The 57,671-nt window shown below is 68.3% G+C and carries 51 protein-coding genes (2 of these 51 cut by a window edge); 21 read left to right on the top strand and 30 right to left on the bottom strand.

The annotated features are described in order from the left end of the window. A protein-coding gene (thrS, locus tag IJ15_RS0121320) for a threonine--tRNA ligase (RefSeq protein WP_031940367.1) crosses the window boundary here: on the top strand, positions 1-944 show its 3' portion. It extends 274 nt beyond the left edge of the window; the window shows 944 of its 1,218 coding nt (coding positions 275-1,218); its start codon lies off the left edge, out of view; it ends in the stop codon at positions 942-944. Positions 945-948: 4 nt separating this feature from the next. Here the strand turns inward: thrS and IJ15_RS0121315 are convergent, their stop codons facing one another. Both IJ15_RS0121315 and IJ15_RS0121310 read right to left on the bottom strand, forming a co-directional pair. After that, the gene (locus IJ15_RS0121315; protein ID WP_031940366.1) at positions 949-1,458 is read right to left on the bottom strand and encodes a pyridoxamine 5'-phosphate oxidase family protein; all 510 of its coding nucleotides are present in this window, start codon (positions 1,456-1,458) and stop codon (positions 949-951) included. A gap of 234 nt (positions 1,459-1,692) precedes the next feature. After that, positions 1,693-3,252, bottom strand: a complete 1,560-nt coding sequence (locus IJ15_RS0121310) for a TM0106 family RecB-like putative nuclease (RefSeq protein WP_407984107.1) — start codon at positions 3,250-3,252, stop codon at positions 1,693-1,695. Between the two features lie 214 nt (positions 3,253-3,466). On the opposite strand from IJ15_RS0121310, the gene IJ15_RS0121305 reads away from it, so the two are divergent. Genes IJ15_RS0121305 through IJ15_RS0121280 form a run of 6 tightly spaced genes read left to right on the top strand, consistent with a single transcriptional unit; the run spans position 3,467 to position 7,767 of the window. Beyond that, positions 3,467-4,096 (top strand): DUF6474 family protein, encoded by a 630-nt coding sequence (locus IJ15_RS0121305; protein ID WP_031940364.1) that lies wholly within the window; start codon positions 3,467-3,469, stop codon positions 4,094-4,096. A gap of 19 nt (positions 4,097-4,115) precedes the next feature. Beyond that, positions 4,116-4,643: a hypothetical protein gene (locus IJ15_RS0121300; protein WP_031940363.1), complete on the top strand. Its 528-nt coding sequence runs from the start codon at positions 4,116-4,118 to the stop codon at positions 4,641-4,643. A gap of 43 nt (positions 4,644-4,686) precedes the next feature. Continuing rightward, positions 4,687-5,349: a YcnI family copper-binding membrane protein gene (locus IJ15_RS0121295; RefSeq protein ID WP_031940362.1), complete on the top strand. Its 663-nt coding sequence runs from the start codon at positions 4,687-4,689 to the stop codon at positions 5,347-5,349. Next, the gene (locus tag IJ15_RS0121290; protein ID WP_031940361.1) at positions 5,346-5,891 is read left to right on the top strand and encodes a copper resistance CopC family protein; all 546 of its coding nucleotides are present in this window, start codon (positions 5,346-5,348) and stop codon (positions 5,889-5,891) included. The genes IJ15_RS0121295 and IJ15_RS0121290 overlap by 4 nt, the downstream gene beginning before the upstream one ends. Before the next feature lie 19 nt (positions 5,892-5,910). Next, on the top strand, positions 5,911-6,855 hold the full coding sequence (locus IJ15_RS0121285) for a copper resistance D family protein (RefSeq protein WP_031940360.1): 945 nt from the start codon (positions 5,911-5,913) through the stop codon (positions 6,853-6,855). Between the two features lie 42 nt (positions 6,856-6,897). Beyond that, on the top strand, positions 6,898-7,767 hold the full coding sequence (locus IJ15_RS0121280; protein ID WP_031940359.1) for an SDR family NAD(P)-dependent oxidoreductase: 870 nt from the start codon (positions 6,898-6,900) through the stop codon (positions 7,765-7,767). A 9-nt stretch (positions 7,768-7,776) separates the two neighbouring features. On the opposite strand, the gene IJ15_RS0121275 is transcribed toward IJ15_RS0121280, so the two are convergent. Then, positions 7,777-8,655, bottom strand: a complete 879-nt coding sequence (locus tag IJ15_RS0121275) for a LysR family transcriptional regulator (RefSeq protein ID WP_231569621.1) — start codon at positions 8,653-8,655, stop codon at positions 7,777-7,779. A gap of 159 nt (positions 8,656-8,814) precedes the next feature. Here IJ15_RS0121275 and mmsB point away from each other — a divergent pair, with 159 nt between their 5' ends. The 5 genes from mmsB (at position 8,815) to IJ15_RS0121250 (ending at position 13,403) form a co-directional block, all read left to right on the top strand. Next, positions 8,815-9,732, top strand: a complete 918-nt coding sequence (mmsB, locus tag IJ15_RS0121270) for a 3-hydroxyisobutyrate dehydrogenase (protein WP_031940357.1) — start codon at positions 8,815-8,817, stop codon at positions 9,730-9,732. After that, the gene (locus tag IJ15_RS0121265; protein ID WP_031940356.1) at positions 9,729-11,099 is read left to right on the top strand and encodes an MFS transporter; all 1,371 of its coding nucleotides are present in this window, start codon (positions 9,729-9,731) and stop codon (positions 11,097-11,099) included. Before mmsB ends, IJ15_RS0121265 begins: the two co-directional genes overlap by 4 nt. Before the next feature lie 32 nt (positions 11,100-11,131). Further along, positions 11,132-12,610 (top strand): CoA-acylating methylmalonate-semialdehyde dehydrogenase, encoded by a 1,479-nt coding sequence (locus IJ15_RS0121260; RefSeq protein ID WP_031940355.1) that lies wholly within the window; start codon positions 11,132-11,134, stop codon positions 12,608-12,610. Between the two features lie 155 nt (positions 12,611-12,765). After that, positions 12,766-13,206 carry an SPW repeat protein gene (locus tag IJ15_RS0121255; protein WP_031940354.1) on the top strand — a complete coding sequence of 147 codons (441 nt, stop codon included), beginning with the start codon at positions 12,766-12,768 and terminating at the stop codon, positions 13,204-13,206. Between the two features lie 26 nt (positions 13,207-13,232). Beyond that, positions 13,233-13,403 (top strand): hypothetical protein, encoded by a 171-nt coding sequence (locus tag IJ15_RS0121250; RefSeq protein ID WP_156112175.1) that lies wholly within the window; start codon positions 13,233-13,235, stop codon positions 13,401-13,403. Positions 13,404-13,425: 22 nt separating this feature from the next. Here IJ15_RS0121250 and IJ15_RS0121240 read toward each other — a convergent pair whose 3' ends face one another. The 7 genes from IJ15_RS0121240 to IJ15_RS0121210 all read right to left on the bottom strand — a co-directional run bounded on the left by IJ15_RS0121240 (position 13,426) and on the right by IJ15_RS0121210 (position 23,419). Next, positions 13,426-15,072 (bottom strand): DHA2 family efflux MFS transporter permease subunit, encoded by a 1,647-nt coding sequence (locus tag IJ15_RS0121240; protein ID WP_031940352.1) that lies wholly within the window; start codon positions 15,070-15,072, stop codon positions 13,426-13,428. Between the two features lie 136 nt (positions 15,073-15,208). Next, on the bottom strand, positions 15,209-16,762 hold the full coding sequence (locus IJ15_RS0121235; RefSeq protein WP_031940351.1) for a carboxylesterase/lipase family protein: 1,554 nt from the start codon (positions 16,760-16,762) through the stop codon (positions 15,209-15,211). Positions 16,763-16,791: 29 nt separating this feature from the next. Beyond that, positions 16,792-17,469, bottom strand: a complete 678-nt coding sequence (locus tag IJ15_RS0121230; RefSeq protein ID WP_031940350.1) for a GAP family protein — start codon at positions 17,467-17,469, stop codon at positions 16,792-16,794. A gap of 169 nt (positions 17,470-17,638) precedes the next feature. Further along, positions 17,639-19,378 (bottom strand): sensor histidine kinase, encoded by a 1,740-nt coding sequence (locus IJ15_RS0121225; RefSeq protein ID WP_031940349.1) that lies wholly within the window; start codon positions 19,376-19,378, stop codon positions 17,639-17,641. Further along, complete coding sequence (locus IJ15_RS0121220) at positions 19,375-20,034, bottom strand: response regulator (RefSeq protein WP_081880855.1); 660 nt, start codon at positions 20,032-20,034, stop codon at positions 19,375-19,377. Before IJ15_RS0121220 ends, IJ15_RS0121225 begins: the two co-directional genes overlap by 4 nt. A gap of 120 nt (positions 20,035-20,154) precedes the next feature. Next, positions 20,155-21,708, bottom strand: coding sequence for a succinic semialdehyde dehydrogenase (locus tag IJ15_RS0121215; RefSeq protein WP_031940347.1), 1,554 nt, complete (start codon positions 21,706-21,708; stop codon positions 20,155-20,157). Positions 21,709-21,820: 112 nt separating this feature from the next. Further along, the gene (locus tag IJ15_RS0121210; protein WP_031940346.1) at positions 21,821-23,419 is read right to left on the bottom strand and encodes an acyl-CoA synthetase; all 1,599 of its coding nucleotides are present in this window, start codon (positions 23,417-23,419) and stop codon (positions 21,821-21,823) included. A 172-nt stretch (positions 23,420-23,591) separates the two neighbouring features. On the opposite strand from IJ15_RS0121210, the gene IJ15_RS0121205 reads away from it, so the two are divergent. The 4 genes from IJ15_RS0121205 (at position 23,592) to IJ15_RS0121190 (ending at position 28,748) form a co-directional block, all read left to right on the top strand. Beyond that, complete coding sequence (locus IJ15_RS0121205; RefSeq protein ID WP_269321490.1) at positions 23,592-24,260, top strand: TetR/AcrR family transcriptional regulator; 669 nt, start codon at positions 23,592-23,594, stop codon at positions 24,258-24,260. After that, complete coding sequence (locus IJ15_RS0121200) at positions 24,257-25,156, top strand: ABC transporter ATP-binding protein (RefSeq protein ID WP_031940344.1); 900 nt, start codon at positions 24,257-24,259, stop codon at positions 25,154-25,156. Before IJ15_RS0121205 ends, IJ15_RS0121200 begins: the two co-directional genes overlap by 4 nt. Continuing rightward, positions 25,153-26,784, top strand: coding sequence for an ABC transporter permease (locus IJ15_RS0121195; RefSeq protein ID WP_031940343.1), 1,632 nt, complete (start codon positions 25,153-25,155; stop codon positions 26,782-26,784). Before IJ15_RS0121200 ends, IJ15_RS0121195 begins: the two co-directional genes overlap by 4 nt. A gap of 95 nt (positions 26,785-26,879) precedes the next feature. Further along, positions 26,880-28,748 (top strand): AMP-dependent synthetase/ligase, encoded by a 1,869-nt coding sequence (locus IJ15_RS0121190; protein WP_031940342.1) that lies wholly within the window; start codon positions 26,880-26,882, stop codon positions 28,746-28,748. A gap of 35 nt (positions 28,749-28,783) precedes the next feature. On the opposite strand, the gene IJ15_RS0121185 is transcribed toward IJ15_RS0121190, so the two are convergent. The 13 genes from IJ15_RS0121185 to IJ15_RS0121125 form a co-directional block, all read right to left on the bottom strand. Then, positions 28,784-29,629, bottom strand: a complete 846-nt coding sequence (locus tag IJ15_RS0121185; RefSeq protein ID WP_031940341.1) for a mycofactocin-coupled SDR family oxidoreductase — start codon at positions 29,627-29,629, stop codon at positions 28,784-28,786. A gap of 56 nt (positions 29,630-29,685) precedes the next feature. Beyond that, positions 29,686-32,034, bottom strand: a complete 2,349-nt coding sequence (locus IJ15_RS0121180; RefSeq protein WP_156112174.1) for an arylsulfatase — start codon at positions 32,032-32,034, stop codon at positions 29,686-29,688. Positions 32,035-32,165: 131 nt separating this feature from the next. Next, a complete protein-coding gene (locus IJ15_RS0121175) occupies positions 32,166-33,389 on the bottom strand; it encodes an NADH:flavin oxidoreductase (RefSeq protein WP_051919412.1) in 1,224 nt (407 codons plus the stop codon). Between the two features lie 56 nt (positions 33,390-33,445). After that, entirely contained in the window at positions 33,446-35,059 is a 1,614-nt protein-coding gene (locus tag IJ15_RS0121170; RefSeq protein WP_031940338.1) for a class I adenylate-forming enzyme family protein, read from the bottom strand. Beyond that, positions 35,056-36,255 (bottom strand): acyl-CoA dehydrogenase family protein, encoded by a 1,200-nt coding sequence (locus IJ15_RS0121165; protein WP_031940337.1) that lies wholly within the window; start codon positions 36,253-36,255, stop codon positions 35,056-35,058. Before IJ15_RS0121165 ends, IJ15_RS0121170 begins: the two co-directional genes overlap by 4 nt. A gap of 3 nt (positions 36,256-36,258) precedes the next feature. Further along, on the bottom strand, positions 36,259-37,239 hold the full coding sequence (locus tag IJ15_RS0121160; protein ID WP_031940336.1) for an NADPH:quinone oxidoreductase family protein: 981 nt from the start codon (positions 37,237-37,239) through the stop codon (positions 36,259-36,261). Beyond that, the gene (locus IJ15_RS0121155) at positions 37,236-37,643 is read right to left on the bottom strand and encodes a MaoC/PaaZ C-terminal domain-containing protein (RefSeq protein WP_031940335.1); all 408 of its coding nucleotides are present in this window, start codon (positions 37,641-37,643) and stop codon (positions 37,236-37,238) included. The genes IJ15_RS0121160 and IJ15_RS0121155 overlap by 4 nt, the downstream gene beginning before the upstream one ends. Then, positions 37,640-38,089, bottom strand: coding sequence for an FAS1-like dehydratase domain-containing protein (locus IJ15_RS0121150; RefSeq protein ID WP_031940334.1), 450 nt, complete (start codon positions 38,087-38,089; stop codon positions 37,640-37,642). The genes IJ15_RS0121155 and IJ15_RS0121150 overlap by 4 nt, the downstream gene beginning before the upstream one ends. Before the next feature lie 32 nt (positions 38,090-38,121). Further along, complete coding sequence (locus IJ15_RS0121145) at positions 38,122-38,997, bottom strand: SDR family oxidoreductase (RefSeq protein ID WP_031940333.1); 876 nt, start codon at positions 38,995-38,997, stop codon at positions 38,122-38,124. A 41-nt stretch (positions 38,998-39,038) separates the two neighbouring features. Continuing rightward, on the bottom strand, positions 39,039-40,127 hold the full coding sequence (locus tag IJ15_RS0121140) for an NAD(P)H-dependent flavin oxidoreductase (protein WP_407984102.1): 1,089 nt from the start codon (positions 40,125-40,127) through the stop codon (positions 39,039-39,041). Beyond that, positions 40,124-40,882 carry a CoA-transferase subunit beta gene (locus IJ15_RS0121135; protein ID WP_031940331.1) on the bottom strand — a complete coding sequence of 253 codons (759 nt, stop codon included), beginning with the start codon at positions 40,880-40,882 and terminating at the stop codon, positions 40,124-40,126. The genes IJ15_RS0121140 and IJ15_RS0121135 overlap by 4 nt, the downstream gene beginning before the upstream one ends. Further along, complete coding sequence (locus IJ15_RS0121130) at positions 40,879-41,742, bottom strand: CoA transferase subunit A (RefSeq protein WP_031940330.1); 864 nt, start codon at positions 41,740-41,742, stop codon at positions 40,879-40,881. The genes IJ15_RS0121135 and IJ15_RS0121130 overlap by 4 nt, the downstream gene beginning before the upstream one ends. A 72-nt stretch (positions 41,743-41,814) precedes the next feature. Then, positions 41,815-42,543 (bottom strand): sugar phosphate isomerase/epimerase family protein, encoded by a 729-nt coding sequence (locus tag IJ15_RS0121125; RefSeq protein WP_031940329.1) that lies wholly within the window; start codon positions 42,541-42,543, stop codon positions 41,815-41,817. Between the two features lie 279 nt (positions 42,544-42,822). Between IJ15_RS0121125 and IJ15_RS0121120 the strand changes: the two genes are divergently transcribed. Beyond that, complete coding sequence (locus IJ15_RS0121120) at positions 42,823-43,860, top strand: phosphotransferase family protein (protein WP_031940328.1); 1,038 nt, start codon at positions 42,823-42,825, stop codon at positions 43,858-43,860. A 36-nt stretch (positions 43,861-43,896) separates the two neighbouring features. Here IJ15_RS0121120 and IJ15_RS0121115 read toward each other — a convergent pair whose 3' ends face one another. The 5 genes from IJ15_RS0121115 to IJ15_RS0121095 form a co-directional block, all read right to left on the bottom strand. Continuing rightward, a complete protein-coding gene (locus tag IJ15_RS0121115) occupies positions 43,897-44,970 on the bottom strand; it encodes a TauD/TfdA family dioxygenase (RefSeq protein WP_031940327.1) in 1,074 nt (357 codons plus the stop codon). Next, positions 44,967-46,727: an N-acyl-D-amino-acid deacylase family protein gene (locus IJ15_RS0121110; RefSeq protein ID WP_031940326.1), complete on the bottom strand. Its 1,761-nt coding sequence runs from the start codon at positions 46,725-46,727 to the stop codon at positions 44,967-44,969. Before IJ15_RS0121110 ends, IJ15_RS0121115 begins: the two co-directional genes overlap by 4 nt. Positions 46,728-46,858: 131 nt before the next feature. Further along, a complete protein-coding gene (locus tag IJ15_RS0121105) occupies positions 46,859-48,469 on the bottom strand; it encodes an ABC transporter substrate-binding protein (protein WP_031940325.1) in 1,611 nt (536 codons plus the stop codon). A 232-nt stretch (positions 48,470-48,701) separates the two neighbouring features. Beyond that, positions 48,702-51,005: an arylsulfatase gene (locus IJ15_RS0121100; RefSeq protein WP_231569620.1), complete on the bottom strand. Its 2,304-nt coding sequence runs from the start codon at positions 51,003-51,005 to the stop codon at positions 48,702-48,704. An 81-nt stretch (positions 51,006-51,086) separates the two neighbouring features. Next, positions 51,087-51,902 (bottom strand): TauD/TfdA dioxygenase family protein, encoded by an 816-nt coding sequence (locus tag IJ15_RS0121095; RefSeq protein WP_031940323.1) that lies wholly within the window; start codon positions 51,900-51,902, stop codon positions 51,087-51,089. 96 nt (positions 51,903-51,998) lie between these two features. Here IJ15_RS0121095 and IJ15_RS0121090 point away from each other — a divergent pair, with 96 nt between their 5' ends. The 4 genes from IJ15_RS0121090 to rraA all read left to right on the top strand — a co-directional run bounded on the left by IJ15_RS0121090 (position 51,999) and on the right by rraA (position 55,391). After that, positions 51,999-52,610, top strand: a complete 612-nt coding sequence (locus tag IJ15_RS0121090; protein WP_051919360.1) for a TetR/AcrR family transcriptional regulator — start codon at positions 51,999-52,001, stop codon at positions 52,608-52,610. 280 nt (positions 52,611-52,890) lie between these two features. After that, positions 52,891-54,390 carry an MFS transporter gene (locus IJ15_RS0121085; RefSeq protein WP_031940321.1) on the top strand — a complete coding sequence of 500 codons (1,500 nt, stop codon included), beginning with the start codon at positions 52,891-52,893 and terminating at the stop codon, positions 54,388-54,390. A gap of 87 nt (positions 54,391-54,477) precedes the next feature. Beyond that, entirely contained in the window at positions 54,478-54,858 is a 381-nt protein-coding gene (locus tag IJ15_RS0121080) for a DUF5313 family protein (protein WP_031940320.1), read from the top strand. Positions 54,859-54,920: 62 nt separating this feature from the next. Next, entirely contained in the window at positions 54,921-55,391 is a 471-nt protein-coding gene (gene rraA, locus IJ15_RS0121075) for a ribonuclease E activity regulator RraA (protein WP_031940319.1), read from the top strand. 8 nt (positions 55,392-55,399) lie between these two features. Here rraA and IJ15_RS0121070 read toward each other — a convergent pair whose 3' ends face one another. Both IJ15_RS0121070 and IJ15_RS0121065 read right to left on the bottom strand, forming a co-directional pair. Then, positions 55,400-56,701 (bottom strand): alpha/beta hydrolase family protein, encoded by a 1,302-nt coding sequence (locus tag IJ15_RS0121070; RefSeq protein WP_031940318.1) that lies wholly within the window; start codon positions 56,699-56,701, stop codon positions 55,400-55,402. A gap of 60 nt (positions 56,702-56,761) precedes the next feature. Next, a protein-coding gene (locus IJ15_RS0121065) for a flavin-containing monooxygenase (RefSeq protein ID WP_031940317.1) crosses the window boundary here: on the bottom strand, positions 56,762-57,671 show its 3' portion. 647 nt of this gene lie beyond the right edge of the window; 910 of the gene's 1,557 nt are visible here — the last part of the coding sequence; the start codon falls outside the window, past its right edge; the stop codon is at positions 56,762-56,764.

Here is a 57,671-nt window from a genome sequence, read left to right as displayed (position 1 = left end):
GTCCGAGCCTGTGCCCGCACCACGCGTTGATCTACCGGGCCCGGTCCCGCAGTCACCGCGAATTACCCTTCCGAATGGCGGAACTGGGAGGAATGTTTCGTTCCGAGCTGTCCGGCGTGGTCGGCGGCCTCACTCGCGTCCGCGCGATCCAGCTCAACGACGCCCACATCTTCTGCACCCCGGAACAAGTGGCTGCCGAGGCACACGCTGCCCTGAGCCTGATTCAGCGGGCGTATGCGGCGCTGGGCATCCAGCCCTGCCGGTACCGGCTGTCGCTGCCAGGATCGGGCGGCAAGTACGTTGCCGCGCCCGAACTGTGGCGGCGGTCGGTCGCAATCCTCACCGACGTCCTCGACGCCGCCGACGTCCCGTACGACGCCGTCGCGGGCGAGGCCGCGTTCTACGGCCCCAAGATCGACGTGCAGATCGCCGACGCCGCCGGCCGCGAATCGACCCTCTCCACCGTCCAGGTCGACTTCCACCAACCGGAGCAGTTCGGCCTGCACTACATCGGTTCCGACGGTGCCCGGCATCGGCCGGTGATGATCCACCGCAGCATCATCGGCAGCCTCGAACGAGTCGTGGCGCACCTGATCGAGACCCACGACGGCGCGTTCCCGGCGTGGCTCGCCCCCACCCAGGTGGTGGCACTGCCGGTCACCGACGACCAGATGGACGACGCCGAGCGCCTGGTGCACCGCTGCCTCGACCGGGGCCTGCGCGCGCATGCTGTGGGGCGCGCGGAGGGAACCCTCGGCGCCCGGATCCGGGACTCCCGGCGAGTGCCCTACCAGGCGGTGATCGGACCCAAGGAGTCGGCGAACGGCCATGTCGCCCTGCGCCTTCGGGACGGTGGTCGGATCGACTCACAACCGGTCGACGACGCGCTGCAACACATCGTCCGATCGATCGAAACCCGCAGCACCGAGCTGTGGGAGATGTGAGCGGTCAGAACCGCCAACGCGTCTGCGCGTAAACGCCTTTCGCGAAGGCGTGCACGGTGCCCGGCTCGACGCGGAACACCGTGGCCGCCCCGCCGACGGTGTTGACGAACTGCCCGCCCGTGACTTCGAAGCTCCAGTCCGGCCCGTACTTCGCGCGGAAGGCGTCGGCGAGGCGGGTCAGCGACTCGGAATCCGCGACCCGCACCGCGCGCCCCTCGATCACGATGTCCAGCCCGGATCCGAGTGCGTTCGACCCGGTCGTCAGTGTGCACGCGGCGGATCCGGAAAGGTTGCGCGCCTTCTGCTCGCCCGGCCCCGTGCAGAAGTGCATGCGGTCGTCGACCCGGACCGCGATCAGCGGCGTCACGTGCGGTCGGCCGTCGGCGCGGACGGTGGACAGCCAGAACACCTCGGCGTCGTCGAGCGCCGCGGTCACCTGCGCCCAGGTGGAGGGCGGCGCGGTCTCGTCGCTGTAGCGGCGGTCGAGTTCGGCGGCGGGCAACTGTGCGGTCATGGGAGTCTCCGGTCTCGTCGGGTGCTGTCACCGGTACGGACCCGGAAACCGTCGAGAACTCATCGCGAGGCCCACCCGGACGTCCCGGATCGACCGTATCCGCGCGCCAAGTGCGCAAAACGCGGAATCCGCCCCCCGATCCTCGCGCCAAGTGCGCGAACCGCGAGAGGAAGGGCACAAAACCCGCGATAAGTGCGCAAAACGCGGGGAGATGGGGCGGGAGAAGCTGAGCGCCTACAGCTCCGACTCGTGCGGGATCTCGGCGACGGCGCGGTCGCTCATCCACTCGCGCAGCACCTTGGTGGCGACGACGTCGTCCTCGTTGTACTCGAGCAGCCGCTGCCGCTGGGTGAGGTCCGGTTCACCGTCGTAGCCGACGGCCTCGCGGTACCAACTCATCGACGCCTCACCGCTGGCCTCGGCGTCGCGCCAGTGGAATCCGGCGACGGGGGCGATCTTCTTCAGCCCCTTACCGTTCGGGCACACGAAGTTCTCGCCGACGGCCTGGTAGATGTCCACCCACTGCGGGCTGTCGATGAACTCGCGGATCTCGGCGACGGTGGGGATGCCGGGGGCGCCGGCGAACCGCCGGGCCGAGTCGAGCAGCCACTTGTCCTCGGCGGCCCGTGAATAGCAGTAGGCGGCAAAGGTCTTCCCGGCGGCCGCGGCGCCGGCTCGCTCCGCCATGAGCCACGTCCAGAACTCGGCGAACGACCGGGCCTCGTCGAGCGTCGGCACCGGGTCCCAGCTCACGAACGGCCGGTACACCGACGTGCCGGCCACGTTGAGCAGCGTCCCCCACAGGTAGGCGCCGTGCTCCTGGTAGCTCTCCATGTCGACGTCCACCTCGACGTCGGCGCGGGTCACCGTCACCGTGTCGTGCCGGCGCACCAGCGGGGCACCCGACAGCCACGCCTTCGCGGTGACGACGGTGTCGTGGAACGAATTGTGCGGCCACTCCTCCGGGGGATCGCCCTCCCACGCCGCCAGCTGCTCGATGGTGGTCACACCGTGCTCGCGGAGCGCGTCGGCACGCGAACCCGTCGCGACCAGCGACACGTCGCGGGTCTCCTCGAGCTTCGCGCGGCACCCCGACCACCACGGGCAGGAGCGGCACTCGCCGATCTGGGAGGGCACCGTCACGAGTTCGCCGCGCGCGACGGCGATCCGGTCCGCGAACCGTTCGTCGTAGTCGTCCAGGACGGTGGACAGGTCGTGCACCAGCACGCAGTCGGCGCCGTAGCCGATGGCGCCGCCGAGCAGGGCCGGGCTGGCGAGGTCGTGCCGCTCGAGCATCCGGTACACCTGCGCCAACCGCATCTGGTCGCGCAGCTGGGCGCGCACCTTGCGCTTCTCGTCGACGACGGGCGCCCACTCGAACAGCCCCGACGTGGTGGCACCGCGCCCCGGGTCGGTGACCTTGTGGTTGACGACGATCACCGGGATGTACCCGCCGCGGTCGACGTCACGCAGCAGGATTTCGACGCGGCCGCGCCGGCCGGTGTCGCGTTCGACGGGCAGCAGCGCGCCCCAGATCTTGTCGGCACCGGCCCGGCACGCGTCGAGGGTGTCGCGGGCCCGCTGCCCGGCGGGACCGTCGGGGGCGATCCGCACCCACGCGTCGGGGTCGGCCTCCATCAGCCGGACCCGGACCGCCTCGCGCTGCGCGGCCGCCGCCTCCTGCCGCTGCTTCACGCCGGTGTTCTCGGGGGCGTCCGCCAACAGATCCGGGTAGGCGGCGTCCAGGTGGACCCGGTGGCGGCACCGGGTCAACGCACCCGGCTCGAGAAGCACGGGCGGCACAGGGACCAGGGAAGCGCCGAGTCTCGCCGACGCCGCTGTCTCAGCGGTGTCGGCGCAGTCCTGCGGGCCGATCGGGGAACACACGATGTGGAAGATTATGTGCTCACCTAGGGTAAAGCCGAAAGCGGCGGAGCATGAACGAGCGCAGATAAGCTGGGCCGCAGTCCGCCGGCGCGCCGAAACACCAGATGGAGGGGCCTTTCCAGTGGGGTTGTTCAAGAAACGTAAGCGGCGCGCCACGCGCAAGGCCGAGGCGAAGGCGCTCAAGCACAAGGCGAAGCTCGAGGCCAAGCTCGGCGCCAAGAACGACCGCAAGAAGCACCGGTCGGACTCGAAGGCCCAGAAGAAGGTCGACAAGGCGCAGATCTCGACGCTGAAGGCGCAGGAGAAGGCCGCCGTCAAGGCCGCCGAGAAGGGCCTGACGGTCACGCAGCTGCGCCGCTACCTCGGTGTCGCCCGCCTGCTCGCGCCGGTCGTGGTGCCGCTCGCGTACCGCGGCGCCACCGCCCTGCGCGGCCAGATCGACACCCAGCGCGCGCAGCGCATGGGCATCGCCGTCGACCAGCTCGGCGAGTACACCGGGCACGGCGCCAAGCTCAGCGCCCGGATCGCCGGTGCCGAGAAGTCCGTCGACGAGATCGTCACCCGGCACCCCAACGACACCGAGACGCAGCAGTTCGCGACCGCGATCCGCAGCCGCCTCGTCGACCTCGGTACCGCGGTCCACGCGGCCGAGCAGATGCCGTCGGCGCGCCGCAAGCAGGCCCACCACGCCATCTCCTCCGAGCTGGACGGCGTCGAGGCCGACATCCTGGCCCGCCTCGGCGTCCGCTGACCGAGCCCACCCGATCGCCGTGCCCGTCACCCGCCCCGCTCCGACCGCCGCACTCCGCGGCGGAGCGGTGGGGGCGGCTGCGGCGGCGCTCGCCATCGCCGCGCACGGTGTCGTCGGCGGCGGTTTCCCCGGCTCGACGGCCCTGACGCTGCTGCTCGCGGCGTGCATCGGCGTCGGCACGATCGTCGGTGGTCTGCCCGTCCTGAGCCGTAGTCGTACGGCGCTGCTGGCGGCGCTCGCGGCCGGTCAGGGCGCCGGACATCTCGCACTCACCGTCGCCTCGGACACGCACGCCCACGCCGGTGTGCCCGGCGCCGCGATGCTGGCCGCGCACGCCGCGGCCACCGTCGTGTGCGCGGTGCTCGTCCTCGGCGCCGAGGGCCTCTACGGGCCGGTGACCCGCGTGGTCCGGTGGGTCCTGGCACCGCCCATCCTCGCCGTCGAGTCGGCGCCCGCGCCCCTGCCGCGACCGCGCTGTCGTCGAGCTCCCCGTCCTGCTGTGCTCGCTGTCGGCCTGTCCCGGCGCGGACCGCCGGTGTACGCGTGACCCGCGTCCATCGCATCCCCCGCACAGAAACGACACCCGAACAATGAAACGAACCTTCTCCCGCGCCCTCCTCACGGTGGGCGCCGCCGGCGGCGCGCTGCTGCTGGCCACCGGCGTGGCGTCCGCGCACGTCTCGGTCGCCGCACCGGGCGCCGAGCAGGGCGGCTACTCCGTCCTCACGTTCCGCGTCCCCACCGAATCCGACACCGCCGGCACCACCGCGGTCACCGTGCAGTTGCCGAGCCTGAAGTCGGCGCGGACCGAGCCGATGCCCGGCTGGACCTCGACGGTCCAGAAGGACCCGGCGTCGAAGTCCGCGACGTCGGTGACGTGGACGGCCGATCCCGGTGTGAGCGTCGGGCCCGGACAGTTCCAGCAGTTCGTGCTCTCCGCCGGGCCGCTGCCCGAGCAGGGCTCCGTCGAGTTCCCCGCCACCCAGACCTACAGCGACGGCACCGTCGTGCAGTGGGATCAGCAGCCGAACCCCGACGGCAGCGAACCGGACAAGCCAGCCCCGACGCTGACACTCGCCGCGGGCAGCGGTGACGGCGACGCGCACGGAGCCGTGGACGCGACGGTCGCCGCCGACGAGACCACCCACACCACCGACACCACGGCCCGCTGGCTGGGCGGCATCGGCCTGGTCCTGGGCGCGCTGGGCGCCGCCCTGGGCATCGGCGCGACGATCCGGAGCCGCCGCTCATGAGCGCACACCGGATCCACCGCTTCCGCATCATCGCCGTCGGTTTCGTCGCGATGCTCGCGACGATGTTGGGCGCCAGCACCGCGTCCGCGCACTCGGCCGTCCTCTCCAGCAGTCCCGAGAACGGGGCGCAGATCGCGACCGCCCCGGACCAGGTCACGGTCACGTTCAACGAGGCACTGCAGGAGAAGTTCGCGTCGCTCACCGTCGTCGGCCCGGACGGCAACCTGTGGTCGAAGGGGGAGCCGTCGGTTCAGGGCGACAGCGTCAGCGTCCCGCTCGACGGCCTCGGCCCGGTCGGCGAGTACACGATGGCGTTCCGGGTGACCTCCGCCGACGGTCACCCCGTCAGCGGCACCCGGGTGTTCACCCTCACCCAGGAGGGCACCGGCACGCCGGGTCCGAAGGTCAACGGGCAGAACGAGTCCGGCGGCACCGACGATTCCGGATCGAACCTTCTGGTCTGGGGTCTGGTCGGCGTCGGCGTCGTCGTGTTCGGCGGCGGCCTGTGGTTCGCGCTGCGCAAGCCACGCGGCGAGAACTGACGGACCGGACACCACTCGGATGAGGACGGTGAGCATCGGCCGGCCCTGGCTGCTGTTCGCCGTCCTCACCGCTCTCGCCGGGGTGGCGATCGGATGGCTCCTCGCCACCCCCGACGGACCCTCCCCCACCAGCATCGTGCGGGTACTGGCCGTCGGCCTCGGCTCGACCGCGTTCGGTCTCGCCGCGTGGCAGTGGCTGCAGCGCGACGAGCGCCGCCCCGCCCTCGCACCCGACCTGCTGTGGCAGTCCACCGCCGCCGTGGCCGGCGCATGGACCGCGGCCGAGACGGTGCTGCTGATCCTCGAGGCGGCCGAGACGGAGGGCCGATCCCGATTCGCCGTCGCACCCGGAACCGTTCTCGACTTCGTCCGGGTCGTGAACACCGGGCGGCTCGGCGCCGCGACGGTGGTGTGCGCCGCGCTGGTGGCGCTGATCTCGGCGATCGCGTACCGCCGCGGCCTGCCGTGGCCCGCCGCGCCGGTCCTGGCGCTGGCGGGTCTGGCCCTCATCGCGCGTCCGATCAGCGGACACATGTCGCAGCAGACGCTGGGATCGCTGCTCGACGCCGGACACGTCCTCGCCGCCGCGACCTGGTTCGGCATGCTGGTGGCGCTGGCGCTGACCGCCCGATCCCGCGGAGCGTGGTCGACGCTGCTGCCGCGCTACTCGACCGTCGCGTGGCGCTGCGTGTGGGTGCTCGCGGTGACCGGCGTCGTCAACGCCGCGATCCGCCTCGGCGGCATCGCGCCGCTGCTGACCACCGGGTACGGCCGGGTGGTGCTCGCCAAGATCGCCGCGCTCGTGGTCCTGCTCTCCGCCGGTTGGTGGCTGCGCCGCACGTGGGTGGTCCCGGCCGCGGCACACCGGATGAGCGCCGACGCGTCGCTGCGCCGCGCAGTCGGCGAATCCGCCGCGATGGCAGTCGCATTCGGGCTGGCAGCGGCCCTGGCAACCACCGCCTGAAGCGGTCACCTACGGAGCCGCCGTCGCCTAGGATCCGTCACCATGACTGATACGCAGCAGAAGGGGTGGTGGTTCCAGGCCAAGCACGGACTCGACACGCGGGGGCCGTTCCCGCGACGACGACGTGGCTCGCTCGCCGAGGCAGCGTCCGGTCGGCGCGTGCTGATCACCGGGGCGTCGTCGGGCATCGGCCGGGCCGTCGCTCTCGACCTCGGCGCCGCCGGCGCCACGGTGTTGCTGGTCGCCCGACGCGAGCCGGAACTTCGCGAAGTCGTCGACGCCGTCACGGCCCGCGGCGGGAAGGCGTTCGCGTACCCCTGCGACCTGAGCGATGCCGAGGCGTCCGACGCGACGATCGCCCGGATCCTGGGCGACCACGACGGTGTCGACATCCTCGTCAACAATGCCGGCCGGTCCATCCGCCGCTCCCTCGCCCAGTCGTACGAGCGGGCGCACGACTTCGAACGCACCATGCAGATCAACTACTTCGCCGCGGTGCGCGTCATGCTGGGTGTGCTGCCCGGGATGCGGGAACGCCGCTACGGGCAGGTGATCAACGTGTTGTCGGCCGCGAACCTGTTCGGCGGTCCGGGCTACGGCGCCTATGTCGCCTCGAAGGCCGCCCTCGACGAGGTCTCGATGTCGTTCCAGGCCGAAACCCTCGACGAGAACATCACTTTCACGTCGGTGTACATGCCGCTGGTGCGGACCGCGATGATCGCGCCCAACGCGCAGTATCTGAAGGCCTCGGCGCTCACACCGGAGGAGGCAGCTCGGGTCATCTGCGACGCGATCGTCCACCGGCCGCGGCGGATGGGTCCCACGTTCGGACGCCTCACCCGGCTGGTCGACGCCATCAGTCCCGAACGCGCCGACGCCGCCCGGCACCGGCGGTTCGCCGCCGGGATCTGAGGCGCCTGCTCACCACTGCGGCATCAGCTCGGACTGTCTCTCGGCAACCATCTCCCGGATCGCCTGCAGCACCGTGACGGCCGCGGGTCTGCGCAGCCGTCTCGGCGCCAGGCACGCCGTGAACTCGAGGGTGATGGCGACGTCGGACTGCAGCACCCGCTGCAGGGTCGGCTCGCGCTCGGCCACGAATGCCGGAAGCAGTCCGATGCCGGCGCCGGCCAGTGTCGCCGCGGCTTGCGCCTGCACGCTGGTCGAGCCGAAGGTGACCTTGTGGTTGCCGGTGAGCTTCGTCAGCACGTCGAGGTCCTCGACCCGGAGCAGGCCCTCGATGTAGTAGACGAGCGAATGACCGTCCAGGTCCTCGAGCGACGTCGGCATGCCGCGTTCGGCCCGATACGCGTCGGAGGCGTACAGCCCCAGCCTGTAGTCCGTCAGTTTCTCGGCGCCGGGCCGTCCGTACACCGGCTCCCCGACCCCGATCTCGATGTCGGCGCCGGCCCCGAACGCACTCAGCCGTGTCTGCGTGACGATCTCGACGAGGAGATCCGAGTTGATTCGGTGCAGGTCGGCCAGCAACGGCGCGATGAAGTACGAACCGAACGCCTCGGTCGTGGCGATCCGCACGAGACCGGAGAGTTCACGCTCGCGGGGAGTGGTGCTCACCAGGTCGCGTACATCGGTGAGCGCCGATTCGATCTGCTCGCACGATCTCAGCAGCCGGTGGCCGAGGTCGGTCAGCTCGCATCCCTGGACGCCCCTCACCAGAACCGGTGCGTGCAGTTCCGACTCCAACGCCGACATCCGCCGGGACACCGTCGCGTGGTTGAGTCCGAGCGCGGAGGCGGCCCCGACGAGCGAGCCACACCGCGCGATTTCCAATAGCACCACGAGATCGTCCGCGCGCACATTGACTCCCAGGTCAGCTGTGCATTCATGCACAGCTTGTGTGTCGAAGAGGGCCTTTTCCAAAGCTGTAATCTAGCTCACTCTTGTCCGCACAGCCGACGTAGATATCTACAGCTCGGCATCGGACGGAAGGGCACCAGCATGAAGATCGGTTGGATCGGCCTGGGCAACATGGGGTTGCCGATGGCTGCAAATCTGCACAGCGCAGGCTACGAACTGGTCGGTTTCGATCTGTCATCCGACGCTCGCGAGGCGGCGGCCACGCAGGGCATCCCCACCACCGATTCGCCCGTCACCGTCGGAGCCGACGCCGACGTTCTGATCACCATGCTGCCCAAGGGCGATCACGTGCGAGCCGCCCTGCTCGACTCCGGCGCCCTCGCGGTCTCCGCGCCCACCGCGCTGGTGATCGACTCCTCCACGATCGCCACCACCCAGGCCGTCGACATCGCCGGGGCCGTCATCGCGACCGGTCGCCGTTTCCTCGACGCCCCGGTCTCGGGTGGCACGGCTGGTGCCGCGAACGCGACGTTGACGTTCATGGTCGGTGGCGCCGAAGCGGACCTCGACGAGGCTCGCCCGCTCCTGCAGTCGATGGGTGCGCGCATCTTCCACGCGGGCGACCTCGGTGCGGGCCAGAGCGCCAAGATGCTCAACAACATGATGCTCGCCGCGAACATGCAGAGCACGTGTGAGGCCGCGGCGCTGGCGCAACGTCTGGGCATCGCGCCGAAGACGGTCATCGAGATCGCCGGCGTCTCCACCGGCGACAGTTGGGCACTGCGCAACTACTACCCCGTCGGCGGCGCCGTCGAGTCGGCACCGTCCAGCCGGGACTTCGCGGGCGGCTTCGCCGTCACTCTGATGCGCAAGGATCTCGGCCTCGCGCTCGACGCGGCTGCCGCACACGGAGTCGACGCCGCGGCAACCGCCGAGGTTGCCCGGCGACTGGACGTACTCGCCGACAACGGTTTCGGCGGGCTCGACTTCTCGGCCCTGGTCCGGCTCGTCGACGGTACGGTCGGCGCCACCGGTTCCGCACCGGAGGGGGTTCGGTGACCGCACAGTTGACCGACCCGACCCCCGACGCACCGAAGCAGAAGACCCCGGCCGGGTTCCATCGGATCGTCGCGGCCTCCATGGCCGGAACGGTCGCCGAGTGGTACGAGTTCTTCCTCTACGGCATGGCCGCCGCGCTGGTCTTCGGCGACGTGTTCTTCAAGGCGACCGGCAATCCCCTCGACGGTGTGATCGCGGCGTTGCTCACCTACGCGATCGGCTTCGTCGCCCGCCCGATCGGCGGCATCATCTTCGGGCACTACGGCGACAAGTTCGGCCGCAAGAAGCTGCTGCAGGTCTCGCTCCTGGTCATCGGTGTCTCCACGTTCCTGATCGGCGCCATCCCGAGCTTCGACCAGATCGGCTATGCCGCACCGATCATCCTCGTCCTGTTGCGTTTCATGCAGGGCATCGCGATCGGCGGCGAATGGGGCGGCGCGGTGCTGCTCGTCGCCGAGCAGAGCCCCGACGACAAGCGCGGATTCTGGTCCAGCTTCCCGCAGGTCGGTGCACCGTTGGGCAATGTGCTGGCCACCATCGTGCTGCTGGTGCTGTCCTTCGCCCTCCCCGAGGCCGCGTTCCTGTCCTGGGGTTGGCGCGTGGCGTTCTTCTTCTCCGCGTTCATCGTGCTGATCGGCTGGTTCATCCGCACCAAGGTCGAGGACTCACCGATCTTCAAGGACGCCAACCAGGAACAGCCGCAGGCCGAGAGCACGTGGAAGGCGATCAAGCGGGTCTTCCAGGCCCGCCCCCGCGAGGTGCTCACGGCCATGGGCGCCCGCGTCGTCGAAAACATCCTGTACTACATGGTCGTCACGTTCTCGCTTACGTACCTCAAGGTCCAGCTCGACGTCGACACCTCGACCATCCTGACCCTGATGCTGGTCTCGCACATCGTCCATGCCGGGATGATCCTGGTGTTCGGCTGGATGTCCGACAAGGTCGGCCGACGCCCCGTCTACCTGGTCGGCGCCACACTCGCGTCCGTCTACTGCTTCATCGCCTTCCCGTTGATGGACACCAAGTCCGACGCGCTCATCCTTTGTGCCATCACGGTCGGACTGATCATCCACGCCATCATGTACGCCCCGCAGCCGGCGCTGCTCTCGGAGATGTTCCCGACGCACATGCGCTACATCGGCGTCTCGCTCGGAGCCCAGGTCACGGCGATCTTCGCCGGCTCGCTGGCTCCGGTGATCGCGACCATGCTGCTGCGCACATTCGACAGCTGGGTCCCGATCGCGATCTACGTCGCGGTCGCCGGGCTGATCTCGATCGTCGCGGTCCTGTTCATGCGTGAGACCAAGGGCACATCCCTGGCGGCACTGGACGACGAACACCGCGCCCGCTTCGGCACCTCCTTGTGAATTCCGCTCCACCCCTGAAAGGTTCATCGATAATGCGCACCATCCCCCACTGGATCAACGGGGCCCCCGTCGCCGGCGGCACCGACATCATCGACGTGGTCGACCCGGCCACCGATCAGCCGGTCGCCACCGTGCCGATGGCGGACCGCGCCACCGTGGACGCCGCGATCGCCGCCGGCCTGGCCGCCTTCGACGGCTGGGCCGCCACCCCGCTCTCAAAGCGGGCCCAGGTGCTTTACCGATTCCGGGAACTGTTGCTGGCCAACCGGTCCGAGCTCGCAGCAATTATCACCGAGGAGCACGGCAAGACCCTCGACGACGCAGCGGGCGAGATCTCCCGAGCGGCCGACTCCGTCGAACTCGCCTGTGGTGGACCGGCACTGGTCCGTGGCGGCACATCACTGCAGACCGGACCGAACATCGACACCAAGTCGGTACTGCACCCGCTGGGTGTGTGCGTGGGCATCACGCCGTTCAACTTCCCCGCCATGATGGGCATGATGATGGTGTCGGTGGCTCTGGCCTCGGGCAACACCTTCGTCTGGAAGCCGAGTGAGCAGGATCCCGGCGTGTGCCTGCGCATCGCCGAACTGTTCAAGGAGGCCGGCCTGCCCGACGGCGTGCTCAACGTCGTGCACGGCCGCCAGGACGCCGTGGAGCAGCTGATCGACTCGCCCGACACCGAAGCAGTCGCGTTCGTCGGCTCGAGCAAGATCGCGCACGTCGTGTACTCGCGGGCCGCGGCCGCGGGCAAGCGCGTTCAGGCCTTCGGTGGCGCGAAGAACCACATGATCGTGATGCCGGACGCCGACATGGACGTCGTCGCCGATCAGCTCACGTCCGCGTGCTTCGGCGCCGCCGGTCAGCGCTGCATGGCGATCTCGGTCGCGGTGGTCGTCGGCCCCACCGCCGAACCGCTGTTGGAGAAGGTGAAGGAACGCGCCGAGCAGGTCCGCCTGGGCGCCGGCGGCGAGGCGGGCACCGAGGTCGGGCCGGTGATCAACCGCCAGTCGCAGGAACGTATCCGGGCAGCGGTCAAGGAGGCGATCACCGGCGGCGCCCGCGCCGTGGTCGACCGCAGCACCGAAGAGGTGCCCGGCTACGAGAGCGGCTACTTCATCGGCCCCACCGTCCTCACCGACGTCGACGTGTCCTCGCCCGCCTACCAGGAGGAACTGTTCGGTCCGATCCTGGTGGTCCTGCGCGTCGACGCCCTCGACGACGGCCTGGCCCTCATCGAGAACCACCGCTACGGCAACGGCGCGTCGATCTTCACGAGGGACGGCGCTGCGGCCAACGAGTTCGAGCGGCGCGCGTCGGCCGGCATGATCGGCGTCAACGTGGCGATCCCCGTTCCCGTCGCCGCATATGCAGTGCAGGGCTGGAAGGACTCCGCATACGGGGACACCGGCCTGAACAACGCGTCGTGGAGCTTCTACACGCGGCCCAAGTACGTCACGTCGCGCTGGGACAGCGTCGCCGGAACCGACTTCGGGTTCCGCCCCAACTGATCGGCGCGACAGCGTAGCGGAGCGGGCGATGACCGTCGGGGCATCGCCCGCTCCTCCGTCGTTTCCACCCGGGGCCGACAGACCCTGTACGCCGCGCGGTACGGCAATTAGTGTCGGAAGTACACAGGTCGAACAGGCCGAGGAGATGATTCGCCATGTCGATCACACCGAACATGTCGATGGAAACCCACCCGGACATCGTCGCGCTCCGCAACAGCTACGACGAACTCGGCGAGGGGCCGGCCCTCCAGGTCGCGGAGGGATTGATGGTGCTGGCCGGTCTCTACGCGGCGGCGTCGTCGTGGATCGTCGGTTTCAGCGGGCAGACGTCACTGATGATGAGCAACCTCATCTGCGGTCTCGCCGTGACGCTGCTGGCCGCCGGGTACGCGACCACGTACGGGCGCACGCACGGGATCGCCTTCGTCGCACCGCTTCTGGGGGTGTGGCTGATCGTGTCGCCGTGGTTGGTCTCCGGGGTGAGTACGAGCACTGGGATGATCCTGTCGAACGTCATCGTCGGTGCCGTGATCGTCGTGCTGGGCGCGGCCGGCATGGCGATGGCGATGACACGGCGACGCGCCGTCCGCCAGTAGTGCCGGATCACCCCGACCGCCGACCGGTGCGGACGATCCAGTCCGTCGGAGTCGCGGTGCTAGCGGTGCTGGTCATCGCGGTGACGCTGTCGCTGACGGGATCATTCCTGCTGGCGGCGGCGTTCGGGGTGGCGTGCGCAATCGGCGTCGCCGCGGTCCTGCTGCTGTGGCAGGCCCTGCCACCCACCGACGAGTGAGCCCCCGACGACCGAGCCCCGCCTACGCCGTGGCGTCGGCAGCGTCCTCACGCCGCCGCGGCTGCAGCTGTGTGGCCGCGACCAGTCCTGCGGCGAGGAATCCGGCCGCCACGAACAGCGACCACCGGGTGGCGTCGGCGAACCCGTCGGACAGCGCGTCGGCGGTCGAAGGTCCGGCCGGGCCGAGCTTGCCGTGGTCGCCCTGCTCACGGATCGGCGGAATGGTGCCGCCGGCCGATTCACGGGTGCTGTCGACCAGTTCCGAGGACACCTGTGGCGGCAACGCAACCGGCTCGAGCCGGTCGGTGAGGCTGTGTGCCAGCCCCAGCGACAGGACGGTGCCGAGGATCGCGGTGCCGAGCGCAGCACCCAACTGGCGGACGGTGCTCTGCGTCGCGGACCCCTGCCCGGATTCCTCGGTGGGAATGTCGACCAGCACCGTGCCGGTGAGCTGCGCGGACGCCAGGCCGAGGCCGAGTCCGTAGATCGCGAGCAGCAGCGCCAGCAGCCACGCCGCCGACGTCGGACGCAGGTACAGCGCGAACGCGAGGACGCCGATCACCTCGAGTGCCAGGCCGAGCATCACGGTGCGCGGGGCACCGAATCTCGCGGTCACGTGCCGGGCCGCGGCACCGGAGGCGAACGCTCCGAGAGCCATCACGGCGAGCACGTAGCCGGCGCCGAGGGTGCTGAGTCCGTACGCATTGACCAGGAACAGTGGCAACACCAGCAGCAGACCGAACTCACCGATTGCGACGGCCATCGCGGTGCAGTTGCCCCAGCTGAACGTGTGGAACCGAAACAGCGCGAGGTCCAGGATCGCCGAGTGCCGGATCTTGGCGCGATGCCGTTCCCACACCACGAACCCGACGAGCGCCACGGCGCCGACCGCTGCCATCACCGGCGTCGCGGAGATCGGCGCGGTCTCCGGCCAGGTCGCCCCGAACACGTGGAGGTCGGCGATCGGCGTCCACCAGCCGAGCGTCTGCCCCTCGATGAGGGCGAAGATCAACGCGCCGAACCCGATTGCGCTGAGCAGCAGGCCCACCACGTCCAGCCCCGGGACGGTGATCTTCGCGCGGGTCTCCGGCACGGTGAGGAACGCGCCGATGATGACGAGGATGCCGATCGGAACGTTGACCAGGAAGATCCACGGCCACGTGAACGACGTCGTGAGCCAGCCACCGAGCAGTGGGCCGACGGCCGCCATGCCCGAGATCACCGCGCCCCACACGCCGAACGCGATGGCCCGGTCCCTGCCCCGGAACGTCGCGTTGACGGTCGAGAGCGTGCACGGCAGCACCAGCGCTCCGCCGACGCCCTGCACGACGCGGGCCACGATCAGTGCGGTGGAACTCTCCGACGCCGCGGCCATCAGGCTGCCCGCGATGAACACGACGACACCGATGATGAACAGCATCCGCCGTCCCAACCGGTCGCCGAGTCGTCCGGCGGTGAGCAGCAGCGCCGCGAACACCACCGCGTAGATGCTGTTGATCCACTGCGCGTCGGTGAGGTCCAGGCCCAGTTCGTCGATGATCACCGGGAGCGAGACGTTGACGATGGTGCCGTCGACGACGATCAGCGACAGCCCGGCAGCGAGCACCCCCAGACCGATCCAGTCCCGCCGCCCTACATGAGGTTCGACCTCCGCCGAGTCCATGGTCATCGCTGCACCCTCCTCCGACGATGTGGCGCGCCATCGTTCGACGCTATCGCGATTCCAGCAGAGAAGACGGTTCCGCGCTGACGAATGACGGCCACAATTCGGGCATTTCAATCTTTCGGTTGAATCCGGACGGCACTCAGGTGAAGGCGATGACCTGTTCGCCCCACGCCTCACGGAGCGGTCCGTCGAGGTCCCGGACCACCCGGTCGTGCTTGTCGATCACGAGCGTGGCCCGGCCGAACCTGTCGTACGCATCCCACTGCGGCTCACCGTCGAGCCCCACCGGCACTGCATGTTTCGCGAACTCGATCCACCGGTGCTGCATCCGGGCCGATACCCGGCGGCCCGTCGCCAGGCCACCGAGCAGGTAGGTGACCTCCTTGGGTCCGTGCGCGATATTGCCGAACACGTACGGCAGTTCGGTCGCGTGGGTGGCGCCGATCTTCAACGCCCGGAGCATCGGGGTGGCGTAGTCGAAGCGGTACAGCCAGGTGGGGGCATACCTGCTGTGCGCCTCCACGATCCACAGTGCCGGCAGGCGGAAGCCGAAATCCCGGGTCAGCCCCGAAACGTCACTCTCGGTGGCCAGGCCCGAGTACGCCGCCTCGATCCGCGCCTGGTCGGGCAGTTCGACGCCCGGGTGCTCGGCCGCGATCTCCGCGAACATCGTGCGGATCACGTCGGGTTCGATCGGCATGAGCGGCGACTTCATCAGCTTGAACAGCGACGACTCGTCCTTGTTGGTGCCGATCAACAGAGGGATCCGCTCGGCGGTACCGTTCCAGAACGAATTGACCGGATAGTCGGGAACGAGTACGCCGTCGACGATCGGAACGTAGGCCAGGGTCCCCGGGGTCTCGCGAGGAACACGGGCGAACAGTTCCTCCGATGCGGCGAGGAGTTCGTCGGTGGTCGCCGACATCAACCGATCTGCGGCATCAACTGCGCCGCCGAGGATTTCCAGGAACATGTTCGCCACCTGCGCGGCCCGATCCTGGTTGTAGACCGAGGTGGCCGGCGAGCTCTCGGCGATCGCCCGGTGGAACAGGCCGTGCGCGGACGGCATCGTCATCAGCGTCGTGACGGCGCCGCCACCGGCAGATTCACCGAACAGCGTCACCGCTTTCGGGTCGCCGCCGAACGCGGCGATGTTCGCCTGCACCCAGCGCAGCGCGGCGATCATGTCCTGCAACGCGACATTGGCGTCGAAGCGGTGCTCGTCGGTGCTCAACGACGAGAAGTCGACGAATCCGAACACCCCCAACCGGTAGTTCAGCGTCACCACCACGACATCGCCGTTCTCCGCCAGTGCACGCCCGTCGTAGACCGGTTGGCTCGACGCACCGCGGAAGTAGGCACCGCCGTGGATCCACACCATCACCGGCTTGCCCGCGGCCCCCGTGGTCGGCGCCCACACGTTGAGCGACAGGCAGTCCTCGTCCATCCGGATGTCGTCCCCGAGCGGGATCGCGGCGAGCCGGCTCTGCGGTTCGACGGCGCCGAACCGGTCCGCGTCGAACACCTCCGTCCACGGCTCGGGCGACATCGGTGCCTGGAATCGACGGTCCCCGGTCGGTGCGGCCGCGTAGCGAATTCCCTTCCACACGTTGACCTGTCCGTCGGTGGTGCCGCGCACGGGTCCGTGGGTGGTGTGCACGACGGTGGCGCTGTCGGGGGCGATGAGTGTCATGTCGTTGACTCCTTCGGGTCGGCGGGAGCTCAGGCGGTGAGGGCGGTGACGAGGTGCGACGCCTGCAGCCCGGCCAGCAGCAGGAACAGGACGGTCATGATGGCGGCGTTGTGCAGGATCAGTTCTTCCTTGACCACACCGAGCGCCGCGGCGACCCGCTTCGACGGGATCGCCGCCAGCACGGTGAGGGCGATCAGCCCGAGTCCGGCCAGTGCGGCGAACCCGACGGTCAGCAGCGCCGCCTGCGCGGCCGGCAGGTGCGCCTCGGCGATGAGGGCGCCCGCCTTCAGTTCGAGCGGCAGGTTCTTGGCGTTGGGGACGGTCAGCAGCAGACTCAGGATCGCGGTCCGACCGGCGTCCATCGTGTCGATCTGCGCCATCCAGGACGGCATCGCGGCGACTGCGCCGCTCTTCGGCCGACTTCTCCAACTGAGTGCGGCCAGCACCACGAACACCAAGCCGAAGACGGTGGCGAACACGATCTGCCCGGGGTGCGCGGCGGCGCTCGCCCGGTCGGCGCCGGCCTTGCTCGTGAACACGGTCACCCCCACGATGAGGACCGACGCGGCCATCGCCGTCACGGTGAATACCTTCGCATTGGTCTTCGCCCGGGCGGAGAGCAGGATCGCGATCAACGCGGCCAGCGGAACGGGACTGACGATCATCCCGATCCCGAGCGGAACCAATTGCGTCACAGTGTGTCCCATGAACTCTCACATCCCTTCTCTCGCGCGGGATGCCGAGGTCGATCGTCGGTCCGACGGTGTCGTCACCGACATCCGACAGCAACGATAGGAACCGCGGGACGGGGCCGACGGACGATGTTCGGGTATTGCGACACCGGCCGACGGCCGCCGCGGCGCGCGGAGCGAGCGGTCAGCCGAGCCGAACCGAGAGAAGCACGGACCCGGACTCCTCGACCAGTTCGGCTGCGTCGACCCGGCTCGACAGCGCCGCCAGCCCGAGCCCGTCCCCACGATCGCGGGCAAGACGACCGGGAGATCGAATCCCGATGCAGATCAACGATGTCCGAGGGTCCACCGCGATCGTCAGCTCGAGCGCCCCACCCGATCCGTGCCGGATCGCGTTGGTGAAACCCTCCGACAGCACGTCGATCGCGTGCTCGAGACGAACCGGACTGTCCGACAGCAACGGCCACACCGCCGGGTCGATGTGGGCCTGCATCGGAACGGCGGCCGACCACATGCCGATCAGCTCGGTGATCTGCCGTCGAGCATCGGCCGGCGGAACCGTCGGCAGCGCTTCCTCCCGCGCGACCTCACGCACGAGGCGACCGATGATCTCGTCGACCCTCGTGTCCACGACCGCCGGCGATCCGGCCGCCGGGACGCCGGTCGCCGCACCGTGCATGACCAGTGCCGCGGCCACCAGCTCGCCCTGCACCGACGAGTGCAGCACGTGGGCGAGGCGCCGGCGTGCGGACAGGACCTGTCCGTGCACCTCGGCGGCGAGGCGACTCTGCTCACCGAGCGCCGTCGCGAGCTGCCGCTCCTCCACTGCGCGTTGCACGTTCGCGGCCCGGATGAGGCTGGTCGCGGCGGCCGCGAACGGGTAGAAGGCGATCCCGGGGACGAGGAATGCCGGCGGGAAGCCGGTGCCGCCGATGATGACGTAGAACCCGAGGGCGGTGGCGACGGCAACCATCACGTAGACCGTCACCATGACCGTCAGCCTGACTGCCGTGCGGTGCACTCGGGGCACGATGCGCGCCACGACCCAGTTGCCCGCCACGCACAGCACGAGTCCCGACGCCACTTGCAGCACGGTGGTCCGGAGCCCATAGCTCGTCAACAGGAACGTCAGGATCACCGACGTGTAGAGCACCGCCGGCAGCACCGGGGGCGCCGGCTCCACGGCCCGCAGCACGTTCGCGAGCCACTCCCGGCGGCGCAGCGGTGTGGGCGCGATCGGCCGCGTCGGCAGCGGGGTCACGTCCCGGAACAGTGCGTGGCTCATGGGCCGGACCACGTCCTCCGAGATCGCCCGGAGCAGGCGCGCCGCACGCTCGGGATCGATGTTCGCCCGATCGGTCCGCGACAGCGCCGTGTCGATCCGGTCCGCCAGGTCCGCGGCGCACCGGCGACCGATCCCGGCCAGGTACTCCTCGTCGATCCGACGCTGCTCGTCGAGGGCCGCGCGGGCACCGCGCAGTCGCTGCATCACCGCCTGGTGTTCGCGTACCGAGTCGACGAGGATCGCGATGAGCGACAACGCGACCACCGCCGTCGTCACGTTGATCGCGATCCGCACCCCGACATCGCGCGGGTCGGTCGGCAGGCCCTGCACCCCGACGAGAGCGTCGAGCACGAGCGGCCGGCACGCTCCCAGCACCGCGAATACCGACAGCGACACCAGGGGCCGGGGCCGGGTCCGGTTGACACGCAACACTGTCAGCCAGGCCAGCAGGAGCGCCGCACCCACCAACAGGTGCACCACCACCGCGACACCGAAGTACGCCGGCCAGTCGCGCGGGCTGCGCGCGGCGATGTAGCTGCCCATCACCGTGACGGCGAACGGGGCGGTGAGGATCCACGACCAGATGGTGACGGCCGAACTGCCGCCTATCCGGAGTAGCCAGGGGTACCGACTGCTCAACCGATCTCCGCCGGCATTCCGAAGCGGCGCACATACAGTTGGGCGGCTGCCACGCGCGGGTTCAGTTCGGGGCTGTGGCCGACCCCGAGGGCGTCGAAGGTGCGGGTCACCATCTTCTCGACACTGCGCACACTCGACTCGCGTCGGCGTGCGATCTCGGCGTTGGACCAGCCGAGCGCGATGCAGCGCAACACGTCGAGCTGGGTCCGGGTGAGACGGTCGAGCACCGCGTCCGGGTTGTCGTCGCGCGCAGGACCGGCCGGGACCGGCGTCTCCGCCAGGGCCGACTCCACCGCCGCCACCAGGTCCTCGACGGATTCCAGCGTGACCTTGTCGAGGAACACCGAGCCCGCCGGGACGCCCTCCCCCGGCGCGATCCCCGCACGCGGGTAGTTCGTCAGGAACACCACTGCGCAGGACGGCGCCCGCACATGGACGATCATCGCCAACTCCATCCCGTTGGGTCGCGCCCCGAGGTCGATGTCGGTGACGAGGACGTCGGGATCGATCGCGTCGAAGTCGGCGAGTGCGTCCGCGGAGGTGGATCGCGCGTGCACGTCGAAGCCCGCGTGCCGGAGTGCATCGGCGACCAGCGAGCGCATCAACGGCTGATCCTCGACGACCAGTGCCCGTCGTACCCACACGGTTTCGCTCACGGGACGAGATTAGCGGGGGGAATCCATTGCCATCAGGTAGTGAGCTTGTCTAACTATTTACGGAACGGGCGCCGCACCGCGACTGCGGTGCGGCGCCCGTCGAAACCGGACCTGCGGGGGTCAGCGCCCCGGGACGTACTTCATCACCTTGATGAACGGCGGCAGCAGCTTCGCCCACACCTTGGCCGGAAGCCAGCGGGGACCACCGAGATTGACGACCCTGGTGGTCGCCACCGTCTGCGCCTCGGTGTACTTGAGCAGGCCGTCGGATCCGTGCCGGCGACCGACACCCGATACGCCCATGCCGCCCATCGGGGCGGCGGTGCTGCCCCACGTCGGCGCGTAGCCCTCGTCGACGTTGACGGTGCCCGCCATCACCCGGGACGCGATGGCCTCGCCCTCGGCGTGGCTACCGGCCCACACGCTGGCATTGAGTCCGTAGTCGGTGTCGTTGGCGCGGGCGACGGCTTCCTCGACGTCGGCGACCGGGTAGATCGACACCAGCGGACCGAACGTCTCGTTCGCGTAGCACTCCATCTCGGGCGTGACGCCGGTGAGCACGGTCGGCTCGTAGAACAGCGGCCCCAGGTCGGGACGCGCCTTGCCGCCGGCGACGACGGTGGCGCCCTTCGCGACGGCGTCGTCGACGTGACCGGACACGGTCTTGACCTGGTCCTCGGAGACGAGACTGCCCATCTCGATGCCGAACTCGTACCCGGGCGCCAGGCTCATGCCGCGGACCCGCTCCCCGAACATGCGGATGAACTCGGGCGCGATCGCCTCCTCGACGTAGATGCGCTCGATCGAGATGCACAGCTGCCCCGAGTTGGAGAAGCACGCGCGCACGGCCGCGTCGCACACCTCGCGCAGGTTCGCGCCCTTGGTGACGATCATCGGGTTCTTGCCGCCGAGTTCGGCGGAGAAGCCGATGAGCCGACGTCCGGCCTGCTCCGCGAGCAACTGTCCGGTGGCGGTGGAGCCGGTGAACATGAGGTAGTCGGTGTTCTCCACGAGCGCGGTACCCACCACCGATCCCGGGCCCGGGACGACGGCGAACAGATCCCGCGGCAGGCCGGCCTGGTAGAGCAGTTCGACGCAGGCCAGCGCGCAGTACGGCGTCTGGCTGTCCGGCTTGATCACGACCGCGTTGCCGGCGAGCAGCGCGGCGATCGCATCGGACACCGCGAGGGTCATCGGGTAGTTCCACGGTGAGATCACGCCGACGACGCCCTTGGCGTGATGCCGCACCACCGTCTTCGTCAGGCCCGGCAGCATGCCCTGGACCCGCCTGGGGCGCAGCAGCTTCGGCGCCAGACGCGCGTAGAAACGCGACGTCATGGCGATGTCGAGGACCTCTTCCTGCGCGGACGCCCGAGACTTGCCCGTCTCGGCCTGCGCCATGTCCATCAGCGCGTCCTTGTGCGCGAGCACCAGGTCGCGGTAGCGGAGGAAGATCTGCGCGCGTTCGACGGGAGACCGCTTCTCCCACGCCTTCTGCGCGACCCGAGCCTTCTCGATCGCGGCGACTGCGTCCTCCGCGGTACCGACCGGCACGGTCGCGAGTTCGCGCCCGGTGAAGGCCTCGACGATCGGCTTCGTCGGACGGCTCGCCGCGTCCGGGATCGCGATGAGATCGGCAAGACGAGCAAACGTTGCCGCTGACGGAGCAGGCATTTTCGCACCCCTACTGGTGAGTAGATTTCGAGTTACACACAACCTACCCCGTCGGTGTCCGGCGCCACAGGGGTAACGATGCACCCGCCCTCGACGCACACCCGGCAGGCACTCAGCCCGCGGCGACGACCTCCTTCGCCCAGCGGTAGTCGGCCTTGCCGCTGGGCGACCGTCGGATCGCCTCGACCACGACCACCGCACGCGGAATCTTGTAGCCCGCGACGTGCACACGACAGTGCTCGGCGATCTGATCGGGGTCGGCAGTGTCGAACCCGGGCCGCAACTGCACCACTGCGGCGACCTTCTCCCCGAACCTGACGTCGGGAGCGCCGGCCACCAGCGCGTCCAGCACCGCCGGATGCGTCTTGAGCGCCAACTCGACCTCCTCCGGGTACACCTTCTCGCCACCGCTGTTGATGCACGTCGAGCCACGCCCGAGGAGCAGGATCGTCCCGTCCGCCTCCATCCGGCCCATGTCGCCGAGGACCGCCATCCGCACCCCGTCGACCACCGGGAACGTGGCAGCGGTCTTGGCGTCGTCGTTGTAGTAGGCCACCGGCACGTGCCCCTTGCGTGCGATGTAGCCGACCTCGTCGGCACCGGGCGCGATCGGCCGGAACTTCTCGTCCACGAGAATCATGTTGGGATTCGAGCGGATTCGCTTGGTCCCGTCGTCACCGAACTCCACGATGCCGTCGTTGCCGGTCTCGGACGCGCCGAAGGCATCCTTGATGACCAGACCCGGGACCATGCCGCGCAACTCGTCCTTGAGTGCCGGCGAGAACAGTGCGCCGCCGGAGCCCATCAGCTTCAGCGTGCTCAGGTCGTAGCGGTCGCCGTGCTCGCGGATGGCGTCGGCGATGGGCCGGGCGATCGCGTCGCCGACGACGGTGACGCCGGTGATCCTCTCGGCCTCGATCAGTCGCAGCACCTCGACCGGATCGAACGTGCGGGTGAGCACCCGCGGCGCGCCCATGAGGAAGGCGGTGAGCAGCGAATAGATCGCAGCCCCGTGCATCAACGGCGGAATCAGCAGGTACACAGACGGTTCGGTGTTGGCGACCGCACCGGCCACCACCTCCTCGACCGAGTGCCGGGGCGCGCCGCCGATGTTGCCGCCCGACAGTGCCGCGTAGTAGAAGTCCTCGTGCCGCCACACCACCCCCTTCGGCATACCCGTCGTACCGCCGGTGTAGATGACGAAGCGGTCGTCCGCGCTGCGCGGACCGAAGCCCCGCGCGTCCGACTGGGCGGCGAGCGCGTCCTCGTAGTCGATCACCGACACGGTGGCGAAACCGTCCGGCATACCGTCGTGCTCGCCGACCACCACGGCATGCCCGATGCCGGGGCACTGCGGCAGGGCCGCCCCCGCCGTCCCCAGGTACTCGTTCTCCACGATCAGGGCGACGCTCTCGGAGTTCGTGTAGAGGTAGACGAGTTCGGCATCGGTGTAGCGGAAGTTGACGTTGATCGGAACCGCCCGGATCTTCATGCACGCCAACAGCGCCTCGACGTACTCCATCCGATTGCGCATGTGGATCGCCACGTGCTGCCCGGGCTGCACGCCGACGGACTCGAGATGGTGCGCGAGCCGGTTGGCCCGGCCGTCGAGTTCGGCGTAGCTGCGCCGCTCGTCGCCGCACACCACCGGCACCCGGTCGGGAATCGCGTCCGCGACAGCTTCGTACAGGTCGGCGATGTTCAGCGTCACGTGGTCCATCCTCGTCGTCGAGTGACCCGGATCACGGGTCAATTCGTTCGCGAAGCTAACACAGTCAAACGCTTGACGGACCGGAATCGTCACGCCGATTCCGGTGTCAAGATTCCGTCAGAACACACGTCGGACCCTTGCCGAGGTTGAACACGCGAGCAACGCTTTGAACATGTGTTCAGCCATCGCCGCTATGACCGACGGGGACCTCAGCACCCAGGCCCGGATCCGGGAAGCCGCGATCCGCGTGTTCGGCGAACAGGGATTCGACGCCGGGGTCCGCGCCGTCGCGACCGCGGCCGGGGTCTCCCCCGGCCTGGTGAACCACCACTTCGGCTCCAAACAGGGCCTGCGGGCGGTGTGCGACGAACAGGTTCTGGCCGTCATCGTGTCGGAGAAACGCGACGTGCTGACCGCGAACAGCCCCGCCCGCATGTTGACCTCGCTCGCCGAGATCGACCGCTACGCCCCCCTCGTCGCCTACCTCGTGCGCAGCTTCCAGGCCGGAGGCCCCCTCGCCCGATCGCTCTTCGAACACATGGTCACCGGTGTCGAGTCCTACCTCGAGGACGCCGTCGCCGAGGGACGGGTACGCGCCAGTCGCGACCCCGCCGCCCGCGCCCGCTACCTCGCCATGAACAGCCTGGGGTCGACCCTGCTCTACCTGCAGATGCGGTCCGAGGGCGCCCGGACCACCGACTACGCCCGCGCGATCGGTGACATGACCGGCGAGATCATGCTGCCCGGCCTCGAGGTCTACACCGAGGGGCTGTTCACCGACTCGTCGATGCTCGACGCCTACACCGGCGCCCACCCCGCCGCCGAGGAGGAGAAGGCATGACCACCATCATCGAAACCGCCGAGCTCGTGAAGACGTTCGGTGCCACCCGGGCCCTGGACGGGCTGGATCTGCGCGTCGGCGAAGGCGAGGTGCACGGGTTCCTCGGCCCCAACGGCGCCGGGAAGTCCACCACGATCCGGGTGCTGCTCGGACTGCTCCACGCCGACGGCGGGACCGCGCGACTGCTCGGCCGGGACCCGTGGCGGGATGCGGTGAGCCTCCACCGTGAGATCGCCTACGTCCCGGGGGATGTCACGCTGTGGCCGTCGTTGACCGGCGGCGAGATCATCGATCTGCTCGCCCGGATGCGCGGCGGCGTCGACGCCGCACGTCGGGCCGACCTCATCGAGCGTTTCGACCTCGACCCCCGCAGGAAGGCGCGCTCCTACTCCAAGGGCAACCGCCAGAAGGTCGCGGTGATCTCGGCGTTCTCGTCGCACGCTCGACTGTTGCTGCTGGACGAGCCGACGTCAGGCCTGGATCCTTTGATGGAGAAGGTGTTCCGCGACTGTGTCGCCGAGGCCGGCCGACGCGGTGTGACGGTGCTGTTGTCGAGCCACATCCTGTCCGAGGTGGACGCCCTGTGCGAGAAGGTCACCATCATTCGAGCGGGACGGGCCGTCGAGAGCGGCTCGATCGCGTCGATGCGGCACCTCAGCCGAACCTCGATCACCGCCGAACTGACCGGCGACCCCGGCGATCTCAGCACGATCCCCGGCGTCGAGGACCTGCGGATCGACGGCCGGACGCTGCACTGTCAGGTCGACGCGGAGAGCCTCGGCGCGCTGATCCGCACGCTCGGTGACACCGGGGTACGGAGTCTCGTCAGCACCCCGCCGACGCTCGAGGAACTGTTCCTGCGGCACTACGAACTGTCGGAGGAGGTGCCGGTATGACCACCACCGCGGCCCCGGTGGCCGCCCGCTCGGCGGCCCCCGCGTCGTCACCGTTCACGGGCACGATGGCCCTGCTGCGCCTGGCACTGCGACGCGACCGCATGATCCTGCCGCTGTGGTCGGTCGTCGTCGGCCTGCTGCCGCTCGTCTACGGCAAGGCGATCATGGGGTTGTACACCACCCAGAGTCAGTTGGACGCCTTCGCGGCGTCGACCGCGGCGATCAAATCCGAAATCGCCTTGGTGGGACCCATCTTCGGATCCAGTGTCGGGGCGTTGACCACGTGGCGCGCCGGCTACCTGTTCACGTTCGTGGCGGTCGCGATCATCCTCACGGTCATCCGGCACACGCGGACCGAGGAGGAGACGGGCCGGACCGAACTGCTCGATTCGACCGCGGTGGGCCGGTACGCAGGCCTGACCGCGGCGCTGCTCGTCGCGGCGGTGGGCGCGGCCGTCAGCACCGTCGTCGGAACGGCCGGGCTGGTCTCGATCGGCATCGGCGTCACCGGCGCGATCGCATTCGGGGCCGCGGTGTTCGGGACGGGCGCGGTGTTCGCCGGCGTCGCGGCGGTCGCCGCCCAGGTGAGTACCGGCGCCCGTCTCGCCCGCGGCATCTCGTTCGGGGTACTCGCCGTCGCGTTCCTGCTGCGCGCGGTCGGTGATGCCGGGTCGGGGACGCTGTCGTGGCTGTCACCGATCGGCTGGGCCCAGCAGGTGCGTCCCTACGCCGACGCGCGCTGGTGGGTGCTGCCGCTTCCCGCTGCCACTGCCGCCGTGCTGGTCGCCGCGGCATATCGCCTACTCGCACAACGGGATCTCGGTGCGGGACTGATCGCGGAGCGGCCCGGTCCGGCGTCGTCGCCGCCGTCGCTGTCCGGCCCCGTCGGACTGGCGTGGCACTCGCAGCGCGGACCGCTGGCCGCGTGGACGGTGGGACTGGCGGTGTTCGCGCTCGTGATCGGCAGTGCCGCACACGGTGTCAGCGACCAGTTGGGCAACAACGAGATCGTCACCGCGGCGCTGGCCCGACTCGGCGGGACGCAGGCGATCGAGGACTCGTTCATCGCCATGGGCTTCACCATCTTCGGTCTCGTCGCCTCCGCGTACTCCGTGTCGGCGGTCCTGCAACTGCACGACGAGGAGGAGTCGGGCCGCGCCGAGTCGGTGCTCGCCGCCGCCGTCGGACGACCGCGGTGGGCGATGAGCCACATCCTGTTCGCGCTCGTCGGCCCCGCCGTCGCCCTCACCGTCGCCGGGTTCGCGGCGGGGCTCGCGTACGGGGTGACGATCGACGACGTCGGCGGACAGGTGCCGCGTGTCCTCGCCGCGGCGCTGGTCCAGTTGCCCGGTGTGTGGCTGCTGACCGGTCTCGCCGTCGCGCTGTTCGGCCTGGTGCCCCGTCTGGCGCCCGCCGTATGGGCGGTGTTCGCGGCGATGATGGCGCTGTACGTGTTCGGCATGGTCGCCGACCTCCCCCAGCCGCTACTCGACCTCGTACCGTTCCTGCACCTGCCCGGACTGCCCGGCGGCGAGTTCCACGCGACGCCGCTCGTGTGGCTGCTGCTGATCAGCGCGGCGCTGCTGGCTACCGGCCTGGTCGCCCTCCGCCGACGCGACCTCCGCTGACCGCCCCTGAACGGGAATTCACGGCACACTTTCGAGACCGAACCGTGCCGTGAATTCCCGTTCAGGGGTTCGGGGGAGGTTCCTAGACTCGGGTCATGACAGCTTCGCGCGCGTCAGACGAGGTCGTGGACTGGTCCAAGATCGAGGAGCGGGCGCCTTCGGTCGCCCGGATGTTCACCGATCGGGTGGCGGCATCACCGAACTCGGAGGCCTTCCGATTCCCCGGACCGGGCGGTGCCGTGTGGACCAGCGTCACGTGGGCCGACGTCGGTCAGCGGGTCCGCACACTGGCAGCCGGACTGATCGCGATCGGTATCGAACCCGAGCAGCGCGTCGCACTGGCGTCGACGACCCGGTACGAATGGGTTCTCGCCGATCTCGCGGTGATGTGTGCCGGCGCCGCGACCACCACCGTGTACCCCACGACCACGGCTTCCGACGTCGCGTTCATCATCGGGAACTCCGGCAGCCGGGTGGTACTGGCCGAGGACGAGGCCCAGCTCGCGAAACTGCGGGAGCACCGCGACGAGATTCCCGACGTCCAGCGCGTCGTCCTCGTCGACGGCACCGCGCCCGCGGACGACGAGTGGGTGATCGGGTTCGACGACCTCGCCGCGCTCGGCGAGCGTCTGCTGGAGGAGCGGCCCGACGCGGTCGACGAGCGGATCGCCGGGATCTCGCCGGACAGCCTCGCGACGCTGATCTACACCTCCGGCACCACCGGCCGGCCGAAGGGTGTGCGGCTGCCACACTCGGCGTGGACGTACGAGGCCGCCGCGATCGACGCCGTCGGCATCCTCGACGCCGACGACCTCCAGTACCTGTGGCTGCCGCTGTCGCACGTCTTCGGCAAGGTCCTGCTGACGCTGCCGTTGCAGATCGGCTTCGCGACCGCCGTCGACGGTCGGGTCGACAAGATCGTCGACAACCTCGCCGTGGTCCGACCGACGTTCATGGGCGCCGCACCCCGCATCTTCGAGAAGGCCTACGCCCGCATCGTCGGAACCGTGAAGGCCGAGGGCGGCGTGAAGGAGAAGATCTTCGACTGGGCGATCGGCGTCGGGCTCGCGATGTCGAAGACCCGGCAGACCGGCAGGACACCGTCTGCGATGCAGAGGGCGCAGTACGCCGTCGCCGACCGCCTGGTGTTCCAGAAAATCCGGGACCGGTTCGGTGGACGGTTGAAGTTCTTCATCTCCGGTTCCGCCGCACTGGATCGTGATGTGGCGCAATGGTTCGACGCGGCCGGCATCGTCGTCCTCGAGGGATACGGGCTGTCCGAGACCAGTGCCGCGTCGCTCGTGAACCGGCCGTCGGCGTACCGCTTCGGCACCGTCGGCTGGCCCATCCCCGGCACAGAGGTGAGGATCGCGGACGACGGCGAGATCCTCGTCAAGGGCCCGGGAGTGATGAGCGGCTACCACGACAACCCGGAGGCCACCGCGGAGTCCCTCGGTACCGGAGGGTGGTTCCACACCGGCGACATCGGCACGATCGACGGCGACGGTTTCCTGCGGATCACCGACCGCAAGAAGGACATGTTCAAGACGTCCAACGGCAAGTATGTCGCGCCGTCCGCGATCGCGGCGACGTTCAAGGGCATCTGCCCCTACGTCGGGGAGATCATCGTGCACGGGGAGGGCAAGTCGTACTGCGTCGCCCTCATCAGCCTCGACGGCGAGGCTATCGCCGAATGGGCGCAGGAGAACGGCATGGGTGACCGGCCGATGCGTGAGGTCGCCGCGGCGGCACCGACCGTCACCATGATGAGTGGGTACGTCGACCAACTCAACGCCGGACTCAACCGGTGGGAGCAGATCAAACGATTCACCATCCTCGAACGGGAGTTGACCGTCGAGAACGGCGAGATCACGCCCAGCATGAAACTCAAACGCAAGAAGGTCGTCGACAACTTCGCCGACCGGATCACCGACCTGTACGGTCCGGCAGGATCGTCACGATGACCTACCGGACCGACGGGTCCGATCCTCACGCCCTTCTATGCGGACGTCCGTGACGCGGCCCCCGCGTCCACGGGAACGACGATGCCGGTGATGTTGGCGCTCGCCTCGTCGGCGAGGAACAGCACGGTCCGTGTCACGTCGAACGGGTCGAGCACCGCGATCGGAACCGCATGGTTCTGCTGGAGCACAGGGGCGACGTCCTCCCATGTGGGCTCGGCCAGATCCGGACGGACCACCTTGTAGAGCGTGTCGTTGCGCACCATGGGAGTGTCGATGTTGCCGGGGGCCACCACGTTCACGGTCACACCCTGCGGTGCCAGCTCGCCCGCAGCGGATTTCGACAGGCCGATCACCCCCCACTTGGACGCGCAGTACGCCGCCTGACCCGGCAGCGCGGTGCGACCGAGCATCGACGAGATCGTGACGATGCGTCCGTAGCCACGGCGAGCCATTCCGGGTGCCACGGCCGCGATCGTGTTGAACACGCCGGTCAGGTTCGCACCGATCACATTCTCCCAGACCGTCTGGTCGTGATCGGTGATCGGCATGATGGCGGACACTCCGGCGTTGCCCACCGCAATGTCGATGTGCCCGAAGTCCTTCTCCGCCCGTGCGACCAACGACTCGAGTGCGGCTCGGTCCGCGGTGTCCACCTTCTCGGCGATCACCTTGCGGCCCGCCGCCTCGATCAGGCGCACCGTCTCGGCGAGATCGTCCTCGGTACCCAGTGGATAGCCGATGCCCGCCGCGTTCTCGCACCGGTCGCAGATCACCAGATCCGCTCCCCGTTCGGCGAAAGCGACTGCATGCGAACGTCCCTGCCCTCGCGCTGCTCCTGTCACCAGGGCGACCTTGCCCTCGAATCGGGTGTCCTCGGTCATCGTCGATTCCCCTTCCGTTGTGAATGTCCTGGTCGTGGACGGCCCGGTGAGTGCCGTTACTGGGTGGCGGCGCCCATCGTCCGGATCGCGTCGAGCATCACCGCAGGGGCGTCGGGGGCGTACTGACCCGGGCGAGCGACGATCCGATCCCATGCTCCCGTGTACGGGAACATGCCGTGCTCCCGGTACAGCTGCCACGACACCGGCGAGCGATGCATCGTGGCGGCACTCAGACCACTGAACGGCACCAGCCAGGAAAGCTGCAGCAACTCGAGACGTTCACGCACGACCGTCTCGTCGATCTCGAGGGACGCCACCCAACGGTGCTTGCCGGGGGCGTCGACACGCAGACGGAACGTCCTGGCGCCCAGTGGGATCGGGGCTGGTTCGGCGGTGATCGTACGGCCCCACGCGTTCTGCTCCAGGTGCAGGGCACCATCGAGGACGTAGAGGACGTAGCCGGCCTCCTGCCCGCCGTGAGCGAGCAGGACTCCCTCGTCACCGGCCCGGTAGCCGCCCTCCGCCAGGACCATCTCGACGGTGAACGACCGCCCGTCGATCAGCTGACTCGACCGGAACCGTTCCAGTGGAGGGGTTTCCGGCAGCAGCACCGTCTCGCACGCCAGACGTTCCTCCGCGGGATCGCGTTGCAGGAAGTGCAGCGGGCTGCCGTTGGCCATCGGATACACCTGATTGCGAACCGCAGCGTCCTCCCAGTCTGCGACCAGTTCCTTGACCCGGCCCGGATGTTCGCCGGCGAGGTCGGTGAGCTGGACAGGATCCGCGGACACCTCGTACAGCGCCCACCGGTCGTCGGCGAACGGCGTCAGCGGTTTCCGTTGAGCCACCACCTCCCAGTCGCCGGCGTAGTACGCCCGTTCACCCAGGCATTCGTAGTACTGGTCACCGTGACGGCTGGGCGCGTCCGGGTCCCGCAGCGCCGCCACCATCGAGGTGCCGTCGAGCGGCCGCGCACCCAGACCGTGACGGGTGGTCGCGACCGGCACCCCGGCCAGCTCCGCGATCGTCGGCAACAGGTCGGTGACGTGCGCGTACTGGTGCCGGACGGCGCCCGCGATCTCCCCCAGTCCCGCCGGCCACGACATCAGGAACGACACCTGATGACCGCCCCGGTAGGTACTGAACTTGTGCCGCCGGAACGGGGTGTTGGCCACCGTCGCCCATCCCGTCGCGTACTGCGGCCACGTGGTCGGCCCACCGAGTTCGTCGAGCCGGCCGATCTCCTCGGCAACCCGCTGCTCGGTGGTGGGCCGGTGCGTCCGATTCAGGTTGGCCAGATGATTGACGACCCCGACATCCCCACCGCCACCACCGGACGCACCGTTGTCACTGAGGAACACGAAGACCGTGTTCTCCAGACGCCCGCACCGGCGCAACACGTCCCGGATCCGTCCGACCGAGTCGTCGATCGTCTCGATCATCGCCGCATAGTTCTCCATGTGCCGCGCAGCAAGACGCTTCGCGTCGTCGGACAACGACTCCCACGCCGGAACCTCGTCGCCGGACTCACCCTCGAGAGGTGCTGTCCCCATCTCCGCGGAGATCACACCGAGCTCGTCCTGACGGCGACGACGCTCGGCCCGGATCTGCTCCCAGCCGGCGTCGTAGCGGCCCCGGAACTTGTCGGCCGTGCCCGGCTTGATGTGCATCGGGGCATGCACCGCCGCATGCGCGTAGTACATCAACAGCGGCTTGCCCGGATCCGAGGCGTGCGACTCGGCGATCATCGACACGGCACGATCGGTCAGATCATCGGTGAGGTAGTACCCCTCCGGATACTCCGTGACGTGCACCGGACTGTTGCCCTCGTACAACTGCGCCGGCGCATGCAGATTCGCCTGCGCCTCGAGGAACCCGTAGTACTGGTCGAAACCACGCTGCAACGGCCACGAATGCCGGTCACCCGACGCATGCATGTCCTGCTCGCGGCACAGATGCCACTTGCCGATCGCCATCGTCGAATACCCGGCACCGCGGAAGGATTCGGCGATCGTCGGCTGATGCGCGGACAACTCGGCGGCGTAGCCCGGAAAGCCCGGGTCCGCGTTGGCGACCGCACCCATCCCGACCACATGCGCATTGCACCCCGTCATCAGCGCCGCCCGGGTCGGCGAGCACGTCGGAGTGACGTGAAAATCGGTGAGCCGCACGCCCTCCGCCGCGACCGCATCCAGATGTGGGGTGGGGATCTCCGAGCCGAACGGACCGATGTCCGAGTACCCCATGTCGTCGACGATCATGACGACGACATCCGGTGCCCCCTCCGGTCGCGGCCGCGACGGCCACGCCGGAGTGGCGGTAGCCAGACTCTCGGTGATGGTGCCGAGGAACCCCGGGGGTGTCGGCATGCTTTCCGGGGACGAGGTTTTCGAACCGTCGGTCATGTCCGTCACGGTAGCCACCGCCCCGGGCGCGAGACGACGGATCGTTCCACCCAGTGGAATCCATTGTTCGGATGTTGCTGTGAATCAGCGCCTTGCATCACCATGTAGCAGCTCCGTTTCGTCGAGAGGCATCAGCGGGCAGGAAATGGAAGCAACCCCACTGTCTCCGGCCGCAGCACGCATCGGGTGTTGAAGAAGTTGGTCGGCATGCACCGGTTGCAATGGATGCACAGGGATTTCGCGTCCGCATCGGCTCGGAGTCTGTGCACCAGGTCGGGCTCACGCAACAGTGCCCGACCCATCGCGACGAACTCGAATCCCTCGTCCATCGCGGTGTTCATCGCGTCGAGGTCGCTGATTCCGCCGAGCAGCGTCAGCTTGGTGTCCTTCACGACGGCCCTGACCTGCTTCGCCTGATCGAGCATGAACAGCGGCTCGTAGGGGTATTCCTTGATCCGGTACTTGCCGAACATTCGAACACCCAGCTTGCGCACCGGCGGCATCAGGGATGCCATCTCCCGCACCGGCGCAGCACCTCGGAACAGGTACATGGGGTTCATCGCCGAGCTTCCCACCGTGAGTTCCATCGCGTCCACGAGGCCCTCCTCGTCGATCAGCTGCGCCAGCCGGACCGCCTCGTCGATCCAGAAACCCCCGGGAACCCCGTCGTCCATGTTGAGTTTCGTCGTCACCGCGATCCGGTCACCGACGCGATCCCGCACGGCCCGAAGCGCATCCAGGGCGACACGGGCCCGGTTCTCGAAGGATCCCGCGTACTCGTCCTTGCGGTGGTTGATCGCCGGCGACAGAAAGGAACTCGCGAAGTAGTTGTGCCCCAGATGCACTTCCACGGCGTCGAAGCCGGCTTCCTCTGCGATGACCGCGGCCTCGCCGTGGGCCGCAGCGATCCGGGCGATGTCGGACGCTGTTGCGGCCTTGGAGAATCGGAACGTCATCGGGTTGAAGCGGCGCGACGGTCCCAGGGCCGGGTGTCCCGTGCTGGTGGGGTTCGCGACGATTCCCGCATGTCCGATCTGCGCCTGGGCCGCGGCACCGTGACGGTGCACGGCGTCTGTCAGCCTACGCAGGCCCGGAACGGCTTCGCGGCGCATCCACAGCTGCCCACCTTGGGTGCGCCCCTCCGGGGAGACGGCACAGTACGCGACGGTGGTCATTCCCACCCCGCCCGCAGCGATCTCCTCGTGGAACGCGATCAGTTCGTCGGTGACGAGAGCGTTCGGGGTTCGCCCCTCGAAGGTAGCGGCCTTGATGACCCGGTTCCGCAACTCGAGCGGACCGATCCGGCCAGGGGTGAAGACTTTCGGGAGATCAGAGGTCGTATCTGCCGAGGACATGGTCATTGATCCCCTTCGGGGACAGTAGGTTCGGTTCGCAGCGGGGCCGGTTCGGATCAGTGCGCTGCGTACCCCAGTACGCTCATCGCAGCGGCTCGGGCGGCCCTACGGTCCGTCTTGCCGCCGGGCCCGAGTTCGAGCCGGTCGACGATGACGACGTGCTCGGGCAGGTATTCGGCGGTGGTACCCCGCGACCGCAGCCACTCGGCGAGCGGGCCGGTACCGAGGTCGCCCCCGTCAGCGAGAACCACCACGGCACAGACTCGTTCGCCGTAGATTTCGTCGGGAACCCCGACAACGGCGACGTCCGACACATGCGGGTGGCCGCGGACCAGGTCCTCGATCTCCACGATCGAAATGTTCTTCCCGCCCCGGATGACGAAGTCCGCGGTACGGCCCACCACCCGCAAGCGCCCGAGGTCGTCGATCTCCACGACGTCACCGAGCAGCATCCATCCGTCGTCGGTGTACAACTCGGCGTTCGCCGCGGGGTCGTCCCAGTAGCCGGCGGAGACCAGTGGACCCGCCACGGCCAGCTGGCCACGCCGAAGCCGGTCCGCACAGGGTGTTCCCGTGTCGTCGAGGAGTCGCACCCGCATCGACCCGAGCAGGTGCCCGCACGTGCGCAGTCGGGTGTCGGCATCGTCGGCGATGGTCGTGCGACTCACCCCACCCGCCTCGTTCGACCCGTAGAACTGCAGGACGCTCGCGCCGGTGCGTTCCTCGAATTCGCGGGCCGCATCGTACGGGACGGGTTCACCACCGGTGTACAGGATCCTCAGGCTCGACAGGTCGCGGCGACGGGCCGCATCGGACCGCAACAACATCTTGAACTGTGTACTGACACAACACAGCACGGTCACTCGTTCGCGTTCGATGAGCATCGCGGTCTCCTCGACGTCGAAACGGGCGGTCACCACGGTGGGCACCCCGAGCAGGGTGGGCAGGAAGTGCGCCGACCACAGGCCGAAGCCGAACGGTGCCGGGACGACCGAGCAGACGACGTCGTCGGGCCCGATCTCGGCGCCCTGCATCGCCTCCCGGGCGAACTCGACCCACTTGTGTTCGGTGTGCGCCACCACCTTCGGCAGCCCGGTGGTGCCGGACGTCGAATTGAGGATCGTGACGTCCGCGGTCGTGAACATACCGGCCGTGCCGATGCGGATCGTGTCCCTCAACTGGTGCCGGACGGCGGATCCACGCGTCTCGTCGACGACGACGACGTCCGCCGGTTGCACGCCGTGCCCGTGCAGGTCGTCCACCAGTTCCCGCCACGATCGACCCCGGATCATCTCCGCGGTGACGAGAACCTCGGCATTCGTGCGTCGCATGATGTGCGCGATCTCCCGAACCCCGGACCGCGCCCCGATGGCAGCGGCGATCCGGCCGGCCCGAAAGCAACCGCAGAGCACGGCGTGCACACCTGCGGTGTCGGGAAGCAGCGCCGCCACCCGATCGCCGGGCGCTCCCGAGCAGGAGAGGATCTCGGTCGCGATTGCATCGGCGAGTCCGTCGTATTCACGCCAGGTCATCGCACCGGCACTGTCCACGAACGCCAGCCGGTCGGGGATCTGCCGGGCCCACGTGCGCACGACATCGGAGACGGAGACGTCGGCGTAGCGCTCCGGTGTGGTCGCGAAAGTGCCGGGAGCGAGAGAGCCCCGCGTCACCGGTACTTCCTCAACTCCTGCCGCGCCACGCTGCGGATGTGCACCTCGTCCGGTCCGTCGGCGATGCCGAGGATGCGCGCGCTCGCCCACATGCGGGCGATCGGGAAGTCGTCGGTGACACCGCCACCTCCGTGGCACTGGATGGCCCGGTTCAGCACGGAGCGGGCCACCCGCGGACCGATCACCTTCACCGCGGCGATCTCGATCTGCGCGCCCTTGGCACCGACCCGGTCGATCATCCACGCCGTCTTGAGGACCAACAGGCGAGCCTGCTCGATCTCCATGCGGGACTCCGCAATCCAGGTGCGGACCACACCCTGGTCGGAGATCGGACCGCCGAAGGCGTTGCGTGCCATCGTGCGCCGCACCATCAGTTCCAGCCCGCGCTCGGCCATGCCGATGCAGCGCATCGCGTGGTGGATGCGGCCGGGTCCGAGCCGGGCCTGGGCGATCGCGAACCCCTCGCCTTCACCGGAGAGCATGTTGGTGACCGGCACGCGGACATCGGTGAACTGGATCTCGGCGTGCCCCTGCTGGTCGTGATACCCGAAGATGGGGAGCGAGCGGACGATCTCGACGCCGGGAGTCGCGACCGGGACGAGGATCATCGACTGCTGCCGGTGCGGTGAGGCGTCCGGATCGGTCTTGCCCATCACCACGAGGATCTCGCAGCGCGGGTCCGCGGCGCCGGTGGTCCACCACTTGCGGCCGTTGATCACGTACTCGTCGCCGTCGCGCACGATCGACGTCGAGATGTTGCGGGCGTCCGACGACGCGACGTCCGGTTCGGTCATGGAAAAGCCTGAGCGAATCCGTCCTTCCAACAGCGGTTCGAGCCACCGGTCCTTCTGTTCGGGCGTGCCGAACATGTGCAGGATCTCCATGTTGCCGGTCGACGGCGCGGAGCAGTTGAGCGCCTCGGGCGCGATGTACGGCGACCGGCCGGTCACCTCGGCGATGTGGGCGTAGTCCAGGTGCGTCAGCCCGGACAGCGCGGGCAGGAAGAGGTTCCACATGCCCTGCCGGCGCGCCTCGGCTTTGAGTTCCTCCACCACGGGCGGCAGCACGTGGCTGTGCGGGCCGGACGCTTCGAGCTGCTGCGCGTACACCGGTTCGGCCGGGTACACGTACTCGTCCATGAACGCCTCGAGGCGCTTGATGATGTCCCGGGCTTCCGGGCTCGGCGACAGATCCATCCGTCAGTTCCTCCCGCTCGTGAGAATGACCTTGCCCCGCGCGCGTCGACCCATCACGACGTCCAGGGCCGCCGATGCGTCCGCCAGCGGATAGGTGCCGCTGATGTGGGGCCGCAGCGCGCCGCGGTCGTACCAGTCGAACAGGCGGCGCATGTTGTTCGCGTTGCGATCCGGGTTCCGGCGGGCCCATGCTCCCCACAGCACGCCGTGCACCGATCCTTCGGTGACGAGCAACCGGTTCAGGCCCACCTTCGGGATGTCCCCGGACGCATATCCGACCGTGAGATACCTGCCGCCCCACGCAAGCGCACGGACAGCTGCCTGCGCGTGCTCGCCGCCCACCGGGTCGTACACGACGCCGACGCCGTCGGGGGCCACCTGCTTCAGCCGCGTCGTCAGGTCGTCGGCCGCGTAGTCGATCACCTCGTCCGCGCCGTGCTCGCGGCACAGCGCCAGCTTGTCCGCACTGGACGCGGCCGCGATCACCCGGGCCCCCAGCGCCTTTCCGATCTCGACGGCGGTGAGGCCGACGCCACCGGAGGCGCCGAGGACGAGCAGCGTCTCCCCCGGCGCCAGCGCAGCCCGGTCGACGAGACCGTGATACGACGTCCCGTACGTGACCGCGAAACCCGCAGCGTCGACGAACGACATGGACTCCGGGACGGGGAACACCATGGTCGCAGGCACCGTCACGAGTTCGGCATAGCCGCCCATGCCGCAGAACGCGAGGACCCGCTCCCCCACCCCGATTCCGGTGACGTCGGCACCGACGGCCCGCACCACACCGGCCGCCTCGGAGCCGGGGACGAACGGCAACGCCGGCTTGGTCTGGTAGCTGCCCGACACGATGAGCCCGTCGGGGAAGTTCACCCCGGCCGCATACACCTCGACGAGCACGTCGCCGGGACCTACGACGGGATCCTCGACGTCGGTGTAGCGCAGCACGTCCGGCTCGCCGAGCACCTCGCACAGTTGGACCTTCACGAGGAACCTCCCGTGACGAAGGTCGCCCACGCCTTGACCGCGAGGCCACCGGTCTGCCGCGCACAGTCGAGCTCGAGGTCGATCTTGGCGACACCGTCGTCGTCGTACTCGCGCAGGACCGTCGCCGAGCAGGTGAGCACGTCGTCAGGCCACACCTGCTCGAGGAAACGGACGCGGAAGGAGCGGATGTTCTCGGCTCCGAGCCAATCGGTGGCATAGCCGGCCAGCAGACCTGCCTGATACATGCCCACCGAGAACGGCGACTTGTAGCCGGCGGCCTCGGCGAACGTCTGGTCGTGGTGGATCGGATTCATGTCACCCGAGGCGCCCTGGTAGCGCACGAAGTCGGTGCGCGTCACCGGTCCGACGATTCGGGGTTCGGGTACTTGCAGCGCGACGTTCATGCTTCCTCCGTTGCAGGACGGGCAGTTTCGACACCGGTCATCGTGGCGCGGGCGACCAGCGCGCCGGTGTCGTCGACGAAGTCGGTGACCATCACAGCGAACGTCATCTCGCCACCACGACGGCCCTGCTTGGCGTAGACGTCGGCGATGCGCGACGTGCACCGCAGCCGGGTGCCGGCTTTCGGCGGCGGGCCGAAGAACTCGTACTGCTGCTCGGCGTGCAGCCCACGCTTTCCGTCGAGCTCGACGGCCTTCCACGGGTTTCCCTCCGGCGGCTGCCAGTGCAGGGTGGTGGTGAGGAACGTCGGCGGCGAGACCGCGTCCTCACGGTGGAGGTAGTCCGGATTGGATGATCCGGTTGCCCGGGCGAATTCGCGAATCTTGCCTCGTTCGACGTCGAGATCGAAGGGGATTCCCTCGACGCCGACGGCGTCTGCGTTGGCCATGGTGTCTCCTGCGCTCGTGATCCGGGGTGGACTCAGACGAGTCCGCTCATCTCCTGGACGAGTTCATCGACGGTCCAGCGGGCGCCCTTGTCGATGATCTTGCCGTACTGCCAGCCGAGGAACTGCCGGATCTCGCCGCCCTTGGCGTAGAACACCTCCCCGTTGGCCGGGCACGCCTCGGTGAGCAGGTAGGCGACGACGGGCGACACGTTGCCCGGGTGGTAGAGGTCGAACTCATCCGGGTCGGCCGGCTTGGCGACCATGTCCTTGATGCCGGGCACGTTCTCGGTCATGCGGGTGCGGGCGACCGGAGTGATGGCGTTGGCCCGCACTCCGTACCGGTCGAGTTCCTGCGCGAGAATGACAGTGAGCGAGGCAATTCCGGCTTTGGCGGCACCGTAGTTGCTCTGCCCGACGGCACCGAGCAACCCGGACGTGCTGGACACGTTCACGATCGACGCCTTGACCGCGTCACCGGCCTTCGAGCGGTCCCGCCAGTGCGCGCCGAAGATACGGCACGGCGCGAACGTGCCGCGCAGCTGCCCGGTGATGACGTCGTCCCACTCGTCCTCGCTCATGTTGACGAACATGCGGTCGCGGAGGATGCCGGCGTTGTTGACCAGTCCGTGCACCTCGCCAAAACTGCCGAGTGCGGTGTCGAGCAGACTCTTCGCGCCGTCGATCGTCGTGATGTCCGCGGTGTTGGCGGCCGCGATGCCGCCCGCCGCGGTGATCTCGTCGGCGACCGCCGCGGCGAGCGAGGGGTCGGCGCCCTGGCCGTCAGGTCCGGCGCCGGTGTCGTTCACGACCACCTTGGCACCCTCGGCGGCGGCGAGCAGTGCGTGCTCGCGCCCGATGCCGCGACCCGCTCCGGTCACGACGATCACACGATCCTGCAGTTGGTTCATGACTGTGTCTCCTTGCTGCCCAATGGGAATGATGATGTTCTCTATCGCGGACCGGCCAGGCGGCTCAGTGCCGTCTCCGCCTCGGCGACGATGCGGTCGATCAGCTCGGCGCAGCTCGGGACGTCGTCGATGAGGCCGACGACCTGCCCGGTGGCCATGACCCCGACGTCGGCGTTGCCGTCGACGAGCGCCGAGCGGTACAGCATCGGCGCATTGGCCGCCATGACAACCTGCCGCCAGCCGAGTTCGTGACTCTTCTTCATCTCGAGGCCCTCGCGGATCATGTCCTTCCACGATGTTCCCGAAAGACGCTGGAAGGCAACCGCGTTGCGAGCGGCGCGCAACATTCGCTGCGGTCCGCGGGTGGATTCGAGCTGGTCGATGGTGCCGGCCCTCAGCACCCGCTGTGGCACACCGTCGATCTCGAGGGTGACGACGGTGTCGTTCACGGACTTCGACAGGTAGACGTCCTTGACCGACTGCGCGACGGGCGAGTCGCTGGTGAGCATGAACCTGGTGCCCATCGCGATTCCGTCGGCGCCGTACGCGAGCGCGGACACCAGACCGCGCCCGTCGAAGTAGCCACCGGCCGCGATGACCGGGATGTCGACGGCGTCGACCACCTGCGGCAGCAGCAAGCTCGTCGGGACGGCGCCGGTGTGACCGCCGCCCTCCCCACCCTGCACGACGACCGCGTCGACTCCCCATTCGGCGACCTTCTCCGCGTGCCGGCGGGCACCGATCGACGGCACCACCACCAGACCGGCGTCCTTGAGTTTCGCGATCAGGTCCCGCTTGGGGGCCAGCGCGAACGACGCCACCTTCACCCCGGACCGGATGAGCAGGTCGAGCCGCCGGTCGATGTCCTCCTGGTTGGCCCGCAGGTTCACCCCGAACGGGGCGTCCGTGTGGTCCTTGACGTGGTTGATCGCCTGCTCGAGTTCGCCGTAGGACAGCATCCCACCCGCGATGATGCCGAGTCCGCCGGCGGCAGCGGTGGCCGCGGTGAGCCTCGCATCGGAGACGTACCCCATACCGGTCTGCACGATCGGGTAGCGCACGCCGAACAGCTCGCACAACCGGGTGTTCAGCGCGGGGTGGGTCAGTCGATCACCCGTCATGGCCGTCATCCCTGAACCTCCTTGTCCCGCAAATTCTTCGGATCGATGACGGTGCGGATCAATTCGAGTTCCTCGGCGGTGGGCATCCGGGTCTGCGGCACGTCGCCGGGGACCACGAGTTCGAAGCCGGTGGCCGCGACGACGTCGTCGACGGTGACGCCGGGATGCACCGAGACCAGACGCAGCCGGCCACTGACCGGCTCGAAGTCGAGAACGGCGAGATCGGTGACGACCCTGCGCAACTCGTGGTAGCGGGATGCGGCCGGCCCGGCCTTGCGGGCGTTGTCGTTGCCGACACCGGACACCATGTCGACCTTCGGTACGAACACTCGGGTGTTGTGCTTGGGCACCCAGTAACTGGTCGGGTGGTAGACGGTGTTGCCCGGCGCCCCACGGACACCGAGCAGTTGCACGGTGGGGCGGGCGTGATCCCCGATCGCGGAGATGTTGCAGTTGCCGAATGCGTCGAGCTGTGTCGGGATCATCATGATGTGCCGCTTGCCGTTCCACACCAGCGTGAAGATCTGGTTGAACGGCAACCACGCCTCGACGTCACCCTCCGCGGGGCCGCCGACCGCCCACGTCCCGCGCACCGCGGTGGCCTCTCCGTCGGAGACGACCAGATCGGGCGAGAATGTGTGCCGGGCCAGCCGGACCCCGATCGCCGGGATGGTGCCGAACGCGCTGGCGATCACCTCCCCGCTGTCGCGGTACGCCTCCGCACACGCGACGGCACAGACCTCGGCCCTGGTGACGTCGTTCATGCCGACACCGCCTCTCGTGTGCCTTCGACGGCCCGCCGATAGTCGTCCTCCGAACCGGACAGGTACCGGTCGACGAACTGCTGCCACTTTCCGGGGTCCTTCGCCGCGGCGACATATTCACGCTGGAACGCCTCGTCCCGGTCATAGTCGGGGACGCACGACGTGAAGTGCGCGCCGCCGGGAGCTTCGACCACGCCACTGACCAGCAGTCGCGGGACGCGAATCGTGGACGGGTGTGCCTCGGCGGTGAGTTCGGCGGTGGAGACCACCTTTTCGCACGACACGTACGCGTTCTCGGCGGCGAGGCAGAAGAGGTCGTCGAAGTACAGGTCCGGCCCGAGGTACTGGGCGTTGCCGTGCATGTCGGCACGGTTCATGTGGACCAGGGCCGCATCCAGGCGGATCGCCGGCATCGCGACGAGGGTCTCGTCCCCGTACGGGTCGGTGACGGTACGCAGGGCGGGGTTGACCGTCATGACGTCCGAGCCGAGCCCGGCACGGGTGGGCAGGTACGGCAACCGGATACCGGCCGCGTACAGGCCCCACTGGAGCATGCCCTCGTCGTACTCCTCGACCTCGACGGCCCCGGACTGGCGTGCGGCCCGGAAGTGCGGGTCGAGGGGAATCGAGTCCAGCGACACGAATCCGAAGATCACCTTCCGCACCTTGCCCGCAGCACACAGCATGCCCACGTCGGCGCCGCCGTAGGCCACCACCGTCAGATCCGTCAGGTCCGAACGCAGAATCGCCCGCACCAGCGACATCGGCTTGCGCCGTGATCCCCATCCACCGATCCCGATCGTCATCCCGGATTCGAGCCGGTCGATGACGTCGGCTTCCGACATCGTCTTGTCCGACATCGCGCCTCCTGTCGTTCGTCGTGACGGGCACCGCCCGTCCTGTATCAAATATTTGCTACGCGCTGCACGGCGTCACGGCACGTGCGCGCACATCCATTTCCAACCGCGGCCGAGCGCGGATTCCGCGCCCTCGTCGTCGATCGCGGGGCCGAGCAACTCCAGGTCGACGGGGCCCCGGTAGCCGAGCGCCCGTACCTCCCGCACCAGGCGTTCGAGCGGAATGTCTCCGTCACCGGGCACCCAGCGGTCGGGAACCGACGTGGCCGACGTGCGGTGGTCACCGATCTGTACGACGCGGACCGCGTCGAGGTTGTCGGCGATCGTCGCCATCAGCCCACGCTCCTGCCACGCCGAGTACAGGTCCACCATGAGACCCACCCCGAGCTCACGGGCCAGGGCCGCGGTGTCGGCGACACTGTGGGTGAAGCTCATCGCCGACCGGATCGACATGGTGTTCTCGAGCGCGAGAGCGATCCCGCGCCCCGTCGCGTACTCGACCAGCGGCCCGAACCGCAGGACCGCGGCATCCGCAGCCTCCTCCCACGACAGTCCGCCCGAGCCACCGGAGGTGAAACACACGGTAGGAGCCCCGATCTCGACTGCAGCGTCGATCGATCGGGTGAGTGTGGCCAGAATCCGATCCCACCCGCGATCGTCGCCGTGGACGGCGCGGGCGCCGCCGGCAACGAACACCGGCGACAGGCCGCTCGCCCGGATCACCGCGACCGAGTCGTCCCAGCCCTGCCGCTCCATCGTCGCGGACAGGATTCCGAAACGGTCGGTCCCGATCCGGCCGAGCATGTCGAGGGAAGCGGAAACCGGCCAGGATGCGGTGGCGGCCAGGCACACACTCAGTGCTGAGGTACCAGATGTGTCAACGGTGGAACTGGGCACGAATCCTCCTGTCGCAGTGCAGGTGACGATCGAAATCTCGGTTCGCGACCGAATGTAGCAAATGTTTGATGCGCCGTATAGGCTTCGGGCCGGACCGGCGTTTCGGCATCGACCAGCTCGCGGAGTCGGGTGTCGGTATTCCTGGACGGAGTTCGTGCCCGTCCCCTGACGAGTAAGGCATCGGACATGAGCGATCTCCTCGACACCGGCGTCCGCGCCGACGCCGTCACCTCCTGGTTCACGGCACACATCGACGGCGCCGGCGGACCGCTGCGGTTCGAGCGCATCGCCGGCGGACGCTCCAATCTGACGTATCTGGTCACCGGCGACGACGGCACCCGCTGGGTGCTGCGCCGACCGCCGCTCGGCATGGCACATTCGCGGGCCCACGACGTGCTCCGCGAGGCGGACGTGCTCGACCGGTTGGCGCCGACCCGAGTGCCGGTTCCGCAGGTCGTGGCCACCTGTGACGACGACACCGTCACGGGCGCCCCGTTCTTCGTCATGGAGCATCTCGACGGTGTCGTGCTCCGGACCCCCGGCACGGTGGCGGCGACGACACCCGTGGACCGTCGTCCGGCGCTGGCGTCCGCCCTGGTGAACGTGCTCGCCGATCTGCATGCGGTCGACCCGCGCGCCGTGGGCTGGGGCGGCCTGGCCGGCCGCGACGACTACATCGCACGACAGCTGCGGCGCTGGTCGACGAACTGGGCGAACGACCGCGTCCGAGTCCTCGACGACATCGGCCGCACCCACGACCGTCTCCTCGAACGCATCCCGCGGCAGGGTCCGGCCCGGATCGTGCACGGCGACTTCCGTCTCGACAACTGCCTGTTCGCCCCGGACGGAACGATCAACGGTGTCCTCGACTGGGAGCTGACCACCGTGGGGGATCCGCTCGCAGACCTCGGTCAGCTGCTCGCCTACTGGGCGCAGCCCGGTGACGAGGTGTGCGCCCTCGAGGACCCACCGACCGCGGTTGCCGGCTTCCCCACCCGGGACGAGCTGATCGAGATGTATCTTGCTGCGGTACGACCGGATTCGGTGCCCGACATCGACTTCTACATCGCGTACAACTGGTGGAAGATCGCGTGCATCGTCGAAGGCGTCTACACCCGCACCCTGCGCGGCGCGATGGGCGACAGCGACCGCACCCCCGAATCGTTCGGAGCGCAGGCGCAGCGACTCGCCGCACAGGCCTGGCGGTACGCACAGAGCCTGTGAGCGGGTCGCTGCTCGAACGCGACCTCCGGGCGGCACCTACCGCGCGGCGGTGAACTGCGCCATGTAGCGGTCCGGCATCTCCATGAAGGGGGTGCGGAACCGGGCCCACTGCGGCAGGTCGGCCGTCGAGTAGATGTCCTGCTGGTTGTCCGGGCGCCGCGGCCACGACGGGATGTTCACCCACAGTCGCATCAGATGTCGGCGCTCGCGGACATCGTCGTGGTCCCGGTACGGCGTGCGGCCGTGGACGATCAGGCGGTTGTTGAGGAACTGGATGTCGCCCGGCGCGATGTTCATGTCGAGGTAGAACTCGGGCGACGCCGCAAGTTCGCAGAACAGATCCAGTGCGGCTTCCTGCTCCGGGGTGATGTCGAAGTAGCCGGCCCGGGCGGCATCGCGGACCTGGGCGACGTGGATGCACGAACTGAACACACCGTCGGGATTCGCGAACAGCGCGACGTCGTCCGACGTCACGATCCTGCCGTCGCCGCGTTCGGCGTCCAGTCGACTGCGCATCACCGGCATGCCCCGGTAGAGCACGCGCGCCAGGTCGGGATCGGTCTCGACCATGCGGTCGTGGACGGCGGCCGCACTGGCGATCCGGCTGGCACCGCCCTCCTTCGCCGCGCGCAGGCACAGGAGGGAGACCACGTCGTGGCCGTCGCTGTGCATGTTCATCGACTGCGCCGAGCGGTACCCGCGAACCTGTTCGTCGACGAGGTCGGCGACGTTCAGCACATGGCCCAGGATCTCGCCGTTGCCCGACTGCGGGACGATGTCACCCAGGTGGGCACCCAGGCCGCAGTAGATCCGGGCCAGGTCGTCGTCGCTGTACCGCTCGCGGGACAGTCCGCGGATGAGCACGAAGCCGCGGCCCGACCACAGTTCGTCGCGCAGTCGTGCCACGAAGGAGCCGACGGTGCACAACGGGAAGGTGGTGGCGGTGATGTCGGCCAGGTCCAGATCACCGCGGTCCTTCAGCGTGGCCAGCGCCGTGTCGATCTCGGCGAGTTCGGCTGCGGACAACTGCCACAGGCCGTCCTGGCGATAGTCGAGGGTGCGGCCGAGCCATGCGGGTCGGCCGCCGACGGGAGTGAGGTCGTGGTTCAAGAGATCCTCCGGTGGGAAGCGGTGGCTGTGGAAGCGGACGGCGCGGGTTGTGCGCCTCGGACCAAACGGCCCGGCAGAGCACCGGTGTGCTGCCCGTCGCGGGTGACGACGGTGCCGTCGACGATGGTCGCGGTGTAGCCCCGCGCGTCCTGCATCAGGCGTCTGCCGTCGGCCGGCAGATCACGAACGACGCGTGGCAGTTGCAGAGCGAGGCGGTCGAGGTCGATCACGTTGAGGTCGGCACGGTAGCCCGGTGCGATCAGGCCACGGTCCTGCAGGCCCACCATGTCCGCGCACCGCTTGGTCATCAGCCGGATCAGATAGGGCAGCGACAGCCGCTCCCCCTGCGTGCGGTCCCGGCCCCAGTGGGTCAGCAGGTGGGTGTAGATGCTGCCGTCGCAGATGACCCCCAGGTGCGCCCCACCGTCGCCCAGTCCCGGAACGGCATGGTTACTGAGGAGCATCTCGCGGGACGGTTCGAGCGAGAAGTCGGCGTAGTTCGAGAAGGCCAGGTAGAGGATGTTGCGGCCGTCGGCCTCCAAAAGCTTGTCGTAGACGAGGCTTTCGGATGGGATGCCCAGACGCTCGGCCTGCGCCCCGATACTGCTCTCCTCTGCGGGCTCGTAGTCGAAGTCCTCACCCATCTCGTACAGCTGGTGGAAGTCGCGCACCCGCATCCCGATCTGCATGTCCGGATCGGGGTCGTTGGTCTCGGTGAGAATGCGCGCCTTGACCTCCGGTCTGCGCAGTTCTCGGATGCGTTCGGCCAGAGGCAGATCGGCCAGCGCCAGATAGGTCGGAGTCGAGTAGAAGGGGTTCAGGGTCAGCTCGAGACCCATCAGAACTCCCAACGGCCGCGGCAGAACCTGCATCGTGGCCGCGCCGCCGGCCGCATTGAATGCGTCGAACTTGTCCAGGATGGTGCGCCAGACGTCTGGACGACCGTGACTCTGGACCACCGACATGCTGAAGGGCCGGCCGAACGCCTTCGCCTGACGCAGCCCCATGTCCAGGACCTGCTCCCAGTCGTCGTTGTATTCGATGACGAACTGGATGAGGCCCGCACCGGCGCGGTCGAGGGCTGCGGCCAGACCGGCGTACTCCTCCTCGGTTGCCGCCAGCGTCGGGGTGAGCCGGCCGTCGCTGGAACGGTGGAACATCGTCTGCGAGGTGCCGAATCCGAAGGCGCCGGCGCGAATCGACTCCTCCAGGAGCGCAGCCATCTCCTCGATCTCCTCCGAAGTGGCGGGCTCTCTGTGGAATGCCCGCTCCCCCATGACGAAGGTACGCAGAGCGGCATGCGGGACGTAGCTGCACACGTCGGCGTCGAACTGACGCCCACCGAGGTGGTCGAGGTACTCCGGATAGGTGGTCCACTGCCAGTCGACGCCCTCGCTCAGGACGACGTCGGGGATGTCCTCGACACCCTCCATCAGCTTGATCAGCATGTCGCGATGTTCGGGCTTGCACGGCGCAAATCCCACACCACAGTTGCCCATGACGACGGTGGTCACCCCGTGGTTGGTCGACGGCACCAACCGGTTCTCCCACGTGGCCTGGCCGTCGTAGTGCGTGTGAACGTCCACGAAGCCGGGGGTGACCAACTGGCCGCGAGCATCGATCTCCTCCCGACCGACGTCGGCGACGTGCCCCACCTCGACGATGACGCCGCCACGGACGGCCACGTCGGCCTGCTGCGCGGGTCCGCCGGAACCGTCGACGACGGTGCCGTTGCGGATGACGAGATCAAGATCCATTTCCACCACTTCCGAATTCACCACGCTCACTACCGGGACCGAGGGACCGCCCGAACCCACGGAGGTGGACGTCCCCGACGACAGTCGCGGGCGTCCACCTCACGCGGTCGACTCGACGGAACTCCTACTTGTCAGTTCTTCGACAGCCACGCGGTGTCGAAGTACCAGATGTTGTCCACCGTCCTCTCGACACCGTGCACGTTGTCGTCCCACGCGGTCAGCACCGACATCGGGCCGAGCACGGCATAGGGGATGGTCTCGTTCATTCGCTGCTGCACCTTGCTCAGTGCGGCGTTCTTGTCCTCGTCGGTGAGCGCGGTCTGCACTCCGCGAATCAACTCGTCCATCTGCGCGTCGGCGTATCCCTGTGGGTTGTTGCTCGAGTCGCTCATCATGCTGCCCTGGAGTCGGAGCAGCGGGGCGTCGTCGAGGAACGCGAAGGCGCTGCGGACCACGTCGAAGTCGTGCTCGGCGAACACCCGCCGGTTACTGTCGGACGCGGAGCCGACGGTGTCCAACTGCACGTCGAAACCGATCGCATTCAGCGACGCCTGGACCGCCAACGCCGCCTGCATCGAGAACTGCTCGGTGGGCGTGAGCAGTTTGAGCTTGCCGTCGTAGCCGTCGGCCTTGGCCTCGGCGAGGAACTGCTTGGCCTTCTCCGGGTCGTACGGGATTCCGTCGACGGTGCTGCTCCACCGGGAGGTGGCCGGCAGCAGGTTCGAGTCCACGATGCCCAGACCGTTGTGGGCGCGGGAATTGAAGATCTCCGGGTCGATGCCGTACGCAACCGCCTGACGCACCCGGAGATCGGCCCCCGGCCGCCCCTCACGCTGATTCAGGATCACGTTCTGGCCGAGGCCCTGGATATCCCGGAATCCGGCATACCCACGATCGAGGGTGTTCTTGATGGTGGTCTCGTCGAGCAGGATGTAGGACATGTCGAGCTGCCCGCTCTCGAGAGAATCGAGCTGGGACTGGGCGCCGGCCGTCGGCACGAAGCGAAGCCCGTCCAGATGCGGCTTCCCACCGAAGTAGTCCGCCCGGGCAGTCATGATGATCTCCTCGTTGGGCGCGAACTTGGTGAGGGTGAACGGACCCGCACCGATCGGCTTGAACGCGCCGCCCGCCTCGGAGCTCGGCGCCACGATGTATCCCGGCCCCATCGCCAGCATCACCGGGAATCGGCTCCAGGAGTTCTCGAGATTGAACACGACCGTACTGGGATCCGGGGTGTCGATACTGCTCAACACATTCGAGAAGGTAGCTGCCAGATCGAAATTCGCAGCGATATACCGTTCCATGCTCCACTTCACGGCGGCCGAGTCGACCGGCGACCCGTCGCTGAACTTGGCCCCGTCCCGCAGTTCGACCGTGAACTGGGTGAAATCGTCGTTGTTCGTCAAACGTTCGGCGAGGCGCGGTTCGAAACCACCGCTCTCGTAGTCGGACCTGACCAGGGTGTCGTAGATGGCGGCGAGTTCCGTTCCGCCCACCGATCCCGCCGACCGGGTCTTGGTCGGGTCCAGCACGGTCGGGAACACGTAGGAACCGAAGGTCAGGGTGCCCCCGTCGACCGGCGCACCGGCCTCCTCGACCCCGATGAAGCCCACCTCCCGATCGATGGCGCGGGTGTCCCCCGATTCCTCCGATGCTGCGGACGCGCAGCCGGCGATGGTCATGAGGCCGACCAGCCCGAGCGCAACCAGCGGTAAGGCACGTCGGCGCCTGTTCATTGTCATGTTGCCTGCCTTGGTGTTTCGCCGGCCGCCGGCCAGCGCAATGGAGTGAGTCACTGACAACCGTGCAAGTAAGATAGATCACAATCAGCCAGTTGGCTAGCTTTTGTCGGATCGGCTTGTCCGTCAGATTGCGAGGACGGAAACTACTACGTGGCAGCCTGATTCATGACCACTGCATGCAGCCACCGGGCGCCCGACATCGTCGGCGCGCCCGGTGGCAACGAAAATGCGTCTACTGCGTCGCTCGCGCGATCCGCTCGAGTTCGCCGGCTTCTTCCCGCGGCCGAGCCGCCTCGACGTCCAGTCGGACATGATGGAGCTTGCCGTCGAACGCGAACCCGCCGACCGGGATCTCGTCGGTGACCGGCGTCCCCCGGCTGACTCCGATGTCGAGACACTCGTTGAGGCTGAACTGGAACGGCGTGGTCGCCGACACCCGCTCCTTGGCCACCGGAACTCCGTCGACCGACAGCGTGAAGAGGCCGCCACTGCCCGGCCGGCCCCCGTCGTACGCGAAGTCCACCGTGACGTCCTGCATGCCACTCACGAGCCCCTGGGGTGACCGGACGTACGTCGAGGACCGGCCGGAACGGTTGTAGCAGAACGCCGGAACCGAGTCGACGACGTACAGCGCGAAGCCACCGAAACGGCCACCGATGCTCATCAGCACACCGTTCACGAGATCGTCGCCGATCTCGACCTTCGCGGTGATCGTGTACGAGCAACTGAACACCCGGGGCGCGGCCTTCTCGCCGATCCCGTCCATGTGGGGGTACAGCGTCAGTCCGGTACGTCCCCGCAACACGTGGGGTGCCCGGGTATCCGGGTCGAGATTGCGAGTGTTCGTACGGTCGTCCAGGGGGAAGACCTGATAGCGGCTGCCCTCGAGCAGGAACTTCTCCTGCAGTTCGGCCAGCTTCTGCGGGTACTCCGCCGACAGATCCTGCGACTGCGACCAGTCGACGGAGGTGTCGTACAGCTCCCACACGTCGTCCGCGTAGTCGGGCGGCGGCGCCATCAGCTCCCACGGCCGCCGATGCATCGCCACCGCGGTCCAGCCGTGGTCGTAGATGCCCCGGTTGCCGAAGATCTCGAAGTACTGGGTGACGTGCCGGTCCGACGCATCGGCCTCGTCGAAGGAGTAGTTCATCGCGACCCCCTCGACCGGCTGCTGGTGCACCCCGTCGACCGTCGTCGGACTGGGAATGCCCGCCGCCGCCAGGATCGTCGGGGTGATGTCGACGCAGTGGTGCCACTGGTTCCGCACCTCGCCGCGAGCCTCGATCCCGTTGGGCCAGTGGATCACCAAACCGTTCCTCGTGCCGCCGTAGTGCGAGGCGACCTGCTTGGCCCACTGGTACGGCGTGTCCAGAGCGACCGCCCATCCCGTCGGATAGTGGGCGTAGCTGTGCTCGGTACCGATCTCGTCGAGACGCTCGAACATCTCCTCCGGGGACTGCGGAGATCCACTGAGCGTCGCGAGGTAGTTGAACGACCCGTCGAGGCCGCCCTCCGCCGAGGCACCGTTGTCGCCGACCATGTAGATCACCAGCGTGTCATCGAGCATCGCACGGTCCTCGAGATAGCTGATCATGCGTCCGACCTGGTCGTCGGTGTGCTCGAGGAACGCCGCGTAGGTCTCCATCAACCGCGCCGCCACCGCCTGCTGGACGTCGGTCAGCTCGTCCCAGCGCGGGACGCCGGGGGTCCACGGCGCCAGTTGCGTGTCGGGACCGACCACGCCGAGATCCTTCTGCCGCGCCAGCGTGCTCTCGCGCAACGCGTCCCAACCCTGATCGAACTCGCCGCGGTACCTGCCCTGGTACGAGTCCGGGATCTGCAGCGGCGCATGGACCGCACCGAACGGCAGGTAGCAGAACCAGGGCTTGTCCGGATCCATCGCGTCCACGCCCTCGATCCACTGGATCGCCTGATCCACCAGGTCCTCGGAGAGGTGGTAGCCCTCCGCCGCCGTCCGGGGCGGGTCGACCATCGTGAAGCCGTCGTGGAGCACCGGTGCGAACTGGTCCGCCTCGGCGCCGAGGAAACCGTAGAACTTGTCGAACCCCTCACGCAGCGGCCAATGATCGAACGGGCCGGCCGCAGTACTCTCCCACGGCGGTGTCTGGTGCATCTTCCCGAAGGCTGCGGTGGCATAACCGTTGCCCTGCAACACCCGCGCGACGGTGGCCGCACTGGCGGGGCGCATGCCGTTGTAGCCCGGCGAGGATGTCGAGATCTCGGCGATGTTCCCCATCCCGACGCTGTGGTGATTGCGGCCGGTCAACGTGGCGGCGCGCGTCGGCGAACACAGCGCGGTGGTGTGGAACCGGCTGTACTTCAAACCGTTCGACGCCAGCCTGTCCGCCGTCGAGGTCCGGCACGGCCCACCGAACGTGGAGGCCGCTCCGAAGCCGACGTCGTCGAGCATCACCAGGAGGACGTTCGGTGCTCCCGCGGGAGGCCGGATCGGATCCACCTGACGGAACTTCGTGGCCTGGTTCTCGATGAACGTGGCAGGCGCAGGCTGGTCCACCTCGCGAACGACAGGAATCGAGTGGCGATTGAGAGTCAAATGAGTAGGTCCTTTCACGAGAGGTAGAAAGGTGTCACGCCGTCACTCAGGCTTGTCGCCGTCGATCACGACTCGGTGCATGCGGCGGCGCTGCGCGTAGTCTGCCACCGCGTAATGCTGCGTGCACCTGTTGTCCCACAGAGCGATCGAGCCGGGCGTCCAACTGAAACGGACCTGGAAGTCCGGAGAACGAACGTGGTCGGTCAGCATCGGGAGCAGAGTCTCGTTCTCACGGTCGGTGAGTCCGTCGAGGCGCGTGGTGAAGGTCTTGTTGACGAACAGCGCCTTGCGCCCGGTGACCGGATGCGTTCGCACGACCGGATGGGAGACCGGCTGGAAGTCGGCATTCACCGCCTTGCGCGCGTGCGATGTCGAGTTGGACGAGTCGTGAACCGCGGTCATTCCGTCGAGCAGTCGCTGCACACGCGACGAAAGCGCGTCATAGGCCGCGTACATCGACGCCCACAGTGTGTCTCCGCCGACTTCGGGAAGGATCACCGCCCGCAGCATCGACCCGAGGGGCGGGTTGCTCAGGAACGTCGCGTCCGAGTGCCAGATGTCCGAGTTCGCCGTCTTCGGCTTGGACGGATCGATGTCGATCGCGTGCACCTCGGGCACCGATTCCGATACCGGCGGAAGGAAGGCGAAATGCTGCAGTGGACCGAAGTTTGCCGCGAAGTCGCGGTGGGCGACGTCGTCGATGTCTTGATCACGAATGAACAGCACCTGATGCTCGTGGAAAAGGTCCTGGAGCTCCTTGACCACCGTGGGCTCGAGCGGCCGGGACAGATCGAGGCCGGTCACCTCGGCCCCGAGCGCATGGGTGAGACGGTGCGCGGTCAGTACGGACGGTGTCATCGCCAACTCCTACCTAAGACAATGTGTCTTATCGGACAGTAGGGCTCGCGACCCGAGTCGTCAACGGGTGAGACACACTCGGGCACAATGAGTCACATGACCGACGATGCGCGCACGAAGATCCTGCTCGCCGCCGAGCGCTTGTTCGCCGAGCGCGGCGTCGAGCACGTGTCGATGCGTCAGATCGGTGAGCGCGCCCAACAACGGAACAACTCGGCCGTCCAGTACCACTTCGGCGACAAGAGCGGTCTCATCCAGGCGCTGTACGACCTGCGGTTGCTTCCGCTCAACGCGGAGCGACACCGGATGCTCGGACAGTTGGACAGTCCCGGCGCGCGGGAGCTGGCCGGCGCCTACGTGCTCCCCCTGGCCAGTGCCGTCATCTCCTCCAACGGAACATCCTGCTACGCACGCTTTCTGGATCGCTACCTGGGACGCGGTCGCGACTTCGAACCGTTCGACGACCGACACGGAAGCGGCTCGAAGGAAGTGGTGCGGCAGATGGCGCTGCTCCTCGTCGACATGGATCCGGGAGTTCGTGAGGAACGACTCCGCATGGTTCAGGTACTGATGATCCGCACCCTCGCCGACCTCGAGTACCGCCTGGAGACACGACTGGCCGACGCCGACGCCGCCGACCTGACCGTTGCCGCGCTGGTCGAGGCGGTTTCCACGCTTCTCGAGGCACCCACTTCCGTCCGCAACTGACGCGCCGCGCCCGGCAGCACCGTTCGCCCTGTCCCACTGAGCGGGCCGATGCCCGCAAACCCTTCCCCGCACAGTTGCGGGTTGATACTCTCCCCCGCATCGGTCGATCCACCGTCGTAGCAAACACTTGATAGATCGAGTTGGCAGTCGACGACTCTGTCCGTCAACACTTTTCAGTGTCTCTTCTCTGCGCGCCCACCTCTCTTGCACGGCGAACATCCGACCACGCATCGCCCACGACAAGGCAGCTCGACCGCCTTCACACAGAATTGGAGCCGCCATGGCCGGTTTCGCGCAGTCGCCATCCAGTCAGAAGTCCGCGGAAACCGAGAACCGCTCCAAGAGACAATCGATCCTGATCATCGTGCTGATCGCATTGATGACGGAGATCGTCGCCTTCGAGTTCACTCTCATCAGCCCCGGCCTGACCGACATGGCCGTCGCCTTCGGGACCACCAAGATCACGCTGGTGATGACCATCCCGCTGCTGGTCGGTGGCGTGGTCGTCCCGATCATCGGCAAACTCGCCGACGTGTACGGCAAGAAGAAGGTCCTGCTGTCCGCGGGTGCGACGTTCCTGCTCGGCACCCTCATGTGTGCCGTGGTCACCTCCTACCCGCTGTTCCTCGTCGGTCGCGGGCTACAGGCGTGCGGACTGGCATCGTCGGTCGTCTGCTACGGGCTGGTCCGGGATCTGATTCCGTCGCGCTGGGTTCCACTCGGCGTCGGCGGTATCGGTGTGGGCATCGGCGCATCGGCACTGATCGGCCCGCTCCTCGGCGGCTGGCTCATCGACTCCTTCGGATTCCGGAGCGCCTTCTGGTTCCTGCTCGCGTACTCGGCGATCGTCATCGCCGCCATCGCCGTTCTCGTGCCGGAGACCACCGTCCGGATCGCACACCGCGTCGACTACCTCGGTGCCGCGCTCCTGGGCCTCGGCGCCAGCGCCCTCATCCTGGGTGCGAACAACGAGGACCTGCGCACCGTCTCGTTCGTCGCCGGTGCCGTCCTCCTCGTCGTCTTCGTCCTGGCCGAACGCCGCATCGCGCAACCGCTGATCTCGATGTCCCTCCTCGCCCGACCGGGCGTGTGGATGACGCTGGCGATCGCCGGCGCCTACGGTGTCATCAACGGCGCCAACGGTGCGCTGTTGCCCCAGATGCTGCGCGCACCGTCCATCCCCGGCAACGACGAATCCGGGCTCGGGTTCTCCGCAGTCGGATACGCGCTCCACTTCGGTCTGCCCCAGGGGTTGGCCGCCGCCGCGTGCGGGTTGTTCGCCGGTTGGGTCGCGCGCAAGCATTCCCCTCGCCTCGCGATGCTGCTCGGCATGGTCGGCGCACTGGTCGGTTCGCTTCTCGTCGGCGCCGGTCTGGTCGACACCGCGGGCATGACGATCCTGCTCGGATTCTTCATGGGCGTCGCGAACGGATTCTTCTACTCGTCGTCGACCAACCTGCTCATCGAAGCCGTTCCCGCCAACACCCAGGCCGTCACCGGCTCGATGAAGTTCACGTCCGAACAGGTCGTCAGCGCGCTGTCCAGCGCCTTCCTCGGCATGATCGTCGGCAACTACATCCTGATGCTCAATCCTCAGACCGGACAGCCGATTCCGTCGATGGAAGGCTTCCACTACGCCTACCTCATCTGCGCCGTGGCCGCGGTCGTCGCGATCGCCGTCACGCTGGCGATGAAGCACGGACGGACACCGGCCACCGGTGGTCTGGCCTCCGGGCAGAGTCTCGAGGAGTCCGGCACCCCGGCCGTGTCGATGCACTGACCGATCACTCGGAACTCCCGGCGCGAACGGTCTCGAGGTCGAGACCGTTCGCGCCGGTCCGTGATCCCTCGGCTCTAGGCTGGACCCATGTCGGCACCGCAGCGCCCCACATTCGGGCAGTACGTCGGATATCTCCTCGGCCGGACGTTGCCGGTCGAGTTCCAGGACTGGGTCCGCCGGGATCTGGTGGGCCCGGGCGGATCCGTTCGCTACCTGATCCGGTTCACGCTGCCGATCGTCCCGATCCTCGCCCTGTTCCTGCTCATTCCAGGGCCCGTGTGGGTGCCGCTGGCGATGATGGCGCTGCTGTTCCTGCCGCTGGTCTACTTCGCGATCGCGTTGATGCAGGTGTACCGCCGGCATCGCCTGCACAGTCACGGCCTGGACCCCGATCTGGTGGCCGAGAAGGCACAGCGTCGCGCCGACCGGGTCCGCGACGACTACGAGCGTCGCCACGGCCGCAGCTGACGTCCACAAGTTACCGGTCGGTCAATTAAGGTGGACGCGCGAACCGACGAAGGGACCACACCATGAGTGAGCAGGTAGCGACCGCCGATCTGGCCGACGAGATCGGACCGGACATTCGCAGCTGCGACACCCAGTTCATCCAGTTCGGTGCCCGGGCCGCCTTCTCCGGCCCGATCACCACCGTCAAGTGCTTCCAGGACAATCTGCTGGTCAAGCAGACCCTGAGCGAACCAGGCAACGGTGGCGTCCTCGTCGTCGACGGCGACGCGAGCGTGCACACCGCCCTCGTCGGCGACATCATCGCCGGACGCGGCGTCGCGGGCGGCTGGGCCGGCGTCATCGTCAACGGCGCCGTCCGCGACTCCGCGATCCTGCGCACCCTCGACATCGGCATCAAGGCCCTCGGCACCAATCCCCGCAAGAGCACCCAGACCGGGTCCGGCGAGAAGAACGTTCCCGTCTCCTTCGGCGGCGTCACCTTCAACCCGGGCGAAATGGTCTACAGCGACGACGACGGCGTCGTGGTGCGATAGGCGGTGCGTCAGCGCCGCGGAAGGTGGCCGGCGGTCCAGTCGGCCACCAGGGACAGCACCTCGGGATCCACCGGTTGCCGCACCAGCTTCCGGTAGACCCGCAGCGTCGGGGGCGTCGGATCACGGCGCAGCAGGTGCGTCAGGTCGGGCACCCGGACGGTGTCGACCTCGTCCGGCACGAGCGCCGCGATCGCCGCCAGGTCGTCGGGGTCGACCTGCAGATCCTTGGCTCCGGTGATCGCGAGCACCGGCGAACGATTCTTCTGCAGTAGCGGTTTCGGGTCGAAGTCGAGGAACTCCCGGAGCCAGCGCGCATTGATCCTGCGGCCGCCCATCCGCGCGACGTCGCCGGTAGTCCGGTGGATCCTGTCCAGCGTCGCACGCTGCCTGGCGGCCACGTCCACCCGCAGCACCCGCAGGATCGCCCGCGTGAGCACCGGCAACCCGTCGGCAGCCTTCCCCGACTGCCACAGCAGCACTTCCCGGCCGGTCATCGCGGGGCCCGCGAGCAGCACCACCGCCGACGGATCCACCGCCCGGTCCGCACCGAGTGCCATCGCCAGGCACGCGCCCTCGCTGTGGCCGATCACCGCGACCGCGTCGCGTCCGAAACCCGCTGAGCCACACAGCCATTCGATCGCGGCCGCGGCGTCGGCGACATTGTCGGCCAGGCCCGTCGCGTAGTAGTCGCCGCCCGATCTCGCGACGCCGCGCTTGTCGTAGCGGAGCGATGCGATCCCGTTGCGGGCCAAGGCTTCCGCGAGAGCGCGACTGATCCCGATGGCCAGTGTCGCGTGGTCACCGTCGCGATTCATCTGGCCCGACCCGGTGAGGACGATCGCCACCGGCCCGGCCTCGGCGCCCGCGGGCACCGTGAGGGTGCCGGCGAGTCGCGTACCGTCCGACGACGCGAACGTGACATCCCGCTCGGTCACCCGCGGCCCGGGCACGTCGAGCACGTCACGGATCCGGGCCACGACCGCCGGCGCGTCGGCCGTGGACACGATCAACTGGTCGAACTCCGCGCCCGCCGCGCGGCCGACGGTGCGCACCCGGACCGCCTGCACACCGGCACGGGCGACGACGTAGGTTCGCGATCCCCCACCCCGCCAGGTCCCGATCCGCAGGCGTCGGGGAATACCGAGACCCGGCGCCCGCATGCCACGAATGTTGACGAACGCATCGGCGACCACGTCCACCGAACGGACCTGCGCCGACGGGATGGTGACGTCGCCGTGCAGTCCGGCGATCCGCTCGAAACGCGACAGCCTCAGGACAATCCGGTCATCCTGCACCCTGAACTCGGCCACGGCAGCACCTCCTCGCACGAGTATCCCGCGCCGGACCCCGATCGCAGGGCACTCCTGGAATCAGCGGGTCGTATGCCGCCCGGGCGACTCGGTGATTCCGTGGCGCCGCAGCAGGATGTGGGTCGACCTCCGGTAGGACGCCGGGCGCGCCGGCAGGAACCACTGGCTCAGCCGCGTCCGGGGTCCCACATTCGCGTCGATCTCGTCGAGCACTTCGTCGATCTGTCTCAGGGAGAACGGAATGATGTTGGTGCCACGCGCGGGCTTCCCCTCACTGCGTTCGATCATCCAGTCCAATCGGGTCCGGACGAACTCACGCCGCTGCTCGAGCGGCGGTAACGGGGTGCCGCCCAGCAGATGATTCGCCGTCCAGAGGGCCGCCGCCTCCGCACTGAGCGGACTGAACAGCGACGATCCGTATCCGACGAAGTAGAGGTTCGGCACGTCCAGCGGCAGGATCTGCCGGTAGAGGAGGAAGTTGCCCTCCGCATCCGTGAGGCGCTGCTGGAGCTCGTCAGCCATGAACGGCACCCGCTGCTCGAACCCCGTTGCACAGACGACGACGTCCGCCGGGAGGACGCTGCCGTCGGACAGCTCGGCGACAGGCCGGCCGTCTTTCTCGTGCAGAGCGGTGATCACGGTGCCCCGTCGCACGGCGATCGTGCCGGCCACGACCTTCTCGTAGAACTGCTCGGTCGCGAGGCTCACCGCATGACGGACGATCCGTTCGAATGAGCCGGACGGGACCAGACCGGCCCGGTCGAGCAGGAGTTGACGCTGCGCGATCCGCTGCACGGCCCCGAGCAGAGCGTTCCGCAGGAATCGGCCCCGGCCGATGAGGAACCGCCCGAATCCGCGCTGCTCGATGTGCTCGAACAGCCCCTCGCTCAGACGCGTCAGGAGAACGTACTTGTAGTTCAGCACGTTTCCGAGCTTGCGCGGCATCTTCCACGTGACCTCACGAGCGACC

Origin of the sequence: Prescottella defluvii (genome assembly GCF_000738775.1) — a bacterium.
GTDB lineage: Bacteria > Actinomycetota > Actinomycetes > Mycobacteriales > Mycobacteriaceae > Prescottella > Prescottella defluvii.
This window is presented reverse-complemented; position numbering and strand designations above follow the sequence as displayed.

What these genes read in the sequence shown, in the direction of transcription:
- IJ15_RS0121315 (WP_031940366.1), bottom strand. Translation starts at nt 1,458, where the DNA reads ATGACCGCACAGTTGCCCGCCGCCGAACTCGACCGCCGCTACAGCGAC.
- IJ15_RS0121295 (WP_031940362.1), top strand. Translation starts at nt 4,687, where the DNA reads ATGAAACGAACCTTCTCCCGCGCCCTCCTCACGGTGGGCGCCGCCGGC.
- IJ15_RS0121290 (WP_031940361.1), top strand. Translation starts at nt 5,346, where the DNA reads ATGAGCGCACACCGGATCCACCGCTTCCGCATCATCGCCGTCGGTTTC.
- IJ15_RS0121285 (WP_031940360.1), top strand. Translation starts at nt 5,911, where the DNA reads ATGAGGACGGTGAGCATCGGCCGGCCCTGGCTGCTGTTCGCCGTCCTC.
- IJ15_RS0121280 (WP_031940359.1), top strand. Translation starts at nt 6,898, where the DNA reads ATGACTGATACGCAGCAGAAGGGGTGGTGGTTCCAGGCCAAGCACGGA.
- mmsB (WP_031940357.1), top strand. Translation starts at nt 8,815, where the DNA reads ATGAAGATCGGTTGGATCGGCCTGGGCAACATGGGGTTGCCGATGGCT.
- IJ15_RS0121260 (WP_031940355.1), top strand. Translation starts at nt 11,132, where the DNA reads ATGCGCACCATCCCCCACTGGATCAACGGGGCCCCCGTCGCCGGCGGC.
- IJ15_RS0121255 (WP_031940354.1), top strand. Translation starts at nt 12,766, where the DNA reads ATGTCGATCACACCGAACATGTCGATGGAAACCCACCCGGACATCGTC.
- IJ15_RS0121240 (WP_031940352.1), bottom strand. Translation starts at nt 15,072, where the DNA reads ATGACCATGGACTCGGCGGAGGTCGAACCTCATGTAGGGCGGCGGGAC.
- IJ15_RS0121235 (WP_031940351.1), bottom strand. Translation starts at nt 16,762, where the DNA reads ATGACACTCATCGCCCCCGACAGCGCCACCGTCGTGCACACCACCCAC.
- IJ15_RS0121230 (WP_031940350.1), bottom strand. Translation starts at nt 17,469, where the DNA reads ATGGGACACACTGTGACGCAATTGGTTCCGCTCGGGATCGGGATGATC.
- IJ15_RS0121215 (WP_031940347.1), bottom strand. Translation starts at nt 21,708, where the DNA reads ATGCCTGCTCCGTCAGCGGCAACGTTTGCTCGTCTTGCCGATCTCATC.
- IJ15_RS0121205 (WP_269321490.1), top strand. Translation starts at nt 23,592, where the DNA reads ATGTGTTCAGCCATCGCCGCTATGACCGACGGGGACCTCAGCACCCAG.
- IJ15_RS0121200 (WP_031940344.1), top strand. Translation starts at nt 24,257, where the DNA reads ATGACCACCATCATCGAAACCGCCGAGCTCGTGAAGACGTTCGGTGCC.
- IJ15_RS0121195 (WP_031940343.1), top strand. Translation starts at nt 25,153, where the DNA reads ATGACCACCACCGCGGCCCCGGTGGCCGCCCGCTCGGCGGCCCCCGCG.
- IJ15_RS0121190 (WP_031940342.1), top strand. Translation starts at nt 26,880, where the DNA reads ATGACAGCTTCGCGCGCGTCAGACGAGGTCGTGGACTGGTCCAAGATC.
- IJ15_RS0121185 (WP_031940341.1), bottom strand. Translation starts at nt 29,629, where the DNA reads ATGACCGAGGACACCCGATTCGAGGGCAAGGTCGCCCTGGTGACAGGA.
- IJ15_RS0121180 (WP_156112174.1), bottom strand. Translation starts at nt 32,034, where the DNA reads ATGACCGACGGTTCGAAAACCTCGTCCCCGGAAAGCATGCCGACACCC.
- IJ15_RS0121175 (WP_051919412.1), bottom strand. Translation starts at nt 33,389, where the DNA reads ATGTCCTCGGCAGATACGACCTCTGATCTCCCGAAAGTCTTCACCCCT.
- IJ15_RS0121165 (WP_031940337.1), bottom strand. Translation starts at nt 36,255, where the DNA reads ATGGATCTGTCGCCGAGCCCGGAAGCCCGGGACATCATCAAGCGCCTC.
- IJ15_RS0121155 (WP_031940335.1), bottom strand. Translation starts at nt 37,643, where the DNA reads ATGAACGTCGCGCTGCAAGTACCCGAACCCCGAATCGTCGGACCGGTG.
- IJ15_RS0121150 (WP_031940334.1), bottom strand. Translation starts at nt 38,089, where the DNA reads ATGGCCAACGCAGACGCCGTCGGCGTCGAGGGAATCCCCTTCGATCTC.
- IJ15_RS0121145 (WP_031940333.1), bottom strand. Translation starts at nt 38,997, where the DNA reads ATGAACCAACTGCAGGATCGTGTGATCGTCGTGACCGGAGCGGGTCGC.
- IJ15_RS0121140 (WP_407984102.1), bottom strand. Translation starts at nt 40,127, where the DNA reads ATGACGGCCATGACGGGTGATCGACTGACCCACCCCGCGCTGAACACC.
- IJ15_RS0121135 (WP_031940331.1), bottom strand. Translation starts at nt 40,882, where the DNA reads ATGAACGACGTCACCAGGGCCGAGGTCTGTGCCGTCGCGTGTGCGGAG.
- IJ15_RS0121130 (WP_031940330.1), bottom strand. Translation starts at nt 41,742, where the DNA reads ATGTCGGACAAGACGATGTCGGAAGCCGACGTCATCGACCGGCTCGAA.
- IJ15_RS0121125 (WP_031940329.1), bottom strand. Translation starts at nt 42,543, where the DNA reads ATGCTCGGCCGGATCGGGACCGACCGTTTCGGAATCCTGTCCGCGACG.
- IJ15_RS0121120 (WP_031940328.1), top strand. Translation starts at nt 42,823, where the DNA reads ATGAGCGATCTCCTCGACACCGGCGTCCGCGCCGACGCCGTCACCTCC.
- IJ15_RS0121110 (WP_031940326.1), bottom strand. Translation starts at nt 46,727, where the DNA reads ATGGATCTTGATCTCGTCATCCGCAACGGCACCGTCGTCGACGGTTCC.
- IJ15_RS0121105 (WP_031940325.1), bottom strand. Translation starts at nt 48,469, where the DNA reads ATGACAATGAACAGGCGCCGACGTGCCTTACCGCTGGTTGCGCTCGGG.
- IJ15_RS0121095 (WP_031940323.1), bottom strand. Translation starts at nt 51,902, where the DNA reads ATGACACCGTCCGTACTGACCGCGCACCGTCTCACCCATGCGCTCGGG.
- IJ15_RS0121090 (WP_051919360.1), top strand. Translation starts at nt 51,999, where the DNA reads ATGACCGACGATGCGCGCACGAAGATCCTGCTCGCCGCCGAGCGCTTG.
- IJ15_RS0121085 (WP_031940321.1), top strand. Translation starts at nt 52,891, where the DNA reads ATGGCCGGTTTCGCGCAGTCGCCATCCAGTCAGAAGTCCGCGGAAACC.
- IJ15_RS0121080 (WP_031940320.1), top strand. Translation starts at nt 54,478, where the DNA reads ATGTCGGCACCGCAGCGCCCCACATTCGGGCAGTACGTCGGATATCTC.
- rraA (WP_031940319.1), top strand. Translation starts at nt 54,921, where the DNA reads ATGAGTGAGCAGGTAGCGACCGCCGATCTGGCCGACGAGATCGGACCG.